51 protein-coding genes (1 of these 51 cut by a window edge) are annotated in these 52,757 nt (G+C 57.3%); 28 read left to right on the plus strand and 23 right to left on the minus strand.

Annotated elements, in window-relative coordinates; all coding sequences use genetic code 11:
• A protein-coding gene (locus LA5095_RS27730; RefSeq protein WP_055121043.1) for a Gfo/Idh/MocA family protein crosses the window boundary here: on the minus strand, nt 1-751 show its 5' portion. The gene continues 266 nt to the left of window position 1, outside the view; 751 of the gene's 1,017 nt are visible here — the first part of the coding sequence; its start codon is at nt 749-751; its stop codon lies beyond the left edge, outside the window.
• Nucleotides 752-882: 131 nt separating this feature from the next.
• Between LA5095_RS27730 and LA5095_RS27735 the strand changes: the two genes are divergently transcribed.
• Entirely contained in the window at nt 883-1,803 is a 921-nt protein-coding gene (locus LA5095_RS27735) for a LysR family transcriptional regulator (RefSeq protein WP_055121045.1), read from the plus strand.
• 111 nt (nt 1,804-1,914) lie between these two features.
• The gene (locus LA5095_RS27740; RefSeq protein WP_055121119.1) at nt 1,915-2,976 is read left to right on the plus strand and encodes a Gfo/Idh/MocA family protein; all 1,062 of its coding nucleotides are present in this window, start codon (nt 1,915-1,917) and stop codon (nt 2,974-2,976) included.
• A gap of 152 nt (nt 2,977-3,128) precedes the next feature.
• Here LA5095_RS27740 and LA5095_RS27745 read toward each other — a convergent pair whose 3' ends face one another.
• The 3 genes from LA5095_RS27745 to LA5095_RS27755 form a co-directional block, all read right to left on the minus strand.
• Nucleotides 3,129-4,007, minus strand: a complete 879-nt coding sequence (locus LA5095_RS27745) for a LysR family transcriptional regulator (protein WP_055121047.1) — start codon at nt 4,005-4,007, stop codon at nt 3,129-3,131.
• A gap of 31 nt (nt 4,008-4,038) precedes the next feature.
• Entirely contained in the window at nt 4,039-4,689 is a 651-nt protein-coding gene (gene maiA, locus LA5095_RS27750; RefSeq protein WP_055121049.1) for a maleylacetoacetate isomerase, read from the minus strand.
• A 99-nt stretch (nt 4,690-4,788) separates the two neighbouring features.
• Nucleotides 4,789-5,382: a helix-turn-helix domain-containing protein gene (locus tag LA5095_RS27755; protein WP_029064913.1), complete on the minus strand. Its 594-nt coding sequence runs from the start codon at nt 5,380-5,382 to the stop codon at nt 4,789-4,791.
• A 283-nt stretch (nt 5,383-5,665) separates the two neighbouring features.
• On the opposite strand from LA5095_RS27755, the gene LA5095_RS27760 reads away from it, so the two are divergent.
• The 8 genes from LA5095_RS27760 to LA5095_RS27795 all read left to right on the plus strand — a co-directional run bounded on the left by LA5095_RS27760 (nt 5,666) and on the right by LA5095_RS27795 (nt 14,792).
• Nucleotides 5,666-7,264, plus strand: a complete 1,599-nt coding sequence (locus LA5095_RS27760; RefSeq protein ID WP_082442981.1) for an ABC transporter substrate-binding protein — start codon at nt 5,666-5,668, stop codon at nt 7,262-7,264.
• Between the two features lie 71 nt (nt 7,265-7,335).
• Complete coding sequence (locus LA5095_RS27765; RefSeq protein ID WP_235814791.1) at nt 7,336-8,292, plus strand: ABC transporter permease; 957 nt, start codon at nt 7,336-7,338, stop codon at nt 8,290-8,292.
• Nucleotides 8,289-9,155 carry an ABC transporter permease gene (locus tag LA5095_RS27770; RefSeq protein ID WP_055121053.1) on the plus strand — a complete coding sequence of 289 codons (867 nt, stop codon included), beginning with the start codon at nt 8,289-8,291 and terminating at the stop codon, nt 9,153-9,155. The genes LA5095_RS27765 and LA5095_RS27770 overlap by 4 nt, the downstream gene beginning before the upstream one ends.
• Complete coding sequence (locus LA5095_RS27775) at nt 9,152-10,153, plus strand: ABC transporter ATP-binding protein (RefSeq protein ID WP_055121055.1); 1,002 nt, start codon at nt 9,152-9,154, stop codon at nt 10,151-10,153. The genes LA5095_RS27770 and LA5095_RS27775 overlap by 4 nt, the downstream gene beginning before the upstream one ends.
• The gene (locus LA5095_RS27780; protein ID WP_055121057.1) at nt 10,150-11,145 is read left to right on the plus strand and encodes an ABC transporter ATP-binding protein; all 996 of its coding nucleotides are present in this window, start codon (nt 10,150-10,152) and stop codon (nt 11,143-11,145) included. Before LA5095_RS27775 ends, LA5095_RS27780 begins: the two co-directional genes overlap by 4 nt.
• Nucleotides 11,138-12,970 (plus strand): aminopeptidase P family protein, encoded by a 1,833-nt coding sequence (locus tag LA5095_RS27785; RefSeq protein ID WP_055121059.1) that lies wholly within the window; start codon nt 11,138-11,140, stop codon nt 12,968-12,970. The genes LA5095_RS27780 and LA5095_RS27785 overlap by 8 nt, the downstream gene beginning before the upstream one ends.
• Before the next feature lie 230 nt (nt 12,971-13,200).
• Nucleotides 13,201-13,509: an ArsR/SmtB family transcription factor gene (locus LA5095_RS27790; RefSeq protein ID WP_055121061.1), complete on the plus strand. Its 309-nt coding sequence runs from the start codon at nt 13,201-13,203 to the stop codon at nt 13,507-13,509.
• Between the two features lie 80 nt (nt 13,510-13,589).
• Entirely contained in the window at nt 13,590-14,792 is a 1,203-nt protein-coding gene (locus LA5095_RS27795) for an oxidoreductase (protein ID WP_055121063.1), read from the plus strand.
• Between the two features lie 20 nt (nt 14,793-14,812).
• Here the strand turns inward: LA5095_RS27795 and LA5095_RS27800 are convergent, their stop codons facing one another.
• The 4 genes from LA5095_RS27800 to LA5095_RS27815 all read right to left on the minus strand — a co-directional run bounded on the left by LA5095_RS27800 (nt 14,813) and on the right by LA5095_RS27815 (nt 16,958).
• On the minus strand, nt 14,813-15,391 hold the full coding sequence (locus LA5095_RS27800) for a dihydrofolate reductase family protein (RefSeq protein WP_055121065.1): 579 nt from the start codon (nt 15,389-15,391) through the stop codon (nt 14,813-14,815).
• Nucleotides 15,388-15,846 carry an SRPBCC family protein gene (locus LA5095_RS27805; protein WP_055121067.1) on the minus strand — a complete coding sequence of 153 codons (459 nt, stop codon included), beginning with the start codon at nt 15,844-15,846 and terminating at the stop codon, nt 15,388-15,390. The genes LA5095_RS27800 and LA5095_RS27805 overlap by 4 nt, the downstream gene beginning before the upstream one ends.
• On the minus strand, nt 15,843-16,169 hold the full coding sequence (locus LA5095_RS27810; RefSeq protein ID WP_055121069.1) for an ArsR/SmtB family transcription factor: 327 nt from the start codon (nt 16,167-16,169) through the stop codon (nt 15,843-15,845). Before LA5095_RS27810 ends, LA5095_RS27805 begins: the two co-directional genes overlap by 4 nt.
• Nucleotides 16,170-16,298: 129 nt before the next feature.
• A complete protein-coding gene (locus LA5095_RS27815) occupies nt 16,299-16,958 on the minus strand; it encodes a GntR family transcriptional regulator (protein WP_055121071.1) in 660 nt (219 codons plus the stop codon).
• Nucleotides 16,959-17,109: 151 nt separating this feature from the next.
• Between LA5095_RS27815 and LA5095_RS27820 the strand changes: the two genes are divergently transcribed.
• From LA5095_RS27820 to LA5095_RS27875, 11 genes are all read left to right on the plus strand, one after another.
• The gene (locus tag LA5095_RS27820) at nt 17,110-17,910 is read left to right on the plus strand and encodes a transporter substrate-binding domain-containing protein (RefSeq protein WP_035900161.1); all 801 of its coding nucleotides are present in this window, start codon (nt 17,110-17,112) and stop codon (nt 17,908-17,910) included.
• 148 nt (nt 17,911-18,058) lie between these two features.
• Nucleotides 18,059-18,721: an amino acid ABC transporter permease gene (locus LA5095_RS27825; protein ID WP_055121073.1), complete on the plus strand. Its 663-nt coding sequence runs from the start codon at nt 18,059-18,061 to the stop codon at nt 18,719-18,721.
• A 10-nt stretch (nt 18,722-18,731) separates the two neighbouring features.
• Complete coding sequence (locus LA5095_RS27830; protein WP_055121075.1) at nt 18,732-19,394, plus strand: amino acid ABC transporter permease; 663 nt, start codon at nt 18,732-18,734, stop codon at nt 19,392-19,394.
• Nucleotides 19,391-20,113, plus strand: coding sequence for an amino acid ABC transporter ATP-binding protein (locus LA5095_RS27835; protein ID WP_055121077.1), 723 nt, complete (start codon nt 19,391-19,393; stop codon nt 20,111-20,113). Before LA5095_RS27830 ends, LA5095_RS27835 begins: the two co-directional genes overlap by 4 nt.
• Before the next feature lie 90 nt (nt 20,114-20,203).
• Nucleotides 20,204-21,163, plus strand: a complete 960-nt coding sequence (locus LA5095_RS27840; RefSeq protein WP_055121121.1) for a dihydrodipicolinate synthase family protein — start codon at nt 20,204-20,206, stop codon at nt 21,161-21,163.
• Entirely contained in the window at nt 21,154-22,086 is a 933-nt protein-coding gene (locus LA5095_RS27845) for a 4-hydroxyproline epimerase (RefSeq protein ID WP_055121079.1), read from the plus strand. Before LA5095_RS27840 ends, LA5095_RS27845 begins: the two co-directional genes overlap by 10 nt.
• A gap of 25 nt (nt 22,087-22,111) precedes the next feature.
• Nucleotides 22,112-23,362 (plus strand): NAD(P)/FAD-dependent oxidoreductase, encoded by a 1,251-nt coding sequence (locus LA5095_RS27850; RefSeq protein WP_055121081.1) that lies wholly within the window; start codon nt 22,112-22,114, stop codon nt 23,360-23,362.
• 10 nt (nt 23,363-23,372) lie between these two features.
• Nucleotides 23,373-24,476, plus strand: coding sequence for a cis-3-hydroxy-L-proline dehydratase (locus LA5095_RS27855; protein ID WP_055121084.1), 1,104 nt, complete (start codon nt 23,373-23,375; stop codon nt 24,474-24,476).
• A gap of 9 nt (nt 24,477-24,485) precedes the next feature.
• Nucleotides 24,486-25,511, plus strand: coding sequence for a trans-3-hydroxy-L-proline dehydratase (locus tag LA5095_RS27860; RefSeq protein ID WP_055121086.1), 1,026 nt, complete (start codon nt 24,486-24,488; stop codon nt 25,509-25,511).
• A 1,295-nt stretch (nt 25,512-26,806) separates the two neighbouring features.
• The gene (locus LA5095_RS27870) at nt 26,807-27,046 is read left to right on the plus strand and encodes a hypothetical protein (RefSeq protein WP_055121091.1); all 240 of its coding nucleotides are present in this window, start codon (nt 26,807-26,809) and stop codon (nt 27,044-27,046) included.
• Nucleotides 27,047-27,542: 496 nt separating this feature from the next.
• Complete coding sequence (locus LA5095_RS27875) at nt 27,543-28,193, plus strand: peroxiredoxin (RefSeq protein ID WP_029064890.1); 651 nt, start codon at nt 27,543-27,545, stop codon at nt 28,191-28,193.
• Between the two features lie 315 nt (nt 28,194-28,508).
• Here the strand turns inward: LA5095_RS27875 and LA5095_RS27880 are convergent, their stop codons facing one another.
• The 14 genes from LA5095_RS27880 to LA5095_RS27950 all read right to left on the minus strand — a co-directional run bounded on the left by LA5095_RS27880 (nt 28,509) and on the right by LA5095_RS27950 (nt 45,187).
• Entirely contained in the window at nt 28,509-28,703 is a 195-nt protein-coding gene (locus LA5095_RS27880; RefSeq protein WP_055121092.1) for a hypothetical protein, read from the minus strand.
• A 59-nt stretch (nt 28,704-28,762) separates the two neighbouring features.
• Nucleotides 28,763-29,329: an SRPBCC family protein gene (locus tag LA5095_RS27885; RefSeq protein ID WP_082442982.1), complete on the minus strand. Its 567-nt coding sequence runs from the start codon at nt 29,327-29,329 to the stop codon at nt 28,763-28,765.
• 22 nt (nt 29,330-29,351) lie between these two features.
• On the minus strand, nt 29,352-30,227 hold the full coding sequence (locus LA5095_RS27890) for an XdhC family protein (protein ID WP_208992891.1): 876 nt from the start codon (nt 30,225-30,227) through the stop codon (nt 29,352-29,354).
• A 19-nt stretch (nt 30,228-30,246) separates the two neighbouring features.
• Nucleotides 30,247-31,446: a vWA domain-containing protein gene (locus tag LA5095_RS27895; protein WP_055121093.1), complete on the minus strand. Its 1,200-nt coding sequence runs from the start codon at nt 31,444-31,446 to the stop codon at nt 30,247-30,249.
• Between the two features lie 4 nt (nt 31,447-31,450).
• Entirely contained in the window at nt 31,451-32,332 is an 882-nt protein-coding gene (locus LA5095_RS27900) for an AAA family ATPase (RefSeq protein WP_055121094.1), read from the minus strand.
• Nucleotides 32,333-32,450: 118 nt separating this feature from the next.
• Complete coding sequence (locus LA5095_RS27905; protein ID WP_055121095.1) at nt 32,451-34,871, minus strand: aerobic carbon-monoxide dehydrogenase large subunit; 2,421 nt, start codon at nt 34,869-34,871, stop codon at nt 32,451-32,453.
• A complete protein-coding gene (locus LA5095_RS27910) occupies nt 34,868-35,377 on the minus strand; it encodes a (2Fe-2S)-binding protein (RefSeq protein ID WP_082442984.1) in 510 nt (169 codons plus the stop codon). The genes LA5095_RS27905 and LA5095_RS27910 overlap by 4 nt, the downstream gene beginning before the upstream one ends.
• Nucleotides 35,378-35,400: 23 nt before the next feature.
• Nucleotides 35,401-36,267 (minus strand): FAD binding domain-containing protein, encoded by an 867-nt coding sequence (locus LA5095_RS27915; RefSeq protein ID WP_055121096.1) that lies wholly within the window; start codon nt 36,265-36,267, stop codon nt 35,401-35,403.
• A 441-nt stretch (nt 36,268-36,708) separates the two neighbouring features.
• Complete coding sequence (locus LA5095_RS27925; protein ID WP_055121124.1) at nt 36,709-37,956, minus strand: MHYT domain-containing protein; 1,248 nt, start codon at nt 37,954-37,956, stop codon at nt 36,709-36,711.
• A gap of 118 nt (nt 37,957-38,074) precedes the next feature.
• Entirely contained in the window at nt 38,075-39,481 is a 1,407-nt protein-coding gene (gene uxaC / locus LA5095_RS27930) for a glucuronate isomerase (protein ID WP_055121098.1), read from the minus strand.
• A gap of 16 nt (nt 39,482-39,497) precedes the next feature.
• Nucleotides 39,498-40,940 carry a mannitol dehydrogenase family protein gene (locus LA5095_RS27935; protein WP_055121099.1) on the minus strand — a complete coding sequence of 481 codons (1,443 nt, stop codon included), beginning with the start codon at nt 40,938-40,940 and terminating at the stop codon, nt 39,498-39,500.
• A 4-nt stretch (nt 40,941-40,944) separates the two neighbouring features.
• The gene (locus LA5095_RS27940; RefSeq protein ID WP_055121100.1) at nt 40,945-43,332 is read right to left on the minus strand and encodes a glycoside hydrolase family 31 protein; all 2,388 of its coding nucleotides are present in this window, start codon (nt 43,330-43,332) and stop codon (nt 40,945-40,947) included.
• 8 nt (nt 43,333-43,340) lie between these two features.
• The gene (locus LA5095_RS27945) at nt 43,341-44,642 is read right to left on the minus strand and encodes a TRAP transporter large permease (RefSeq protein WP_055121101.1); all 1,302 of its coding nucleotides are present in this window, start codon (nt 44,640-44,642) and stop codon (nt 43,341-43,343) included.
• Nucleotides 44,643-44,662: 20 nt separating this feature from the next.
• On the minus strand, nt 44,663-45,187 hold the full coding sequence (locus LA5095_RS27950; protein WP_055121102.1) for a TRAP transporter small permease: 525 nt from the start codon (nt 45,185-45,187) through the stop codon (nt 44,663-44,665).
• A gap of 239 nt (nt 45,188-45,426) precedes the next feature.
• On the opposite strand from LA5095_RS27950, the gene LA5095_RS27955 reads away from it, so the two are divergent.
• The 7 genes from LA5095_RS27955 (at nt 45,427) to LA5095_RS27985 (ending at nt 52,434) form a co-directional block, all read left to right on the plus strand.
• Nucleotides 45,427-46,410, plus strand: a complete 984-nt coding sequence (locus tag LA5095_RS27955; protein WP_055121103.1) for a TRAP transporter substrate-binding protein — start codon at nt 45,427-45,429, stop codon at nt 46,408-46,410.
• A 27-nt stretch (nt 46,411-46,437) separates the two neighbouring features.
• Entirely contained in the window at nt 46,438-48,255 is a 1,818-nt protein-coding gene (locus tag LA5095_RS27960) for a glycoside hydrolase family 2 protein (RefSeq protein WP_055121104.1), read from the plus strand.
• Nucleotides 48,252-48,992 carry an FCD domain-containing protein gene (locus LA5095_RS27965; RefSeq protein ID WP_055121105.1) on the plus strand — a complete coding sequence of 247 codons (741 nt, stop codon included), beginning with the start codon at nt 48,252-48,254 and terminating at the stop codon, nt 48,990-48,992. The genes LA5095_RS27960 and LA5095_RS27965 overlap by 4 nt, the downstream gene beginning before the upstream one ends.
• A 26-nt stretch (nt 48,993-49,018) precedes the next feature.
• A complete protein-coding gene (uxuA, locus tag LA5095_RS27970) occupies nt 49,019-50,191 on the plus strand; it encodes a mannonate dehydratase (protein WP_055121106.1) in 1,173 nt (390 codons plus the stop codon).
• Between the two features lie 98 nt (nt 50,192-50,289).
• Nucleotides 50,290-50,691, plus strand: coding sequence for a dihydroneopterin aldolase (locus tag LA5095_RS27975; protein ID WP_055121107.1), 402 nt, complete (start codon nt 50,290-50,292; stop codon nt 50,689-50,691).
• 82 nt (nt 50,692-50,773) lie between these two features.
• The gene (locus LA5095_RS27980) at nt 50,774-51,658 is read left to right on the plus strand and encodes a dihydropteroate synthase (RefSeq protein ID WP_055121108.1); all 885 of its coding nucleotides are present in this window, start codon (nt 50,774-50,776) and stop codon (nt 51,656-51,658) included.
• A gap of 20 nt (nt 51,659-51,678) precedes the next feature.
• Entirely contained in the window at nt 51,679-52,434 is a 756-nt protein-coding gene (locus tag LA5095_RS27985) for an SDR family NAD(P)-dependent oxidoreductase (RefSeq protein WP_055121109.1), read from the plus strand.
• Nucleotides 52,435-52,561: 127 nt separating this feature from the next.
• On the opposite strand, the gene LA5095_RS33110 is transcribed toward LA5095_RS27985, so the two are convergent.
• On the minus strand, nt 52,562-52,757 hold a 196-nt coding region (locus tag LA5095_RS33110; protein ID WP_208992665.1), incomplete at its 5' end, for a hypothetical protein.

The raw sequence follows: 52,757 nt of genomic DNA on the forward strand, positions 1-52,757 counted from the left end.
TTTCAGTTCCGAACACGTGCATGCGAATGAAGTGAGGTGTGTGCAGGATGGCGCTCAAGGTCGCCGTCATTCCTTCTCTGAACCCGAGTTGCACCGTAACAAGGTCACCGGTTTCCCAGCCGAGTGAACGATCCGCTGTCATCGCCTGAACCGTTTTGACCGGCCCGAAAAAGGAGATCAGCAGGTCGGTGAGGTGGATACCCATCGCCGTCATGCCGGCGGCCGGACAGGTGGATTTTGACGTGCGCCAATCGCCCGAGGGGACACCGATCAGCTTGTCGTGACTGAAGGCGGCTTCGGCATGCATGATCTTGCCGAGGCCACCCCGTTCAATCTCTGCCTTGAGAGCTTCCATGGCCGGCTCGAACCGCCGTTCGTGTCCTATGCCAAGCGTGACGCCTGCCTCTTTGCATGCCTTGACAGAGCGGCGCGCGCTCTCACCGGTCAGGCCCAGAGGTTTTTCACAAAAGACATGTTTGCCAGCAGCCGCGCATTGGCGCACCTGTTCCTCATGCAGTGGATTGGGGGTTGTCAGAACGACGGCATCAATGTCTGGGCGTTTTAGAACGTCTTCGAAACGTGTGTAGGGCGCTGGGCCGGCATCCCGGATCTGATCGTGGGCGGTCTCGTTCGGTTCGATTACGACAGGTACGGCAATTCCGTCGGTCAGCTTGAGGCGATTGACAATGTGGCGCCCCCACCAACCGAACCCGGCGACCGCGATACAAAATGATTTATTCTGTATGTTCATAGTTTTACCCTGTCCACCGGTCCGGCCATTCTGCTCTTTTGGTGTTTTCTTCTGTTAGTTAGTAGGTCTTGCCGCCTTCAACGCAACTCATTATCAATGATATTTGCCAACAGAAAAAGTGATGGCTTGAGATGAAGCTTCAGCAACTCAGATTTTTCGTCGCCGTCTATGAGGAAGGTTCTTTCTCGGCTGCGGCCAACCGGGTTAACGCCACCCAATCCGGTATTTCAATGCAGGTCCGAGAGCTTGAGGACCGGTATGGTGTGCAGTTGCTGATCCGCAAGTCGACCGGTGTCACGCCAACCGAAACCGGCATGCTGTTCTACAAGAAAGCGGTCGATGTCCTGCGGTCGGCTGCCGATGCAGACGAGACCTTGAAACGTGCGTCCGGAACCATGACGGGGCAGGTGCGTGTCGGCTTGATCCCGACCCTTACGCGTAGCGTTCTGTCCGAGGCGATGCTGCAATTCACGGAAACTTATCCGATGGTGCGCCTTTCCATGGTGGAGGCCTATTCCTTCCAGCTGATTGAAGCGGTTGGACGTGAAGATCTTGATTTCGCTATCGTTCCGGCATTCGAAGGGCATGACAATATTCGCGCGGAACCCATGGGAACCGACAACGAATTTCTGGTTGGTGCCCCCGGTGAGAGGCATCTCCAGCCTGTGGACCTGAAAGATCATGCCCCTTTGCGTTATGTTCTTCCCAGTCCTGCAAATTCGCGCCGCCGTCGCATCGACCGCTACTTTGCTGACCATCACATCAAGGTGGACAGTGTTCTGGAACTCGACGCGATGTTCGGCACAATCGACCTTGTCGCCCGGTCGGATTGGCATACGATCCTGCCTGGTATCATGTGCGCTGCAGATCTGGACGGGCAGCGCCGCCGGCTGCATCCGATCGTCAGGCCGGAGCTTTCCGTGAGCTACAGCAGGATCGAACCGGCAGCAAAACCACTCAATGATGCAGCACAGGCCTTCTGTGACATTTTGCAGGAAGAGCTGACCAGAACGATTGCGTCGACCCGCAAAGCGGCGCGATGCGGAGTTTGAATATCTCAACGCAGATTCAGAATTTTACCCCGTAAGTCCGTTTGCCCAACATGCTTCTGACAAGAGAAGGGGTCTGTCGTGCGGCGGCTCCGCGATCAGGGGAGCCAGGGTATGGAACAGATTGAACTGGGTGTGATCGGTGCGGGCTGGTGCGGTGGTATCCGCATCGAAGCGGCAGCCCGCAATCCGCAGGTTGCGTCGATGCACATTGCCGAGACGCGCAGTGAACGCTTGCAGGAAATGAAGGACCGCTATGCTCCGGCAACCGCGACGGACACTTATCAGGAGATCATTGAAAACCCGAACATCTCTTCCGTCATCATTTCCGCAACGCCTGAAGACGTTCACTACCCGATGGCCAGAGCTGCCCTCCTGGCAGGAAAGCATGTTTTTCTTGAAAAGCCGATTGCGATCACCCTTGCAGAAGCCGATGATCTGGTTGCTCTGTCGAAGCAGAACGATGTCAAGTTCACGATCGGCTATTCGCAGCGCTTCAATTACAAATATGCCTATATTCGCGAGAGCCTTCTCAATGGAACGCTTGGCGATCCTGTCTCCGCTCTGGTCAGCCGCCACATCACACGCGGTCTCGGCAACAAGATTTCGGGTCGGACCAAGCTGTCGCCCGCCGCAATGGAAGCAACTCACGATCTCGACTTTGTGCTCTGGTGTCTGGAGCCGGCCAGACCGGTAAAGGTCTACGCCCAGAACGTCTACCGCTATATGCGGGGCAAGGGGGTCGATGCACCGGATTGTACCTGGATCATCGTGACCATGGACAACGGCATTTCCTTTACCATCGGCGCCGGCTGGATCCTGCCACTCGGCTATCCGAACTATTCCAGCACCACGCTGGAAATGGTCGGGACCAAGGGTGCCCTGATGGTGGATGACAGCCACAAGGATGTTGTCCTGAACACGGAAGACAACGGTATCCAGTTCCCGATGTCTTCCATGCCGGGAGAATTCGTCGGACATGCCTATGCCGGCCCGATGGCGCCGGAGACCAATCATTTCATAGATGCCTGCGCCCGGGACAAGCCGGTTCTGGTCACTGCCGATCAGGCCCGTCAGGTAATGGAAGTCTATATTGCTGCTGATCTGTCTGCCGAGCGCGGCGAGCCGGTCCACCTGCCATTGAACGACGCCAGCCTGAGTTCGATCATGGCCTGAGAGCCGCTAACGCGCCGAAACACAACGGTACCGTTTTGGATGCGGCGAAGCGAAGATCCGGTCTCCGGGGGCCGAGAAAAATGTCTCGGCTCATGCACGCCTTGCCGAAACTGCGGAGCGTCGACGCTTGATTGAAGCCGGGTTCCCGGCAGTCACTCTGTAAACGCGGACTTCAGACAATCGACCAGTCTCTCGGTGAGTACGCGCGGCGGACTGCCGCGCCGCCGGATGATGCCATAAGAGAGCTGGATCGGCGTCGCCAGCGGACGAATGACCAGACGGTCCTTCAGCATGTCCGCGACCACCTTGTGAATGATGGCGACCCCCGCATTGGCTGCGACAAGGTTTGCCACGAGCAGGGTTGAATCTGTCTCGCATATGGATCCGAGGCGGACACCCGCACTGCTCAAGGCCTCTTCCAGCCGGTAGCGAAGGATCGTATGTGTCGCGATGCTGATCAGGCGCTCGCTGGCAAGATCCCCGAACGAGACGACATCCTTCTCTTCCAGATGATGACCGGGAGGCAAGACACAGACTGTTTCCTCCTGGCACAGTGGTTCGATATGCAGCCCGTCATCCGAGAGTGGCAGGGTTACGAGGCCAAGATCGCATTTGCCGTTGATGACCAGCGACTGAACCTCCGACCTCGGCTTCAGGTCCACCTTGAGATGCACGTTGGGGTTTTCGTCGAGGAAACGGCGTAGTGGTTCCGGCGTCATGCAGGTGCCGATCGCCGGCATGGCGGCAATGCGGACGGTGCGGGTACTGAGTTGGCGGATATTGCGCGACATCAGGTTGATGCGTTCGATTTCGGCAAGGATACGTTCGGCGATTTCCGAAAAGTCCAGTCCTTCGGGTGTGAGGGTCAACCCGGCGCCCTGACGGTCGAACAGCTGGTAGCCGATATCTTCTTCGAGTTGGAGTATAAGGCGGCTTGCGGTCGATTGCGTCACACCGATCCTGTCGGCAGCCAGGGTTGTCGAACCTGTATCGCGAACCGCGCGAAATGCTTCCAGTTGCCGGAAATTCATGAGTTAACAGGTTCCTCCCGTTGCCGGCGGATTAGTCCGCCGGCGGCGCCCCAACCGCATCCGGGTGAGCATCCACAAAGGCATTCATTGCATTTGCCGCGTTTGCGGCTTCGCCAATTCTCCGGAAATCGGACGTGTCGACACCCCACCGTTCAGCGTTGTAGAGCTGCGGTATCAGGCAGCAATCGGCCATGGTTGGCTGGTTGCCAAAGCAGAACGGGCCTTCGTCGGCACCCAGCAGCCGTTCGAACGCGCCCAGACCTTTTGAAATGAAGTGGCGCATCCAGTCGACCCTGACCTCATCACCGCCGCCGGTGAGATCCACAACACGCTGCGCAACGCTGAGATTGCAAACAGGATGGATTTCCATCGCGATGGCGTCGGACAGCTGGCGAATCCGGTACTGACCGTCGATCGAGTCTGGCAGCAGCTTCGAACCAGGTGTCGTGGCGTGCAGATATTCGATAATGGCAAGCGACTGTGTCAGCCGCTTCCCATCGATCTCCAACGTCGGCAGGAGACCTTGCGGGTTCTGGTCAAGATAGACAGCTGACCTGTGGTCCCCGGTCAACAGGTTGACCGGGCGATACTCGATCGGGATGCTCAACAGATTCAATGCGATGCGCACACGATAGCTGGCTGACGATCGCCAGTAATCGAATAGAATTGCCGTTCGCTCCATCAAAGGTCTCCGGTTGGTTCACGGCTCCTTGATAGACCTTGGCAGGCGTCCCGTGCAATGGGCTTGCATCACATACGGTCATTGTTGCGGCAGTGGGTGTTAGCCCGGTGTCTTGATCGGCGTGGAGCTGACCCAGAGTTCGACGGACTCCTCATCACCGAGAACCTTGGAAAAATGTGGTTTGCTGGTGTCGTGGTGAATGCTGTCGCCCGGCGTCATGATGAAAACCTTGTTGCCCAGGTGATACTCCAGGCTTCCGGAGAGCAGGTAACAGAACACCTCGCCTTCATGCTGCATGTGTTCCGAGACATGTCCGGGTGGGCGGTGGATGATGCAGGGATAGGTCAGCGCACCTGGAAATCCGGGGCCGAGTTTTTCATAGAGGCGTTTCGATTTGCCCAGAACATAGGTTTGGCGCGAGTCCTTCGGAACATATTCCATATAGGGCTCGGGAACCTTGAGAAGCTCCTCCAGACTGGTCTGAAGGGCACCGGCAATGCGCATGAAAGAGGAAAGGGAGGGCGCGCTGATGCCACGTTCCACTTGGGACAGAAACCCGATCGTCAGGTCTGTTGCCTTGGCGACATCGTCCAGTGTCATGCCCAGAGCCTTGCGTCGTTGGCGGATGACGGGACCGTAGTTGGGCGTGTCCTGCACTGTGTCCTGCGTGGCTTGCCGCCTGCTTGTTGTCATGCATTCCTCCGTTCAGGCACACACTTATATCGTTCCGGGCGCTGTAATTCCAGCATTCGATAGCTTGGAGAGTTTATCAATACTAAAATTTTTTTTAGTAACTCGAGAATTTGTTGATGATAGAAAAAACATATAAAAAACAATAAATTATGAAAATTATCAATTCTTGATTTAAAACAAATATTGGATCCAATATGCAAAATTGCTAAAAAATGCCTTGCGGAAGGGGCCTGTTCGGCTAATCTCCGTCGCACCATCACATGTGCATCTGGGAGGACATACCATGAAGGCTGCAGCACTTGCCCTCGCGCTGGCAACAAGCACGGCTCTAGGCGCATCTACCATTGGGTTTGCCGACGCGCAGGAGCGTGGCGGAACTCTGAATTTTGCTCGATATGACGGTTCGAAGCTTGTCGACCCGATCTACGCCGACCGCAATCCGGATATCTGGATGGTCGGCAGCCTGTTCAGTACACTGCTGTCACCGACTGAAGACGGTACCGACCTTGTCGGGTCGCTCGCTGAAAGCTTCGAGGTCTCATCTGACGGCAAGACCGTTTCCCTCGTGTTGCGCGATGGCCTCAAGTTTTCCGACGGAAGCCCGCTCACGGGTGACGACGTTGTTTTCTCGCTGGAACGCGCCCGCAACCCTGACCTGGGTCCATGGTCGGGGCTTCTGTCCGCTGTCTCTTCCGTGAGCGCGGACGGCCGCAATATCACCATTTCTCTTGAGAGGCCTGACCCGGCATTGCTCTCGATGCTGGCGACATTCAATACGGCCATTGTTTCCAAGAAAGCTTTTGATGCTGCGCCGGGTGCGAATGATCAGGAAAAATCGGCTGCGATATTCGCAGCGGGTGGTCCAGGTGTCGGATCGGGCCCCTTTTATCTGAGCGGTTTCGAGCAGGGATCGTCCATGACCTTCACCGCGAACCCGCATTACTGGAAAGAAGGCAAGGACGGCAAGCCGTTGCCTTATCTGGAAAAGGTCCATTTCGAAATCATTCCGGACGATGCGACTCGTGTGCTGAAACTGACGGCAGGCGAAGTTGACATCGCCGAGTTCATCCCGTTTTCGCGCGTTGCGGAGCTGGATGCCGACCCGGCAGTCGACATGAACCTCTTCCCGTCCACGCGGATTATCTATTCACCGATCAACACGCGTGAGACCAGGGCCGACGGAACGCCGAATCCGCTGCACGACAAGCGGGTTCGCCAGGCATTGAACTACGCAACAAACAAGGAAGCGCTGATCGGTCTCGTCCTGCAAGGCGCGGGTAAGCCGATGTCGTCGCCGGTCATGTCGTCTTCAACCCGGCTGGCCGCGGACATGAACCCGCTCTACGGCTACGATATTGAAAAGGCGAAGGCCCTTGTTGCCGAAGCTGGCCTGAAAGCGGGAACGGAAGTCACGCTGACGACCCTTGCCGGATCTGCAGACGATGCGACCATATTTGCCGCTCTCCAGCAGATGTGGGCACCGCTTGGCATCAATCTTGTTGCCGAACAGGTCGACAACGCGACCCGTGGCGCCAAGAACCGCTCAGGTGAGTTCGACATTCACACCTATGGTTGGGTTGACGATGTCAACGATCCTAGCCAGGTGACGGGCTGGCTCGGATATTTCCCGACGGCAAAAGCAGTCGGAACCGGTTGGAACAACGCCGATTTCAACACGCTGTATGAAGCATCCTCTTCGGAAATGGATCCCGAAAAGCGGGCGGACCAGTACAGGAAAATGCAGGACATTTATGCCGAAGCGGCACCACTGCTCTTCATGTACGAAACGCCTTTCGCAGTCGCGGTTTCCGGAAAGGTGGACGGGTATCTGCAGACACCTCTGGGCAACAACGTCTTTGAGAACGTTTCCCTGGAACGTTGATCCGCAGAACCCGTGAACAGGAAGGTGAGGGCGCGCTGAGCTCTCCCTCACCCTCCGTGCTTGAGTGAGAATTGGCGACGACCTCCATGGCCGGTTTGCAATACACCTTGAACCGTATTCTCCTGATGATCCCGACCTTTCTGCTGGTCATGATCATCATTTTTCTGCTGGTCAGGCTTTTGCCGGGTGATCCCGCGATCGCGATTGCCGGAGACAAGGCGTCCGATGCGGATATAGCCGCCATCCGCGAGCGACTGGGTCTGAACGCACCGCTCTGGACCCAGTTCTGGCTATTCCTGACGAACACGCTTCAGGGTGATCTCGGACGCTCGATTTTACTGCGCGCACCAGTGACGGAGGTAATTCTTGCCCGTTTGCCGACAACGATTTTCCTGACGCTTTATGCGGTCACCCTGTCAATCCTGATCGCGGGCCCGCTTGCCTTTGTCGCTGCACTCAATCGCGGAAAGTGGCAGGACAATCTCATCCGGGCGGTCTTTCAGGTTGGGCTTTCGATGCCGGTTTTCTACATCGGTCTCTTGTTGCTGACGTTTCTGGCTGCACAGCTGCGGCTGTTTCCGGTCGGAGGATACGGCGAAACCTTCCTTGATCGCGCCTATCATCTGTTTCTGCCTGCCGTGACGGTCGCGCTCTATACCTCGGCCATACTCATGCGGAACCTGCGTTCGGCGATCATTGAGGTCCTTGATGCGGAATATGTCCAGTTCGCCCGCGCCAAGGGACTGCCGCCGCGTCTGATCCTTGGTCGCCACGTTTTGAAGAATGCCCTGGTTTCGACAGTCACTCTGCTCGGACTTTCCATTGGACAGCTCATGAGCGGGACGCTGGTGACCGAGACCGTCTTTGCTGTCCCCGGTGTCGGACGCATGATGCTGGAGGCTATTTTCGCCCGGGATTATCCCCTTATCCAGGGCCTTACGCTGACCTTTGCCGTTCTGGTGTCGCTGGTTTTTCTGATGACCGACATATTCCAGAGCTGGCTTGATCCGAGGATGCGTCTGTCATGAGCGACACGACAATCTCCCGCGGGAATGTTCGAAGCCAGCGGCGTGGCCGCGTGCAGATCGCCTTTCGTAAGCCCGGCTTCATGGTCGGCTTCACCATCATTGCAATTTCAACAGTTCTGGCGCTGTTTCCGGGTTTTTTTGCGCCCTACGATCCCAATTTCATCGATTATCAGGCCGTACGCCAGCCGCCAAGCTGGCAGCATCCTTTCGGTACGGACCTGTTGGGTCGGGATTCCTTTTCACGGGTGATCTGGGCCTATTCGGTCAATATGCAGATGGCCGTCCTGGCTACTGTCTTCGCGCTGGTGATCGGCGTTTTCGTCGGCGCTCTGGTCGGCTACTATCGCGGTATCGCCGACATGATTTTTGGCCGCGTCGTCGATGCCGTCATAACATTTCCGTTTCTGGTGCTGGTGATTGCCATCGTCGCGGTGCTGGGCCCGGGCCTGATCAACATGTACATCGCAATCACGCTGGTCGGCTGGGTCTACTATGCCAGGCTCATGCGCGCGGAGGTCATATCCCAGATGGCCAATGACTACGCCTCGGCAGGCATCGTCATGGGATACTCTGATCTCCGTATCATTTTTCGCCATCTTCTGCCGAACGCGATCACGCCGGTCATTGTCTATTGGATGACCGACATGGCGCTCGCTATCCTGCTCGGTTCCTCGCTTGGATATCTTGGTCTCGGTGCACAGCCGCCACAGGCAGAGTGGGGTGTCCTGATTGCTGAAGGCCGCAATTTCATCACCACGGCCTGGTGGCTCAGCCTGATGCCGGGCATTGCCATCGTGTTGACCGGGCTCGGGTTTTCCCTGATCGGAGACGGATTGGCGGACTTGTTGAGGCCACGCGGATGACCCTGAGAAGCGTAAAAACCCCCTTGCTGGAAGTTTCCGGTCTGTGCACCACGTTCGGAGCGGGTGACACCTCGGTTCCGGCTGTCCGTGATGTCGGGTTCACCATCAACAAGGGCGAAATACTCGGTCTCGTTGGCGAGAGCGGATCGGGCAAGAGTGTGACCCTTCGATCGGTCCTCGGCCTGTCCCGCCGCTATGGCAGGACAACTGGCTCGGCGCTCTGGCGTGGCGAAAACCTGGTCACCCTGCCCGAGTCCGATATGCGCCGGATCCGGGGCGGTGAAATCGCAATGATCTTTCAGGAGCCGATGACATCGCTCAATCCGTTGCTGACGGTCGGAGTTCAGATCGACGAGACGCTGAAGGCGCATACGGACATGTCTGCAGGCGAGCGGAAGAAGCGCGCAATCGAGATGCTTGACGTCGTCGGCATTCCGGCTGCCGGATCCCGGCTTTTCGAATATCCGCATCAGTTTTCCGGCGGCATGCGGCAACGGGTGATGATTGCAATTGCGCTTGCCGCGAGGCCGAAGCTGCTTTTGGCGGACGAACCGACCACCGCGCTGGATGTGACAATCCAGGCGCAGATCCTCGATCTGATCCTGTCGCTTGCCAAGGATTTCGACATGGGTGTCATTCTTGTGACCCACGATCTGGGCGTTGTCGCTCAGACATGCGAACAGGTGGCTGTGATGTATGCGGGCCGTATAGTCGAACAGGGCAGTGTCCGGTCCGTCCTGAGAGAACCGCGACACCCCTACACTGTCGGGCTGATGCGTTCCGTGCCACAGAATGTGCCACCACGCACCCCCCTTTACTCCATCCCCGGAACACCCCCCAGCCTGTTGTCGCTTCCCGATGGCTGTGCTTTCGCAGCACGCTGCCCGCAAAGGACGGCCGGCTGCGAGACCGGTCGGCCGGAACTTGAGACGTTGAAGGGCGGACGGTCTGTTGCCTGCTTCAACAGGGTCGAGGCAAAGGGAGGCGCGGCCGCATGAGCGAAGCAGTGCTTGAAATTCGAGACGTCAGCCTGGCGTTCAAGGGCAAACGATCTTTGCTCGATGTTCTCAGCAACACACCGGTGAAAAACGTCAACGCGCTCAACGGGGTCAGTCTCGATCTGCGGCAGGGAGAAACCCTTGGCGTAGTCGGCGAGTCCGGATGTGGCAAGTCCACGCTTGCCCGTTGCATCGTGCGTCTTCACGAACCCAACGGCGGCAGTGTACATTTTCACGGCATGGATGTGTTTGCTTCGCACGAACGTGGCGACCGGACCTACAATCGCCGGGTCCAGATGATGTTTCAGGACCCGTATTCGTCTTTGAATCCCCGCATGACGACCGGCCAGATTCTGTCCGAGGCGCTGCGTGTGCATGACATGTGTCCGGAAGATGATGTGCCGGCGCGTCTTGCGAACCTGATGGACCTCGTCCAGTTGCCCGGGGACGCTCTGGAAAAATATCCGCATGAATTTTCGGGCGGGCAAAGGCAGCGGATCGCGATTGCCCGTGCTCTTGCAGTCGAACCGGAGGTGTTGATCGCCGACGAACTCGTGTCTGCGCTCGATGTTTCGGTACAGGCACAGATCGTAAACCTCCTGCTGGATCTGCAGGACCGGCTTGGGCTCACGATCCTCTTCGTCGCTCATGACCTTCGTCTGGTGCGACATGTGTCCAATCGGGTGGCGGTCATTTATCTCGGCCGGATAGTTGAGATTGGCGACAGCGAGACACTGTTTGCCAGCCCGTCGCATCCCTATTCCCAGGCGCTTCTGAGTGCGGCGCCGTCTCTTGATCCGGACGACAAGGGCAGGAAAATACACCTGGAGGGTGAGTTGCCCTCGCCGCTTGATATCCCGCCCGGCTGCCCATTCCACGTCAGATGCCGTCACAAGTCGCCGAAATGTACCACCGAGCAGCCGAAGCTTCGTCCGATTGCGGGACGCGGTTCGGTCGCCTGTCACCATGCCGAAGAGATCGAGAATGTCTGAAAGCCAATTGGCCGAGTTGACCGACCACGTGACCGCACTGCGCGCTGAAATGAAAATGCGTTTGCTGGATGCGTTCATTGTGCCGCGCTTCGATGCACATCAGGGTGAATACATCGCTCCTCACGATGAACGTCTTGGGTTCGTGACGGGATTCACCGGATCAGCCGGGGTTGCCATCGTGACGCAGTCCGAAGTGCGCCTCTTCGTTGACGGCCGTTACGTGGTGCAGGCCGGCAACCAGTGTCCCGCCGGTTTGATCGACCGCGATCACATTCACAATCACCCACCGGAACACTGGCTGTCGGACGTCGCGCAACCCGATTGGGTGATCGGCTACGATGCCATGCATCTGCCGCCAAACTGGGTGAAACGGTTTGAAAAGGGTGCAAACGCCGCCGGAGCCTCGCTGAAGGCGATGAGCGAAAATCCGGTGGATGCTGTCTGGGGCGACCAACCGGACGAACCCCTTGGCACGATCAGCGCCTTCCCGCTTCAGTTCGCCGGGGTGTCTTCTAGCGACAAAAGGGACCTGTTTCTCAAGGAGATGGCCGCGGAGGATGCGGCGCTTCTGGTCGAGACCCAGCCGGACAACATCGCCTGGTTCCTGAACGTTCGCGGGGACGATGTCGCCTACAATCCGATGCCCCAGTCCTTCCTGCTTCTGGAAAGGTCCGGGGCAGCTCACTGGTTCGTGGATCAGGGCAAGTTCGAGGAGGGACTTGCCGACACCCTGCCGGACTGGGTGTCCCTGCGAGCAAAGTCCGATCTTCTGGAATCTTTGGCTGCTAAGACAGGGAAGGGGGCCAGGGTGCTGGTCGATCCGGATTTTTCACCGGCAGCTGTTTCCCAACGGATCATCGAGGCCGAAGCCGTGCCGGTTCCAAAGCTGAGCCCGATGACGCTCGCCAAGGCCAGGAAAAATGCGACCGAACTTGAGGGTCTGCGATCCTGCCATATTGAGGACGCGGTGGCCTGGATCGAATTCAGCGAATGGCTGACGGATACTGTCGCTTCACGCGCAGCGGATGGCGATCCGGTCACGGAATTCGAGGCGTTGGAAAAAATCCTTTCATTCAGAAGGGAACGGCCGGGCTACCTGAGCGAGAGTTTCCATACGATTTCCTGCGCCGGGCCGAATGCAGCTATGTGCCACTATGCGGCAGACAAGAACAATTCGGCACCGGTCCTGCCGGCCGCACCGTATCTGCTCGACAGCGGCGGACAGTTTGAAACCGGTACCACGGACGCGACGAGATCATTCAGTTTCGGGTTCCTGCCGGACGGCTACGCTGAAGCGTATACTGCTGTCTTCAAGGCACTGGTCGCGCTTGCGACCCTGCGGTTCCCGAAAGGCACGCAAGGTCATCACATCGATGCCATCTGCCGCCGCCCGCTTTGGGATCTGGGCCTTGACTATGACCATGGCACCGGCCACGGCATTGGCCATCGTCTTTCGGTTCACGAACATCCCCAGCGCATTGGCAAACCGCACAATCCGGTCGATCTTGCGCCTGGAATGGTCCTGTCCATCGAACCGGGCTACTACAAGGCGGGAGCCTTCGGCATCCGTCTTGAAAACCTTTTCGAGATCCGAGAAGCAGACGACGGCTTTCTTTACTTCGACAACATGACCTGGATTCCGATCCAGAAGGATGCTCTCATTCCGGAGCGCCTTTCTGTGGCTGAAATCACCTGGCTAGACACTTATCATGAGCAGACGGAAAAACTGGTCGGTCCCAGGTGCCAGGATGGCGCAAGGCACTGGCTGGCCGACACCTGCCGTCCGCTGGGACGCGCGCCTGCGCCATGGCAGCAGGCGGGATAGGCCCGGACCTGAACAGCATTGTGACTCAGCTACAGTAGTGTATTGCGAATAAGCGGACTTTGCTGTGCCGCAGGAATGTCGTCAAGCTGGCATTCACCCTAAGGCCGCTGAAAGTCAGAACGGTGTTTATTACGTTCGGTAACAACAACATCGTCCGGGTACGTGAAAATTCACGCAGAAAAATCACGAAATTCGTTGACATATGTCCATAAATCGAGATATTTCGATTTATGGACATTGAAAAAGCGATAGCAGCGCTGAACAATCCAATTCGGCGAAAAATCCTGGAATGGCTGAAGGATCGGTCGAATTTCCCGCCTGCACTGCCGGAGCACGCCGACCTGGAAGGCGTTTGTGTGGGCTATATCCAGGAAAAGGCGCAGCTCTCGCAATCGACGGTTTCCAACTATATGGGCCTTCTGAAGCAGGCTGGCTTCGTCGTTGCAGAACGCCACGGGCAATGGACTTTCTATCGTCGAGACGAAGACAACATTCGATCGTTTCTTGCGGCGGTACAGAAAGAACTTTTGACGCAGTAATCCGCAAGGGCACGATTTGACGGTTTTTCGGCAGGCAGGAAATGTGAATTTCGAGATATCTCGATAAAAGGAACTATAGAATGGCAAAAAATGAAGCGACAATGCTCCTGGACAAGCCTCTGGTTCTCCCCTGCGGTGCCCGCCTGAAGAACCGGTTGATCAAGTCGCCGATGTCCGACTCGCTCGGTGACGGCACCGGAAACCCGACCAAAGCGCAGACAAGACTGTATGAGCGCTGGGCCGAAGGCGGTGTGGCGTTGTCCCTGATCGGTGAGGTGCAGACCAGTCCGCACTATCCGGAAAAGCCTGGAAACCTTGTGCTGGTGCAGGGATCAGACACGGCTGGACTCCGCATTCTTGCGAAACGTGGTTCTATCAATGATGCCCATATCTGGCCTCAACTCGGCCACGCAGGCGCCCTTGCACACTTGCCTGTCAGCAAACCGAAAGGGCCGTCACCGCTGAACGTCGAGGGCCTCCAATGTCAGGGGCTGTCGCTGGAGGAAATTCATGAACTGCCAGGCCTGTTTGCGCGGGCTGCGACCATGGCAAAGGACACCGGATTTGGCGGTGTGCAAATCCATGCAGGTCACGGGTTCCTGCTCAGCCAGTTCCTGTCGCCCCTGTTCAATCACAGGGCTGATGCCTATGGCGGCTCGATCGAGGGACGTTTTCGCGTTATTGGCGAGGTAATCGATGCAGTCCGCCGAGCCGTCGGTCCGTCTTTTCCGGTCGGCATAAGGATCAACTCGACGGACAAGCTCGTCGGAGGCTTGACCGATGAAGACGCTTTGCAGGTTGTCCGGATGCTCGACAGGACCTCGATTGATCTCATTGATGTAAGCGGAGGAACATATTTCCCCGGAGCTGCGTCTAGTTCTGATGGCGTATCGGCGTCGGGGCCGTATTTCATCGAGTTTGCCCGGCGTGCGAAGAAGATGACCGAAATTCCAATCATGGTGACCGGCGGCATGCAAACGCGCGCCGATGCCGTCGCCGCGCTCCAGACAGGTGCCGCGGACGCCATCGGTCTGGCTCGAGCAATGGTTCTCGACCCGGCACTTGCGAATTCCTGGCTATCAGGCCTGGGTGGTGATCCGGCGTTTCCCAGGTTTGAAACGCCGCCACGCGGTGGCATCACAGCCTGGTATTCAATGCGTCTTAAGGCGTTGGGCGAAAATGAAGAAAGCCAATTTGCTCCAACTCTTGAAGAGGCACTGGAAGCGTATGAAGCGCGCGATGCAGAACGCTGCCCGAGGTGGCTGGAACATTTCGGATCGTAGTAAAATCAAGTCTGGTGGTTTCAGCCGCGCCGGTAGATGCTCATGACGACGCCGTTCGCGCAAGGTTCCGATTTGGCCAGCTTGAGCGTTTCCGGTTCCGCCGGTTTTTCGAACAGCCGTTTGCCGGAACCGGCAACGACCGGAAATGTCCAAAGTCGGAATTCGTCGATCAGGTCGTGCGCAAGCAGGAACTGGATCAGCTCCCAGCTGCCATGAATCTGCAGGATAGGCCCGTCTTCAAGCTTCAGATCCGAAATTTTCCGCGCAATGTCGCCAGAGATCGCATGGGAGTGCTTCCAGCTCAGGTTGTCCGGGCGCGAAGTGACAACATATTTGCTGGCGGCATTCATCATGTCGGCGACCGGGTCACCTGCAGCATCGGGCCAGTGTCCAGCGAACAGGTCGTAGGTCTTGCGTCCGAAGAGCATGTCATACGGTTCGGACATTGCTTCTTTTTGAACCTGTTCCATCACGCCGTTCCAATAGGGAGTTGCCCAGCCACCCCGCTCGAAGTTTCCCGAGCGGTCTTCGTCGGGCTTGCTGGGTGCCTGCATCACGCCATCCAGGGTAATGAAGGTCAGTATGGCGATGTTTCTCATTGCTGGGTCTCCCGAATGAAGAATGCGTCCAGGACGGACAGTGTCGCTTCCCAGCCGTCGGCATGTATCGAGCAGACGCTGTCTGACGGGATGCCTTCATGAGTAATCACGACTTCCGTGGCATTTGGTTTTTCCAGAAACCGAAACGAGACCTTCATCGGCACGTTTTCAAGCGGATCCGGGGCTTGCCATTCCCAGGTCATCACGATCTGTTTCGGCCGGTCGATCACTTCGAATACCCCGGCGACAACCGGATTTCGGCCATCAGGCATCCTGTACCGGAGACGAAAGCGGCCACCTGGTGTGAAATCATATTTCAAGGCCTCGACAGTGATATCCGGGCTCGGCGTGAACCAGCATGTCAGGGACGCCTCTGTTGCAAAGGCGTCGAAGAGCGGGCCGGGAAGAGCTTTTATCGTGCGGCGGACAACCAGTGGAATGGCGACTGACGTCATGTCTTGTCCTCCTGTCCGTCCGCGGCATTGACGAATTTTTCCAGACGCTGAAGGGTGCCTTCCCAGAACGTCCGGTGCCTGGATATCCAGTCCTCTGCTTCCCTCAAGGGAGCCGTTTCCAGATGAAACAGGTGAACACGCCCGTTGATTTCCCTGCGAACCAGCCCTGCCTTTTCAAGCACTTTCAGGTGCTTGGAGATCGTGGGTTGTGCCACGCTGAAAGGCGAGCGGAGTTCGTTTGCCGACAGGGCACCGTTGCGCGCCAGCATTGCAATCATTTCACGCCGCGTGCCGTCGCCAAGTGCGTGAAAGGAGCGGTCCATGGAAGTTTGATAATGAATAGCCATATGGCTATATAAATTCAAACCATGTTCGCTGTCAATGTAATCCTCGTTTGGGAATTCATCGCTGTTCAGGAGACACAGAGACCGGTTGTTCCGCCAAGGACCCGATCAGCGGTCCTGAATGTGGGCAAGAAGTGATTTCTTTGCACCCAGGATATGCTCACCCGTGAGATCGGCGGCAAGATCCGCGTCTCCGGCCTCGCAAGCGTCCATGATGCCGAAGTGTTCGCGGCCCGCGCGTTCCATGCCATTGGACATGACCAGCTGGGCGCGGATCTGGCGTTCTACACGGTCAATTGCATTGTGAGCGATTTCCCTGAAGAACTTCAGGTCACTGGCGCTGTAAAGTGTCTCGTGGAAGTCGCGATTGAGATCGCCCCATTCCATCGGATTGTCCGATGCGGAGAATGCCGCGCATTTTTCGCGCGCACTGGCGAGAATCTCTTTCGACATCCGCGGCACGGCATTCTTGATGATTTCCGGTTCGACCAGGGCTCTCAGGTCGAAAATCTCTTCGGTTTCCTTTGGCGAGAGACCGGCGACGACCGCACCCTTGTAGCGCTGTGTCTTGACCAGTCCCTGCTCCTCGAGACGGGAGATGGCTTCGCGGACCGGAATACGGCTGGTGTTGAAGAGGCGGGCAATTTCATCCTGGCGAAGAGGTTCGCCTTCTTCGAGTTGTCCCTGGATAATGGCTTTCCGCAGCGCGTCGAACACGATCGAGGACGCAGATGCTGTCGTGGAAATGTCCATCGATGTCAGTTTCATTAGCCGTCACTCCCTGGATCCGTCTTTTAAGCGAACCTCCCGAGTCGGGGAAGCGGAAAACTTTTTGAATATTTTATATTGAATATTGGATCCGAAATGGTTTATCAATCTCCCGCCAGAAGAAATTCTTCGAAAAATGAAGAGGGGAACCATGTTCAAGAAAATTGCGGCAGCTGCCGCCCTGACGCTTGTTGCCGCAATGCCGGTAAAGGCGGATACGCTCGATGATGTTGTTGACCGCGGCGAACTGCGCTGTGGTGTTGTTCTGGATTTTCCGCCGATCGGTTATCGGGATGCCAACAACGAACCCGCCGGTTTTGACGTCGAATACTGCAACGATCTCGCTGCGGCGCTGGAGGTGGAACCCAAGATCCTGCCTCTGACATGGGCCGAACGCCTTCCGGTTATCGTCACCGGCCGCGCGGATGTGGTTTTCGGCGCAACTTCCGACAGCCTCGCGCGGGCCCGGACTGTCGGTTTCACCATTCCCTACGCGATCTATTACGCACAGGGCGTGGTCAATTCCGAAAGCGGAATCAAGTCGTTTGAAGATATTCGCGGCAAGCGTGTCGCGGCTGCCATCGGCACGGTGCCGGAGCAGGAATGGCTGAAAATTGCCAAGGAATGGGGTGAAGAAAACCTCTATCAGGGCTACCAGTCCGAAAACGAGGTGTTCCTCGCCGTGGCCCAGGGCAAGGCCGATATCGGCATCACCACAAATACGGCTGTCAAGCCGATCACGGAACAATACGATACGATTTTCGCCGGACCGCGCATGCCCTGGACCACAGACTACACGTCTGTTGTCGGCAAGCGTGAAGACGTGACCTGGCTCAACTTCCTGAACCTGTTTGTCACCCATCAGGTACGCTCGGGCCGTTACGGGGAACTCTGGGGCAAGTATGTCGGCGGCGAGGCTCCGGAATTGCGCATTCCCGGCGTGATGTACTGATCCTTCCCGACTTGGGGCATGTCCGAAAGTCTCCGGATTGCCGGACGTGCCTCCCTTTTGTATTCACCTGTTTCCGCAAGGCGACCGCATAGGTCTCATTCGGAGGCAGGGTTGTGTGAAAACCGCCCTCCGAAGCCCGTGACATCTGATGTTCGACTATAATTTCCATTGGCGACCAGTGCTGAAAAACCTGCCGGACCTGCTGGGTGCGGGGCTGCTGACCCTTCAGGTTGCGGTGCTTGCCATGGTGGTCGGCATCGTCATCGGTTTGGCGCTCGCCCTGATCCGCATGCACATGCGCGGCCCTCTCTACTGGTTGGCGACGGGCTGGGTTGAGCTGGCGCGCAACACGCCGGCCCTGTTCCAGCTGTTTTTCTTCGGTTTTGGGCTTGGGGCCTTCGGTCTTCACCTCAGTCCGTTCGCGATCGTGCTTTGTGGTCTGAGCTTCAACTGCGCCGGCTATCTCGCCGAAAACTTCCGGGGCGGGTTTCAGGCGGTGCCGGAGACACAGTTGCGCGCGGCGCGCAGCCTTGGCATGACCGCCTGGCAGGCCTACACGCGCATCATCATTCCGCAGGTTTTCAGGATCGTTTATCACCCGTTGACCAACCAGCTGGTCTGGGCGGTGCTGATGTCCTCGCTCGGTATGCTGGTCGGCTTTCGCGAGCTCAGCGGCGAGACGCAGTTCTTTGCCAGCCGAACCTTCCGCATTTTCGAGTATTTCGCGGCGACCGCCGTGATCTACTACGTGATTGTCAAGATCATTCTGCTCGCATCCCGGCTGCTCGCCGCGCGACTGTTCCGGTATTGAGGAGGCTGACTTGCAGGAAACGATAAGCTTCTTCAGCGGGTTCACCCCAAACGACCTGTGGTTCTTGGGCGAGGCTGCACTCAGAACCCTTTGGATCTCGGCGCTGTCGATCACGATCGGCACCATCTTGGGGGGTGTGTTTGGATGGATGCTCTATGAGGGCAAGCTGACCGCCGCACTGACCCTTGCCCCTGTCCTTGATATCTTCCGCTCCGTGCCGCTCATCATTCAGCTGGTGCTGTTCTACAATTTCGCCCCGATTGTCGGATTGGACCTCGATCCCTTCGGGTCGGGTGTGGTGATCCTGACGATCTACACGGCCGCGCTGGTGGCCAATGTTGCACGCGGCGGGATCGAGGCGGTCGGCAAGCCCATGCGCCGGGCGGCCCGTTCCCTCGGCATGAGCTATTGGCAGGACATGCGCTACGTGGTGCTGCCGATCGGTGGCAGAGCGGTCTTTCCCGCATGGGTCGGCGTTGCACTCGGTGTGATGAAGGACAGTGCCCTCGTCTCAGTGCTTGGTTATGTCGAGCTTCTCAAGGCCAGCCAGATCCTGATCACCCGGACACAGGAACCGTTCCTGATCCTTGCAATCGCCGGCGCATTCTATTTCGCGCTGTCTTTCCCGATCTCGCGCTATGCCGCAAAACTGGAACAAAGGTGGGCCCAATGATCGAGATACGCGGCCTTGAGAAATATTTCGGCGCGCTTCAGGTGCTCAAGGGCATCGATCTGGATGTAGCAAAGGGCGAAGTCCTTTCCGTCATCGGCGCATCGGGCTCCGGCAAGTCGACTTTGCTTTATTGCATCAACGGCCTTGAGCCCATCCAGAAAGGATCCGTCATTGTCGACGGTACGGATGTCCATGCCAAGGGTACGGACATAAACAAGCTCCGGCAGAAACTCGGAATGGTGTTTCAGCAATGGAACAGTTTTCCGCATCTGACCGCGTTGGAAAACGTCGCGCTGGCCCCGAAAATCGTCAAGGGGAAGTCGAAAGCAGAAGCGCGCGACATCGCCGAAAAACAACTCAGGCATGTCGGTCTCGACGACAAGTTGAACGTTTTTCCCAGTGCGCTGTCCGGCGGCCAGCAACAGCGCCTGGCGATTGCCCGGGCACTTGCAATGGAGCCCACCTACATGCTGTTCGACGAGGCAACCTCAGCGCTCGATCCGGAGCTGGTGGGCGAAGTTCTCGATACCATGCGCCTGCTTGCTGAAGAAGGCATGACGATGATCTGTGTCACCCATGAAATGGGATTTGCCCGCGATGTCTCCGACAGGGTCGCCTATTTTCACCAGGGTGTGATGGAGGAGATCGGGCCGCCGGAACAGATCTTCGGCAATGCCACGTCCGGACATACCCGGAAATTTCTTGCTAACGTGCGCTGATTCGGCGCGCATCTTTGTGACGCCAGGTCTGCGGCCCCATGCGGCGCGGGTTAACCTTGCCCGGCAGACCTGCATCTGAAGGAGTGAATGATGACAACGAATATCTTTTCCGGCTGCATGCCGGCCCTGATGACACCGTGCAAGGCCGATCGCTCGCCGGATTACGATGCACTCGTCAGAAAGGGCCAGGAATTGATCGCTGCGGGCATGTCTGCCGTGGTCTATTGCGGTTCCATGGGCGACTGGCCGCTCCTGACGGACGAAGAGCGCATGGAAGGCGTTGAGCGTCTGGTTGCGGCCAGGGTTCCTGTCGTGGTTGGAACCGGTGCGATCAACACAAAATCCGCTGTCGCACATGCCGCTCATGCCGCAAAGGTCGGAGCGCATGGATTGATGGTCATTCCGCGCGTGCTGTCTCGCGGCAGCTCCCTGGGTGCACAGCGACACCATTTCAGTGCCATATTGTCGGCTGCGCCGAACATTCCGGCCGTCATCTACAACAGCCCTTACTACGGATTTGCGACACGTGCGGACCTGTTCTTCGAGCTGCGCGCACAATTCCCCAACCTGATCGGTTTCAAGGAATTCGGCGGCCTCGACGACCTGCGCTACGCAGCGGAAAACATCACTTCTCAGGATGACAACGTCACGCTTATGGTCGGTGTCGACACGGCCGTTCTGCATGGCTACGTCAATTGCGGCGCGACCGGTGCCATAACCGGCATCGGCAATGCCATACCGAAAGAAGTCCTGCATCTTGTCCGGCTCTGCCAGAAAGCAGCCCAGGGACATGTCGAAGCGCGCCAGCGCGCGGCAGAGCTGGAAGAAGCGCTCGCGATCCTCTCAAGTTTCGACGAGGGCCCCGATCTCGTCCTTTACTACAAGCACCTGATGGTTCTGAACGGTGAAGGCGAATACAGCCTGCACTTCAACGAAACCGACGCCCTGAACGACGCGCAGCGCAACTATGTCGAAGCGCAATACAGTCTCTTCAAGACCTGGTACGCGGGTTGGTCCAGGCAGGGAGGAGTGATCGCCGAATGCGCGTGATCGACAGTCATACGGCTGGTGAACCGACCCGTGTCGTGATCGACGGTGGCCCCGATCTTGGATCGGGATCGCTGGTCGAGCGTGCTGCGCGCCTGGAGGCTGAGCATCTCGATTTCTGCGCTTCTGTGGTGCTCGAGCCGCGCGGTCACGACGCTGTCATCGGTGCTCTCCTGTTGCCGCCCTCGCGGGATGACTGCGTTGCCTCGGTGATCTACTTCAACAACCTGCAGAACCTCGGCATGTGCGGCCATGCATCGATTGGACTTGGCGTTACCCTGGCGCATCTGGGTCGGATCGAACCCGGACGTCACAAGCTGGAAACCCCTGTCGGTGTGGTCGAAATTCATCTGCATGATGCGAACACGGTCTCCGTGGTCAATGTTGAAAGCTACAGGCATCTGAAAGATGTCATGGTAGATGTCGACGGGTTTGGCCAATTCACGGGTGATGTCGCCTGGGGCGGCAACTGGTTTTATCTGGTGAAAGACAGCCCGGTCGCCCTGACACCAGCCAACATCAGACCGTTGACGGATTTGACGCTAAAGATCCGCACGGCGCTCGAAGAGCGCGGGATCACGGGTGCGGACGGGGCCTGGATCGATCACATCGAGCTCTTTGGTCCACCGCAGGATCGTGCATCCGACAGCCGCAATTTCGTGCTGTGTCCGGGCGGAGCCTACGACCGTTCGCCCTGCGGGACCGGATGTTCCGCGAAGCTTGCCTGCCTGGCCGAAGATGGTGTCCTGGAACCGGGCCGCGAGTGGGTACAGGAAAGCGTCATCGGCAGCAAATACACGATCAGCTACCAGCGCGGATCGAAAGGCGCCATTGTGCCGTCTGTTACCGGTCAGGCATTCGTCACGTCCGATGCGACCCTGATTTTCAATCCCGCGGATCCATATCGGCTGGGTATTCGGCCCTGAGAGTTGAGAAGGTGATGTATCGACCATGACGGACAACGCCGTCCATGACATCGTGGTGGTCGGTGCCGGGATCATCGGCATCAGCACAGCGCTGGCCCTGCAGGCACAGGGACGACACGTCCAGGTGCTGGACAGGGACGACGGCCTGAAAAAGGCATCGGAAATGAATGCCGGCGCCTTTGCCTTCACCGATATCGTGCCGCTGGCAACACCGGGCATCATGCGCAAGGCACCCAAATGGCTTCTCGATCCGTTGGGTCCACTGTCCGTGCCGCCCGCCTATGCGCTGAAAATCGCGCCCTGGATGCTGCGCTTCTGGCGGGCGAGCTGGCCGGACCGCTACCGTCACTCCCTGAATGCGCAAGCCAGCCTGATGGATGCTTCCCGGCATGCGCTGGATTGCCAGATCCGGGAAACGTCTGCGGAGCAATTGTTTCGCCGGGATGGCCAGCTGCAGCTTTACGAAGGAGAGCGGGAATTCCGTGCCAGCATGGACGCCTGGCATCTCAGAAAGAAACACGGCATCCCCTTCGAGCTTCTGGAAACAAGAGACGCCATTGCCGCTATCCAGCCGGGTATAGACGCGCGTTTTACTCATGCAGGATATACGCCGGAATGGATGAATACCTGCAATCCGGCCAGCTTTCTGAAGCATCTCTCCGAAACTTTTCTGGCACGCGGAGGACGGATCGAAGCCGATGACGTCATGTCAGTCACACCTGGTGAGGCATTCGTTTCTTTGTCAGGACGGAACGGAGAAACGCGAGCAGCAAATGTCATTGTCTGTGCCGGTGCCTGGTCCCGTCATCTGGCGTCAACGGTCGGAGACAGTGTCCCGCTGGAAACGGAACGGGGTTACAACACAACCCTTGCCGACGGCGCGTTTGATCTGAGGACACATTTGACGTTTGGCAGCCACGGGTTCGTGGTGACACGGATCAACGACGGTATCCGGGTTGGCGGTGCTGTCGAGCTGGGCGGATTGAAGCTGCCCCCCAATTACAAGCGCGCGGAGACGCTGCTGAAAAAGGCCAAGAGTTTTCTGCCGGAGCTGAAGACGGAACCCGGGACGCAGTGGATGGGATTCCGCCCTTCCATGCCGGACAGTCTCCCGGTCATCGACCGCTCGCCGAGGGAGCGCAGGGTTTTCTATGCCTTCGGGCATGGTCATCTGGGCCTTACGCAGGCCGCCGGCACCGCAAAACTTGTCACCGAACTTGTCCAGGGTCAGACCCCTTCAATCGATATGAGCGCATTCTCTGCGCGCCGCTTCTGAGGAGACGGAAATGAAAATTTCGGCCATCAATGTGTTTCAGGTCGGCCTGCCACTTAAGGAAGGACGCTACAGCTGGTCCAACGGCAACTTCATCGAGGTTTTCGATAGTACGGTCGTTGAGATTGTTACGGACGGGGGTCTGAAAGGCTACGCGGAGTGCTGCCCGCTCGGGTCGGCATATCTGCCGAGTTTCGCTCTTGGAGTTCGCGCCGGCCTTGAGGAGCTGGCGCCCCATCTGATCGGGCTGGATCCCCTGAATATCGGCGAAATCAACCGGGTCATGGATACGGCTCTGCGCGGACATCCTTATGCAAAGGCGCCCATTGATATTGCCTGCTGGGATCTACTTGGCAAGGCAACGGATCAGCCCGTCTATACGCTGCTTGGCGGTGCTGCACAGGACGATGTGGTCCTTTACCGGGCAATCAGCCAGGAAGCGCCCGACGTGATGGCGAAAAAGATCGAAGGCTATGTGGCGGAGGGTTACACCAAGTTTCAGCTGAAGGTCGGCGGTGATGCCAACGACGACATCGACCGCATTCATGCGACCCGCGCGGTTCTGAAATCCTCTGATCTGCTTGTCGCGGACGCCAATACCGGTTGGACACGTCACGAAGCGGCACGCGTGGTCGGGGCGGTGTCTTCGCTTGATGTTTACATCGAGCAGCCCTGCATGACCTATGAAGAGAGTGTGTCGATCCGGCGCCGGACCGGCCTGCCGTTTATTCTGGACGAAGTCATCGACGGTCCGAACATGCTGGTGCGCGGCATTGCGGAAGATGCCATGGATTGCATCAATCTGAAGATTTCCAAGGTCGGTGGCCTGACCAGGGCGAAACTGATGCGCGACCTGTGTGTGGCCCATGGCATCCCGATGACCATTGAGGACACGTGGGGCGGAGATATCACCACGGCCGCCATCGCCCATCTTGCCCGCTCGACACCGCCGGAATTCACGTTCTCGGCAACCGATTTCAACAGCTATGGCACCGTCGACATTGCGGAGGGGGCACCGAAGCGCGTCAACGGCCGGATGACCGCGGCGGATCGGCCGGGCCTCGGCATAACACCGATTTTCGAAGCTCTTGGCGACCCGGTCGCCAGCTATTCGTGAGGCAGGATCATGCGCAGCAGCAAAACCATTCATGTGATCTCCTGCCATGCGGAAGGCGAAGTCGGCGACGTCATCGTGGGCGGTGTGACGCCGCCGCCGGGAGACACGATCTGGGAGCAGCGCAGCTTCATTGCCAAAGACCAGTCTCTGCGTAACTTCGTTCTGAATGAACCGCGCGGCGGGGTTTTCAGGCATGTCAATCTGCTGGTGCCGCCGAAGCATCCCGAAGCTGACGCGGCCTTCATCATCATGGAGCCGGAAGACACGCCGCCCATGTCCGGCTCCAATTCCATCTGTGTGTCGACTGTTCTGCTTGATGGCGGGATTGTCCCGATGACCGAACCGGTAACGGAACTGGTTCTGGAAGCCCCGGGTGGTCTGGTGCGTGTCAGGGCAGATTGCAGGAATGGCAAGGCAGAGAGGATCCACGTCCAGAATGTAGCAAGCTTTGCCGACAGACTGGACGCAAATCTGGAAGTGGACGGCTTGGGTACACTGACGGTCGACACGGCCTATGGCGGCGACAGTTTTGTTGTCGTCGATGCGAGCGCTCTTGGATTTGCCATCGAGGAAAGCGAAGCTGCGGATATTGCCAGACTGGGTGTGCGCATTACCAATGCGGCGAATGAGCAGCTTGGTTTCTGCCATCCCGAAAACGCCGACTGGAAACACATTTCGTTCTGTGCATTTTGTGGCCCATTGACAGCAACCGACAAGGGACTGACAGGACGTTCCGCAATTGCGATCCAGCCGGGCAAGGTGGATCGCTCACCCACGGGAACGGCGGTTTCTGCGCGCATGGCGCTGATGGCGGCGCGTGGGCAGATGTCTGTCGGACAGGAATTCGAGGCGCGATCCATTATCGGATCGACCTTCACCGGCAAGGTCCTTTCGGAGGCGACTGTCGGCGACAGACCGGCGATCATTCCTCAGATCAGTGGCCGCGCCTGGGTCACCGGCATTCATCAGCACATGCTGGACCCGAGCGACCCCTGGCCGGGCGGGTACAAGTTGAGTGACACATGGGGTGCGTAAGGCGATCCTGATATTTATGGTGACAACTTGAATTCAGTTGATAAAGAGACAGCGAACTAGTAATTTTCCGTCATATAGTCTGGAGGTTGAAGTCTGGAAATAGTTCTAGGAGCAATAATCGACCTTGTTTTGAAGGTTATGAAAAACTCATTCGCGCAAAAAGTTCTTCTTTCAAGTATACTTTTTGTCGGTGTGTTATGGGCTCTAATTAGCTACAGGATCTGGTTTAACGTATGAATTTTGTAGCTCGACTTGTCAAAAGCTGATGATGTTGACTGCAAATGGTATTTCATCAATCGCTAGAGAATGACTATTGAGCATCGCTAAAGGTCAAGACTGTCGATGAATAGGTCTAATATTCACAAAGACAAATTTAACAAAATCGACTTAGGTTTCATTTTTTTCATTTATATTATTTCGGGTTTTGTTATTCAAAAACTTTGATGACAGCGGCAGCTTCAACTACGAATTTTTCGCAGGCAATGTGACTTCATTGATAGTGGTTCTCTAACGGAATGTGGGCGTCAAACCTAATGATTGAGTATTGGGCGAGTGTCTTGTTTTCTGCGGTGGTTTGCATCTTTGTCGCTCTAACAAGGAATGCGACATATGGACGGTTGGCAAGATAAGGGCGATGGTGCTTCAAGCTTTGTTTCCCGTAGCGGCGACGTTATCACGGTTGGAGAAATCACCAGAAGCAACCCGGATTATCATGATATCATGCTCAGACGAACTTCTGGTACAACGCAGGAAGTCCAGCTGTTCCTTCTGAAGTTGTCAGCGACGGACTTCGGGCAAACCCGACCTCCCGGGGTTCTTAGAATTGGGTGCTTGGTGTTGTTTCTCATTATTGTCCAAATGAACGCACCGTCGTTAACATCACCACAAATTTTCGCTCGCTAGACACCGGCGTCGTGCAGCGAGAAATCGTCGTTATCGCTGGACAATATTAACGCAAAACGACCGGTATGGGCACGGGTATCCTTCCGGAGTTGAACAGTTGGGCGGCTCCTCCTGTGTGGACACGGACGGATAGGAGCATCATGCTCCAACCCTTGAAGGTAGTGGGAGTGGCACCCAACCCGCTGCAAGCTGGAGACGTTTACCCAAACCTGCATCGCGTCAACAAATGTTTCTTCACCGGAACGCCAATTTCCATGTGGGACGGCATGGAATAACCAATTGAGCATATCAAACCGGGTGATGTCGTAACGTCTTACGACGAGAACGGCAAACTGGTTCCGGACAACACCTGGATCAACGACGGTAATATTGTGCTTTTGGACGAGATTACCATGACGCCGTTCGTCGGGACCTTCACCAACCAATTGCCGAAGCCAGAAGACTTCGTCATGCAACGCAGTCAGGTGACATTGGCGGACATTTACGAGGCGGATGAATGGGAAGCCGTTGCACCGCAGGCACCGCCGCTTCACCGGGGTGAAGTCGGGCCATCGTTCGAGAGTATCAGCGGCGGCCTTCAAGCGCCCGGTCGTGAAGACAATCGACCGCCGAATATTCCGATTTCCATGTAGGGAGCTGCTAACCAGCCAACCATGAGCCGGATGTAGCGTCGGGACTATGAGGCCAGGCAACGAAAGCAGGCTAGGCGCAAGACTCGAACGGCGCAATGAGGCCCGTTCGAATGGACTTGGCGCTTCAATCTGAATCCGAATTGAGTAGCCGTCAGAAACAAATTCCCCTTACCCTTTGTTGGCGAAGACCTCGAAGTGCTCAGTGGCCGGGCGGGTACAAGTTGAGTGACACATGGGGTGCCTGATCAATCGGGATTCGAATTTCCCTGCGGATATTGTCGCGATTTATTGAAGCGGGGTCTGACCTGATTGGTGTAGGCTCTTTCACGCAGGAATGGCTGGGGAGCAACGTTTGGTGAGCCTTCCCTTGTACATCTGCGATTCTCTGTCGGACCGGCTAGGCATTGCCCGCGGGAACAAGAGAGCTTAACTAAAGCTGCGCATTCAGTTGGGTGACGTTTCTCGCCCCCGCAGATACCTGAAAGGATTCTTCCAAATGTCTCTTCGTATCAATGACACAGTTCCGGATTTCACGGCGGAAACCGACCAGGGTCCGATCAGCTTTCACGAATGGATCGGTGACAGCTGGGCTATCCTGTTCAGCCATCCGAAAGACTTCACACCGGTTTGCACGACCGAATTCGGTGTCGTCGGGCAATTGAAGGACGAATGGGAAAAACGCGGCACCAAGGTCATCGGTGTTTCGGTCGACAACGCGGAAGATCACCGGAAATGGAAGCTCGATATCGAGAAGGTGTCCGGCGCGACCCCAGGCTTCCCGATCATTGCCGATGAAGGCCTCAAGGTCTCCAAGCTGTTCGACATGCTTCCCGCAGAAGCTTACATGCCCGATGGACGAACGCCTGCGCACAGCGCGACAGTGCGCTCTGTTTTCATCATCGGCCCTGACAAACAGCTCAAGCTGTCCATGACATATCCGATGACCGTCGGACGTAACTTTGCCGAAGTTGTTCGTGCGCTCGATGCATTGCAAACGTCGGCCAAAGGCGTTGCCACACCCGCGAACTGGAATGTCGGTGAAGATGTCATCATTCCGCCGAGCGTCAATGACGACGACGCCCGCGCGAAATACGGTGAATTCAATGCCGTGCTGCCTTATCTGCGCAAGATCAAGGCACCAGCGTAACGCCGGGGTACGACGCGAAGTGATGGGTCGGTGTCGCTGAGTGTTTCAACGCCATGGATTCAAGTCGGTTGGACGAGCTGACTAACGGTGCCTGCCTTCCGAATTATCTTCCACAATTGTCATCCCGGTCTTGCCGCATTGGCGGCAAGACCGGGATCCAGTATGCCGAGAGGCTGTGATGAAAAAGGCGGTCAAACAGGAGTTTACTGGATTCCAGCCTTCTGCTGCGCTTCTGCCGGAATGACAAGCTTATTGGGATGAGATCATCCTGGAGGCCGAAACGCGGTCAGCCAGGGTGACACCGATAGCGGGATCTCAGCCGATCGGCGAGCAGATCTGCAACAGCGCCGCCAGATGATCCGGCGTCGCAAGGCCGATGCAGCAGGCATGGACAGTCAGCAGGAATGCTGTCAGCACGGAGCCGGTTGCCAGGGCAAGCACAAGCGAGGGATCCTGACGGAGCTCGCGAGCCGCGGTCGCTATTGAACCGGAATTCTGCGTCTTTTTCATGTGTTCCTCCCCTTGAGTGCGAGGCGTCCGGACAATTTTCCACCCGGACGCAGTAAATTTCAAGCAGCTGGTTCTTCTGCGGCCGGGTCGGCTTTCTTTCCACCGAAAAGACCGCCCAGCCAGCCTTTCTTTTGTTCAGGTGCCTCGGCGTTGATTTCTTCTGTGGCGTGCTCTGCCGGCTCCGTCGGCGCCACCTGCTCGGCAAAGGCGGCAAAAAATTCTCCGGCCAGCCGTTTTGACGTACTGTCGATCAGCCTTGCGCCGAGTTGTGCAAGTTTGCCACCTACTTTCGCGTCAACTTCATAATTGAGAATGGTTGCGTCCGGTCCATCTTCTTCCAGGCGGATCTTGGCGCCGCCACGCGCGAATCCGGCAACGCCGCCGGAGCCTTCTCCCTCGATCGTGTAACCGTTGGGCGGATCGAGATCATTGAGAGTGACCTTGCCGCCGAACGTCGCCTTCACCGGTCCGACCTTGAGCTTGACCTTGGCCTCCATCTCGGTGTCCGAGTGTTTGACCAGTTCCTCGCAGCCCGGGATTGAAGCTTTCAGCACGTCCGGATCGTTGAGTGCTTCCCAGACCTTTTGCCGGGGGGCTTCAATACGTTGGCTGTCGTTCATTTGCATGTAGGTGTCTCCGATTGAAATTTCAGATGTACTGTATGTTTGTCTGGCGTTGACCTGTGCGGCGGATCACGAGCAATTCGGCCAGGATCGAAAGAGCGATTTCTTCCGGCGTAATGGCCCCGAGATCTAGGCCTGCGGGTCCTTCGATGCGCTCAAGGTCTTGTTCGCTCAAACCTTTTTCGCGCAACTTTTCCTTTAACGTTGAGATTTTTCGACGGCTTCCGACAAAGCCGATATGCCGGGCAGGTACGTTCAAGGCCCCTTCCAGGGCAGCGAGATCACCACGCCCCTGGGTGGAGACGAGGATATAGGTGTCCGCGTTTCCGATTGCATCAAGTCCGAAGCCGTCGATCAGTCTGCCTGCGCCCGGGAAGGCGGCATGGTCTTCCGCCGGTGCGCAGATCGCCACGTCAAAACCGATGGTCGGCGCCTGCTTGGAGAGCGCGAGCGCCACCGGGCTTGCACCACAGATCACCAGGATCGGCCGCGGCAGAACCGGTTCCACGAATATGTCCATGGTTCCCTTGCTGGGACACATGTTTTTGGCAAATTGCACGCCTTCACGTTCCTCGCCTGATTCGACACCAAGCTCGGCAAGCAGGTCCTCTGGCTGGATCGAGACCAGCCGCGCTTCACCATCTTCCAGTGCGGCCCGGGCCGCCTTGATCACGGCAGACCGCGCACATCCGCCTCCAATCCAGCCGCCGGCAATGCTGCCGTCTGCTGCAATCACTGCCTTTGCGCCCGCCTTGGCGGCGGTCACGGATATTGTTCGCACAACGGTTGCGAGCGCAAATGGTTCGCTTGCGTTTTGCAACCTGTTCATGAGGGGTTGCAGGTCACTTGTCAGTTCTGGTCCGGCATTTGAATGCGGTGTCGGAACGGAAGAATGTTTCATCGATGCATCTCCCATGGCATCACAACTTTGCCAGATAGGGTTCAAGAGCGGCGAGACTGTCGAGATTGTGAGCCGGTGCAAACAGGTCGACATGCGGCAGAGCGGCCTCCATGCCGCCCGCGGTCGGCTCATAGCCCTGCCAGCCAATCAGCGGATTGAGCCAGACAATGCGTTTGCACCGGCGCCGCAACTTTGCCATCTCCACGCCAAGCGCTTCGGGAGCACCGGTATCGTAGCCGTCGGAAAGGATCAGCACGCAGGTGCGTGAATGAATGACCCTGGCAGCATGCCAACGGTTGAACTCGGCGAGGGCCTCACCGATTTTTGTTCCGCCACCGATGCCCTGTGCCATGAGGCCCATGCGATCGAGCGCCCTTGCGGCGTCCCGTTCCGAGAGCGCCGAGGAGACGTGAACAAGCCGGGTGTGAAACAGGAAAGCCTCGGCTTCCCGGAAATTGTCCAGCATGCCGTGTACGAAGCGGGTGAAGACAGCGGTGTAGTTATTCATCGATCCGGAAGCATCAAGCAGGATCACCAGCCTGAGTTGCCGGTGGCGTGGACCCTTCCGGATGAGTTCGATCGGTGTTCCGCCATGGGCGATCGAATGCCGGATGGTCCGGCGAAGATCAAGTCGGGGTCCTTTCCGTCTCTGCTTGTCACGGCGCGTTAGCCGGACACGCATGGATTTTGCCAGCCGTTCGGCAAGTTCGTGCGCCTTTTCAGCGGCCTCGGGATCGTGAAGATTTCGGAAATCGACCTGTCCGAGACTTTCGGCGATGCTGGCGCCCTCGCGTCTGCCGGAGGGCGTGTCGTCCGTGTCTTCATCTTCTTCGCCTGGTTGACGCTCCACATCGCCGGCGATCGTGTCCTGTCTTGAACCCTGTGCATCCATCAGTTCGCGGATCGTCTTCATGCTTTTTTTCGAACTGCTGCCGGACACTTTCACACCCGACTTCACACCTTTGCCGAACCAGTAGGCATCAAACAGGTCGTCGAATGTGTTCCAGTCCGACAATCGACCGCAGAACAGGGCGCGGAAAGCTCCCTTGAGATTGTGGGATTTTCGCATGAGCGGTGACCGCAATAGTGCAAGTGCGTCGCCTGTCTCCGCTAGCCCGACCTTGAAGCCGCTGTCCCGGAGCGAGCGGACAAAACCGGCAAGTCGCAGGCGCAGCACAATTCCGATGTCCTCGTGCGTTTCTGGACTTGCCGTGGTCATCACGTCAGGCCACCTTGCCCAGAAGCCGATCGGTAACTTCCTGTGTGACGCGCGTCTGATCCTCACGTGTCTTCAGCACGCAGGCGAGCGTGTCGAACACCAGCTCCCGGTTTTCATGAAGGTTTCCGGCACCAAGTCCGAGCAGTGCTGCCGCCCAGTCGATCGTTTCGGCGACACCTGGCACTTTCGTCAGGTCTTCCTTTCGAAGCTTGCCCATCAGCTCGGCAATCTGAAGAGCAAGCGAGGCATCAAGGCCGTCGACACGCGCAAGCAGGATGCGCGCTTCCCTGTCAGGTGTCGGATAGTCGACATAGTGATAGAGGCATCGCCGGCGAAGGGCGTCGGAGAGTTCGCGCGTGCCGTTGGATGTCAGCACGACACGAGGAATACTTGTGGCATGGACGGTGCCAAGCTCGGGAATGGACACCTGATAGTCCGAGAGGACTTCCAGCAGGAAAGCCTCGAATTCCTCGTCGGCCCTGTCGACTTCGTCGATCAGGAGAACCGGCGGGCTTGCCTGCCGGATCGCGGCAAGCAGGGGACGTTCAAGGAGATACTTCTCGGAAAACACGGCTTCCTCAACCTGGTCAGCATCGTCGCCTGACCCTTCGCGCGCCTTGATTGCAAGAAGTTGCCGTTGGTAGTTCCATTCATAGATGGCATCGGAGCGGTCGAGGCCCTCATAGCATTGCAGGCGGATGAGATCGGTGTTCTCCAGTTTGGCGAGTGCCTTGGCAACCTCGGTCTTGCCGACACCGGCTTCGCCCTCAAGAAGCAGCGGACGGTTCAGCATCCCGGTCAACAGTAACGCGGTCGCAAGTCCGTCATCGGCCAGGTAGCCGGTCTCTGCGAGCGCTTCCGCCAATTGTTCTCTGGTTTTGCTCATCCGTTCCGCTGCAATCTGGTGTGTTCAGGGTACAGGCTCAGTCGGGTCCGAAGCACTGATCCCGGATCTGAAAGCCAGGCATGCGCCGCGGGCAATGCCCGCGGCGTCTTTGATGAACTCAGCTGTGCGCGCCGAGGTTCTTTGCGGCTTGCCAATTGCGCCAGGCATCATGCGGCATCTGGATATGCGTGTTGCCCAGGAACTGGAAGGCATCGTTGACCGCATTCGAGAACGCCGGAACACCGCCCACATTCGGGCTCTCGCCGACACCCTTTGCACCGATCGGATGATGCGGGCTCGGCGTCACCGTGTGGTCGGTCTCCCAATGGGGGGTCTCGACGGCGGTCGGGATGAAGAAGTCCATGAAGGACGCTCCGAGCACGTTGCCGGTCTCATCGTAACGGATCTCCTGACCCATCGCGATGGCAAAGGCTTCGGTCAGACCACCATGAACCTGTCCTTCGATGATCATCGGATTGATGCGGGTGCCGCAGTCGTCGAGCGCATAGAAGCGCCGGGTCGTGGCAACACCTGTATCGACATCGATATCCATCACGCAGAAATAGGCGCCGAACGGATAGGTCATGTTGGGTGGATCATAGTAGCTGACCGCTTCCAGACCCGGTTCCATGTTGGGCGGCGGAGCATGATAGGCTGCCCAGGCGATCTCCTTCATCGACTTGCGTGCTTCCGGATTGCCCTTCACCTGGAAACCGTCCACATCCCATTCAAGGTCGTATTCCGAGACTTCCAGCATGTGTGCCGCGATCATCTGTGCCTTGTTGCGGATCTTGCGGGCGGCAAGGGCGATCGCAGCGCCGGCAACAGGTGTCGAGCGGGAACCATAGGTTCCAAGGCCATATGGTGCCGTATCGGTATTGCCTTCCTCGACCATGATGTCGGCGGCGGGAATTCCGATTTCCGTGGCGATGATCTGCGCCCAGGTCGTCTCGTGGCCCTGGCCCTGGGACTTGGTTCCCATACGAGAAATTACCGAACCCGTCGGATGCACGCGGATTTCCGCACTGTCGAACATCGCAACACCCAGGATATCGCAGTTCTTGGACGGGCCCGCGCCGACGATTTCCGTGAAGAAGGAAACGCCAATACCCATGATTTCGCGCGTTTCTCCGCGTTTGAAGGCCTCCTGTTTGGCTTTCTGCTCCACGCGGAGTTCCCGGTAGCCGATCGTGTCCATCGCCTTCTGCATGGCGGTGTGATAGTCGCCGCTGTCATACTCCCAGCCAAGTGCGGACTGATACGGAAACTGCTCCGGCTTGATGAAGTTCTTTATGCGAAGGTCGGCCGGATCCATTTCCAGCTTCTGCGCCAGAATGTCCATCCCCCGTTCGATGCAGTAGGCCGCTTCCGTCACGCGGAAGGAGCATCGGTAGGCAACACCGCCCGGTGCCTTGTTGGTATAGACGCCATCCACTTCCAGGTGCGCCGTCGGGAAGTCATAGGACCCGGTGACGATGTTGAAGAAACCGGCCGGCCATTTCGACGGATCGGCACAGGCGTCGAAGCCGCCGTGGTCGGCGAGCACGTGCACTTTCAGGCCTGTCACGGTGCCATCGCTCTTGGCGGCGATTTCCGTGGTCATGTGGTAATCGCGGGCGAATGACGTCGTGGAGAGGTTCTCCATGCGGTCCTCGACCCACTTTACCGGGACACCGGTGACGATGGAGGCGACGATAGAGCAGATATAGCCCGGATAGGCACCGACCTTGTTGCCGAAACCACCACCGATATCCGGTGCGATAACGTGGATCTTGTGTTCCGGAATGGTGGAGAGCAGCGAGGCAACCGTGCGGATCACATGAGGAGCCTGGAACGTGCCCCATACCGTCAACTCGCCCTTCACCTTGTCCATGGACGCCACGCACTGGCAGGTTTCCAGCGGCGACGGGTGCGTGCGGTGGTAGGAGATCATCTCGTTGATCGTGACATCAGCTTCCGCGAAGGCTTTTGCTGTCTCGTCCTTGTCGCCGACTTCCCAGTTGAAAATGTGATTGTGGTGCTTTCGCGGACCGTGCGCACCTTCCATCTTGCCTTCAAGATCGGGACGCAGAACAGGTGCATCGCTATCCATCGACTTGAACGGATCGGTCAGGACCGGCAGTTCTTCATAGTCGACTTCAACCAGTTGGATCGCATCATCGGCAATGTAACGGTCTTCGGCAACGACGAAGGCGACTTCCTGGTTCTGGTAGAGCACCTTGCCATCCGCAAGGACCATCTGGACATCACCGGCAAGCGTCGGCATCCAGGCGAGATTGACACCCTTCAGATCCTCTGCCGTCAGGACGGCAATCACGCCGGGCAGTTTCAGCGCCTCGGATGCGTCGATCCTGGTGATCTTCGCATGGGGGTAAGGTGAACGGACGAAATCGCCGAACACCATACCCGGCAGCTTCAGGTCGTCGACATACTGTCCTTTTCCTTGTGTGAACCGTACGTCTTCGACGCGCTTGCGCTTGCAGCCCATGCCTTCCAGGGCGGCTTCACGCTGTTCCCGTGTCGGGGTCATGTCATTCATTCTGCAGCCTCCTGGGTTTCAGGCTGATTGAGCTGTTCGGCGGCATACTGGATCGCCTTGACGATGTTTTGATATCCGGTGCAACGGCAAAGGTTTCCGGCAATACCCATGCGAATTTCTTCCTCGCTCGGGTTCGGATTTTCTTTCAACAGCGTGTGCGCGCGCGTAATCATTCCAGGCGTGCAAAAGCCGCACTGAAGTCCGTGCATCTGGCGAAAGCCTTCCTGAAGGGCCGACAGTGTTCCATCCGGATTGGCCATGCCCTCGATCGTGGTCATTTCCGCGCCGTTGGCCTGGGCCGCGAAAACCGTGCAGGATTTCACCGACATTCCGTTCATCTCCACGGTGCACGCGCCGCAATGAGACGTCTCGCAACCGATATGAGGGCCGGTAATGTTCAATTCCTCGCGCAGAAAGTGGATCAGAAGCGTGCGCGGTTCGACGAAACGTTGCACCTTCTTGCCGTTGACGGTCAGCGTGACCGGGATCTGTTCGATATCGCTCATGGTGTTCTTCCTCGGTCCCGGTCTTATGCGCTTGCGCGTTCTGCGGCACGTGCCAGTGCGCGCTGCATCATGATGCCGGCCATTTTGGTCCGGTACTCGGCTGGCCCTCGTCCGTCGGATGCTGGGTCGGTGATGGCTTCTGCGGCGGCGACCGCCCTTGCAACCGTAGCTTCATCCAGGGTCGAGCCATTGAGGATATCGCCGGCATCTGCTGCATAGAGCGGCGTGTCGGCGACATTGGTCAGGGCGACCGAACAGCTTGTCACCGTGCCACCCGACATGGACAGCATGACGGCGGCGGCTGCGGTGGCGTAGTCGCCGACCTTGCGCTTCAGCTTCTCGTAAGCCCAACCGTGTCCGGCCGGGGGTGTCGGGATTTTCACCGCGGTCAGGATCTCTTCCGGCGCAAGCGCGGTGAAATAAGCAGCCTCATAGAAATCCCGTGCAGCCACTTCGCGGTTGCCATCCGGGCCTGTCAGGACATAGGACGCGTTGAGGCACTGCATCAGGGCAGGCATGTCATTCCCGGGATCTCCGTTGGCAACATTCCCGCCAAGCGTGCCCAGGTATCGGATCTGGGGATCGGCGATCAGCAGCGAGGTCTCGCGGACGATCGGTAGTTTTTCGCTCAAGAGATCGGACTCGATGAGTTCATGCTGGGTGGTCATGGCACGTATCGTGATGGTGCCGCCGTCTTCGCTGATACCTTTCAGGTCGGCGATACCGCCAAGGTCAACCAGATGTTCCGGGGCGGCCATCCGCAGCTTCATCATGGGGATAAGGCTGTGGCCGCCGGACAACGGTCGCGCTTCGTCACCGTGGCTCACCAGTATGGCAACGGCTTCGGCCACCGATGATGGCCGGTGATAGGTGAATTCACCAGGGATCACGTTCTTCTCCTCCCTCTGACGGCCTGGGTTGTTCCAGGCCGAATGCCGGTCACTGCCTGGTTGCGTCCAGTGGCAAGGGACCGGCCGATCCGTGCATTGCCGTTGGCGTCGAACGGCGGAATGTCACATGTTTCAAGGTTGGGGAGGGGTGCGCTGCACACTCAAGCACACATGCACCGATCGCATCCTGGAATACATCGATCGCTGAAAATCGAACATGAAAAGCGTCAGACACGCTGACGTTTTTCATGAGTTGCGACGGTGCTATTCGCGGAATTCAATGGTTAGACACTGATAATGATGAGAGAATTGGAATTGAATTCGAATGGAATTGGATCTGAATTCAATTGATCGCCATTCGTGCAATTTGCACGAATGGCGACAAGATCAACGCATTGCTGCATCGCACACTAAGCTTTTGGGGTGTTTGATTGGGCGTTGTCATTGTGCGGCAGCCGGCTGCCCTTGCTGTTCAGGCTTGTCTGCCAACGCAGTCAGTCTATTGCGAATCCGGCCCCATCTGGAACGGCTGACCGGAACGGATTGGGCTTCGGTGCCTTCGAGAATGAGGACGCCGCCATCACCGGAACGCTTGAAGCTGGTGACCCGTGACAGGTTGACGATGTGGCTGCGGTGAACCCGTTTGAAGATCTTGGAATCAAGCAACTGTTCGGCTTCGCTGATCGACAGCGGACAGAAATACTCTCGCTGCCCGTCATACAGCTTGGTGTAGTGCGCATCAGCATGAATGGCGGCTACATCCGAAATGCCGATCTGCGTCTTCTGTCCATCGCGCTCAATTGGCAGGGTCCGTTTTGATGCGGTCGAAGGTTTCCTGGGGGATGAAGCTGCAGCCTGCAGACCTGTCGCAGCTCGCTTGATTGCTTCTTCGGTCGGCTTGTGATTGGGCTGGTGTGTGTTCGGAACCGTTTCGAATTCCAGGTCAACTTCAGCATCGCCGCCGTTTGCCTCCGCGGTCGAGGCATTCTCCGCCGGAACGAGCGCAAGCAAAAACAGACCGGAAACGAGGAAGGCGACACAAGAGACGAATATCGCCAGTGTTCCGGGGCCGAGCGATGGCGCTGACAAACCACCCGCCGTTTGGGTCAATTCGTAGGTCATTCCGGACATCGCGGTGTAATGCATTGCCGAAATTGCCAGCGCCATGACGGCAGCCGATATCACGATCGGCGGACGTTTGCCGAGCCCGAACAGCAGCCAGAGCGCAAGGCCGGCCGCATTGAAAGCGATCAGGAAACTTGCCAGAACATAAGTCGGATTGTGTACCATTTGCAGAGATTTATGCAGCGAGTACATGCCGAGATAGTGCATCGTGCAGATGCCGGCCCCCATGACGAAGGCTGCCAGACCGAGGCGGACGGATGTCAGACGTCGGTTGCTGGCTGTGAAAACGGCAACTCCGACAACCAGTACACAGACGAGAAAGGACAACAGTGTCGGCAGGACCAGAAAATCGACACCCAGCGGAAACTTGACGGCAAGCATGCCGACGAAATGCATGGACCAGATGGCAAGAGCAAGCGTAAGCGCTGCGCCGACCAGAAGCAGGCGGCGCCTTGGGTCGGCCGCGTTTCTGACCTGTACCGCCAGACTCAGGCCAACAAAGCTTCCCTGAAAGGCCATAACCAGGGAAAGCGCGACGAGCCAGGGCTCGTGCGTCACTGTCATGCCGAGGCTCTCCTCCCTCTTCGCCTGCTTTCGCCTCTCGAACAGGCTCTCGAAAACCGATGATAAGGCAAAGAAAGGACAGCAGCAATCGTGTCCCGCAATCGTTATCGCTTTGCGGCTAAGGCAAAAACCAGTCCCGTGCATTTTCAAAACAGATGCGCCGGATCAGGCCGTCCGTCAGTTCCGGTTGATCGGGAACGCTGCCATCTTCGATCCAGCGGCCCACGATCCGGCAGACCAGGCGTCTGTAGTATTCGTGACGGGGAAAGGACAGAAATGATCTGGAATCGGTCAGCATTCCGACAAACCGCGACAGCAATCCCATTTGGGCAACCTGCGTGAGATGGCGTTCCATGCCTTCCAGCTGGTCATTGAACCACCAGGCCGGACCCGACTGGATCTTCCCGGGCTCGGAGCCATCCTGAAAGTTGCCTGCGGTTGTCACGAGAACTTCATTCAAGGCCGGATTGAGGCAATAGAGAATGGTCCTTGGGAGCCCCTTGTCTCGATTGATCTGATCCAGAAGCGCATTCAATGGACCGCCAACGGCTTCATCGGAGATGGAATCGCCACCGGTATCGGGTCCAAGGCTTCCAAGGAGCTTGCTGTTGTTGTTGCGGGAGGCCGCAATGTGAAACTGCATCACGATGTTCCGCGCCCGGTACGCCTGCCCAAGTTCGATCAGGACAGCCGCCTTGAAATCGGCCTCATCCTGAACGGAGATCGGCCCACTCTCCATCCCGCGTTTCAAGATGGCATCAAGATCACTGCGAGCGCGAATCGAGAACGGCCGGATTTCGTTCAAGGCATGATCGCTTGCCTTGCAGCCGAGGGTTATGAAGTGGTCAAGGCGCTTGAGCAATGCCTCTATGAGATCGTCGAAGCGACTTATTGCATGATCGGAAGCGATTTCGAGCCGGCGGCAATACGCGGCAAAACCGGCATCGGACGGGACCAGGGTTTTGTCGGGCCGAAAGCTCGGAGCCATTTTGAACGTCAGGTCGGCGTTGTTTTGTGCGCTTGCATGAAAGGAAAGGTCATCACACGGGTCGTCTGTTGTCCCGACGTAACTCACATTCATGCTGCGAAGCAGGCTGCGTGCGCTATGGCTGCGGTTCGCAAGCTTGTCGTTGGCGAGTTCCCAGACCTCATCTGCGGTCTCAGGCCCAAAAACACCCTCCCAACCGAAGTAGCGACGCAATTCCAGATGGGTCCAGTGATAGAGCGGATTTCCAAGGCAATGTGGAATTGTTTCAGCAAAGGCGTTGAATTTCTCGCGGAATGGAGCCGATCCGGTCACCAGACTTTCCGGAATTCCGTTCCAGCGCATGGCGCGCCATTTGTAGTGGTCACCCTCCAACCAGATTTCGCCGATTGAGTCCCAGTTGCGATCTTCCGCTATTGCTGACGGATCCAGGTGATTGTGGAAGTCGACGATTGGCAGCGTTGATGCGACCTCGTGGTAGAGGCGGCGGCTCGCTGGCGTGTCGAGGAGAAAATCCGGTCCGAGAAAGGGGGCGGCCATGAAAACGTCCTGATTGCTAGCTCAAGGTGGAAAGTGACTTGACGACCCCGTCCGTTTCAAGTTGCGCGTATGCAGCGTGAATCCGGCTCGTGAAGTCCTGGCTTCCGACCACCTCGGTTTCGAAGACCGCCGTCAGCGTCAGCATGTTGCTAACATATTCAGGACCATCGGACTGTGTTGCAAATTCCGCGATCCTGGCTGCGAGCGGATCATTGACCGGCAGGAATTCGCCGGTTTCCGACTTTCCGCGACAATAGTGCATCCACCCGGCAACGGCCAATGCCGCAAGCGGCCAGGCGCGATTTGCCTCGAGATGTTGCCGGATTGGGGCAAGCAGTCGTTGGGGCAGTTTCTGACTGCCGTCCGACGCAATCTGCGTCGTCTTGTGGCGAAGGGCCGTGTTGGAAAACCGTTCGATCAACGCATCGCCATAACTGGAAACATCGATCCCGGCCGGAACGTCCAGCGTGGGCGCCTGCTCCTCCAGCATGAGTCTTTTCGCTGCGGTCTGAAAGACCGGGTCTGCCATGCAGTCCGAAATTGTTTCCTTGCCTGCGAGCGCGCCAAGATACGCAAGGAAGGAATGTGTTCCGTTGAGCAGCCGAAGTTTCATCTCCTCGAAGGGAGCGACTTCAGCAACGAATTGTGCTCCGGCAAGGTTCCACGCCGGTCGGTCTCCGGCAAAGCTGTCTTCGATGACCCACTGGCGAAACGGTTCGCAGAGAATACCGTTCGGGTCCGGCCGGCCGAGCGCAGTCTCAAGCTTCTGCTGCGACTGATCGGTCATGGCGGGTGTGATGCGGTCGACCATGGAACTGGGGAAACGGCACTCTGCATCCACCCAAGCGGCCAGTTCCGGATCGAGACGGTCGGCGAAATCCAGAATTGCCTGCCGGCAAAGACGACCATTGGAGGGAAGGTTGTCACACGAAAGCACCGTTAGCCCAGCCAGACCGGCGGTTTTCCTCAGGTGAAGTCCCCTGGCAATGATGCCTATCGCCGTTGCGGGATCGCCGGAAGCGGCAAGGTCCTGTTCGATACCCGGGTTGTTCAGATCCAGGCGGCCATTGGCAAGGCAATACCCCTTTTCGGTAATCGTCAGGGTAATCACACTCATGTCCGGGTCCGCGATCTGCGCAAGCAGGGCGGAAGTTCCGTCCCGCTTGGGATGGAGTGTCCTGATGACGGAACCGATTTCGCGAAGCATGATGTCGTCATCCGACATCTCGCCGACCGTGAACACGCCGCCAGCCTGATCGAGCAGCGTGAGTTCATCCGCTCCGGAATTGAGTCGTGCGGCGACAACGCCCCAATCGGTCGGATCAAGCCTTAGCGCTTCGTCGTGGTAGACCATGACATGCGCCTTGGCGAAGGCTCCGAATCCGATGTGAAGGATCCTGGGTCTCAGCATCGAACGGTCGTAGGGGATTTTCTGTACCTGGAAAGTCGGATCGGACATGGCATTATTGCTTCTGGTCAAGGGAAATGGAATCACCGGAGGCCTGCAGCGTATCATTGACGACTAGATTCTCGTCTCCTGCAAGCCAAAGCTGGATATCGGTAAAGGCCGGGTTCCAACTGCCTGAGCGTTGCCAGTTCAAGTGAACCCGGCCATTTTGTCTGAAGAGCGTAAACCGGGTGAGAGAGTGCCTCTGATGGATCGCATCTTCCGATACACCATCGTCATCATAGGCAAGTGAATGGCGCAATCCATGACCTTCCGGCTGCGGGTAAATCCGCCAGGAACGCGTCCTGTCTGACTGTGCGTCAGCACGTGGGTTGGCTGCTGCCATCGGAATGACGGCGCCGCCACGAACGAAGAGCGGGATCGTGTGCAGCTCGACGGGAACGTCAATCGTTTGGCCGCCGGGATACCAGCCGCGTCCGTCGAAGGACCACCAACCATCGTCATTGGCCGGCAGCGTGACCTGGCGGACCCGTGCTCCCCTTTCGACAACTGTCGCAACAAGCAGGTCTTTGCCGACCAGAAAATCGAATTCCGTTTCGCGGCAGTTCGGGTCGTTCGGGTGATCAAGAAACAACGGTCGCAGGATCGGTTCGCCTTCGCTGACTGCCAGATACAATGACGTATAGAGGTATGGCAGCAGCATTGCCCTGAACGCGAGTGCCTCTCGCACGAGCGGCGTGAGATCCGGGTACATCCACGCTTCGTTGGCCGTTCCATCGTCATTCCAGGAATGGATCGTGAAACGCGGATGAAAAATTCCGTTCTGCACCCAGCGCAGGAACAGCTCCGGTTCGGGCCGTGGTCCTGCAAAGCCACCGACATCGTGACCGATGTTGTAGAAGCCTGACAGGCTGAGGCCGAGCCCCATCGGAATGTTCCAGCGCAAGGTGTCCCAGCTTGTGAAATTGTCGCCTGTCCACGTCTGGGCATAGCGCTGCGTTCCGGGGGCCGCACAGCGGGAAATCAGGTACGGCCGCTGACCCGGTTGATCCTGCTTCTGTGCCTCGCAGGAAGCCCTGGTCATCAGTTGGCTATGCAGCGGCCGGACGAGGCTGACTGGAATGGGCTCACCGAAACCTGCGCAGACGGCGTCATCATCCCAAACCTCGTACTCGTTGTTGTCATTCCAGGAGCTTTTGATGCCCCTTGCCAACAGCTTACTGGTCACATTGGCCTTCCACCAGGCAACAGTCTCCGGATTGGTGAAGTCCAGATGCGAACCGGTTCCGTCCCAGAAAGGAGACTGTTCCGGTGCGCCACTCTCGCTGTCACGAATGAAAAGGCCCTTCGACACCGCTTCCCCGTAGAGCGGGTGATCGTCCAGCAGAACCGGTTTGATGTTGGCGATCAGGTGGATCCCCGCCTCCGCGTAGGCAGAGGTCAGGGCTTCGACATCCGGGAAACGGTCCGCGTTCCAGTTGAAGACATAGCGCCTTCCTTCAATCGCGGTGTATCCGGAAGACAATTGAAAACTGTCGCAGGGGATATCTTCTTCCCTGAGCTTGTCCAGAAACGACTGCACCCGCTCCTGCGCGTTTTCCGAATCCGTGTAAGACATCGTTGACCCGGAGTAGCCGAGCCCCCATCGCGGCATGAATGCGGTGCCACCGGTCAGCCAGTGATGGCGCTTGACGACATCAAGTACGGTTGGCGCCCAGCTGAAATAATAGTCGAGATCACCGTCAGCTGCGCGAAAGGCTCTGAATGGCGGATGATAGTTGTCTTTTTCGTTGCCGAGATCGAACCAGCAGGTCGCCAGCGTGTCGTAGTAAAGGCCAAAGGCACCAGGTTCACCCTTGTCCGTGATCGTGAAAGGCACGTGCTTGTAGAGCGGATCGGTGGTTCTTGCGTCGTAGCCGAGTGCGTCGAGGTTCCGCATTTCAAAGCGGCGCCCCGAGCGTTCGAGCGGCCCCGATTTTTCGCCGAGACCATAGTGGAATTCGCCCGGGTCTCGGCAAAGGAAATGCTGGTTGCGATGATCCTTCCGCCCGATCATGTAGGCATCCTGGGGACGATCGCGGGCGATCTCCTGCCAGGCGCTGTCAGCGTTGGTGCGTGCTTCCCATGTCAGGCAAAGTGGTCGGCCAATTGTCAGGCGCAGGCATTCCGTTTCCAGAACGAGATCGTTTTCATCTGTCTCGAGTTGAAACTCCGGGCAGGAAAATCCGCTGGTGTCTGTCCGCACGCGTCCTTCGAAAGGGACGTCCTGATCCGGTGCGATCGCCCAGGTCCGGTTCAGCCTGTATGTTCCGTCTTTCAGGAGCGTGACCCGCACCAGATCCTGTTCGAGCACGGTCACGGTGAACCTGTGTCTCTCTTCGACGAACAGGGTGAAGCTGCTTTCCGTACGCTCGGCAAATTGCCATCTCTTGAGAGATTTCATGGTCCGTCCTAGTAGCCGAGTAGAACGCGCGGCAGGAACAGGCTGAGCGCGGGAAAATATGTGATCACCAGAAGCAATGAAACCAGGACGGCGTAGAAGCCGATCATCGGTTTGATCACCTGCCCAATCTTCACTCCTCCGACCGAGCATCCTACGAACAGGGCCGATCCGACCGGTGGCGTACAGATACCGATACACAGATTGAACGTCATGACCACTCCGAAATGAACCGGATCCATGCCAAGATCCTCGACGACCGGCAGGAATATCGGCGTGAAGATCAGGAGCGCCGGGGTCATGTCCATGAAGGTGCCGACCACGAGCAGCGCGATGTTGATGATCAGCAGAAGAACGATCGGGTTTTCGGATAACTTCAGCAATGCGTCGGAGATCGAATAGGGGATATCGGCAAATGCCATGGCCTTGGACATGGCTATCGAACACCCGATCATCAAAAGCACGATGGACGTCGTCACCGCACTGTCCAGAATGATGCTCGGCAATTCTCTCCAGGTGATCTCTCTGTACCAGACCACGGCCAGGAAGAGCGTGTAGACAACAGCGACCGCGGAGGCTTCCGTGGCTGTGAAAACACCCCAGACAATGCCTCCCATGACGATCACGATGAGGCCGAGCGGTAACATTGCATCAGCTGCCTTTCTGACGACTTCCACACCGCTCGGACGTTCTGCAACCGGATATCCGCGCCGCTTTGCAATGATGCCGGCAACCACCATCAGGCTGAGCCCCATCAAGAGACCGGGAATGTATCCGGCAACGAACAGAGCGGCGACGGACGTACCGTTGGTGATCAGGGAATAGACGATAAAAGTGGAGCTTGGCGGGATCAGAAGACCTGTCGGGCAGGAAGCGATGTTGACGGCGGCGCTGTAGGCCGGATCGTATCCTTCCTTTTTCTGCAAGGGAGCCATGACGCCACCAACGGCGGCGGCGGAGGCGACCGCAGAACCTGAAATCGAGCCGAACATCATGTTTGCGATGACGTTGCAGTGCGCCAGTGCGCCCGGTAGCCGTCCACCGATCACCTTTGCGAATTCGATCAGGCGCATCGCAATACCGCCCCGGTTCATGATGTTACCGGCAAGAATGAAAAACGGGATCGCCAGCAGCGTGAAACTGTCGAGACCCGAGGCGACCTGCTGGGCGACGATATAGACCGACTGATCGAAAGACATGAACAGCAGGAAGGTTGCAAAGGCCGAAAGACCGATCGAAAAGGCAATCGGAACGCCCAGCATCATGAGCAGTGCAAATGTCCCGAACAGGACGAGGACAGACTGAATATCCATTTTGTTCCCTTGTTCCCGTTCTAGTCCAGCGGGCCGCCGGCCTTCGGTGTACCTTCCTGATCATTCGGTCCTCGTCCGCTCCGGAAGAGGTCGGCCAGAAAGGTCAGGCAATAGTAGAGAATGCAGATTCCGGAAAACGGGATCGCGATATAGACGAGCCCCATGGGCAGCCTGAGGGCAGGTGAGACCTGTCCGGTCGAAAGCGTCCGGTTCACCAGGTCCACGCCGCCATAGATCATCACCAGCGCGGCGAATGTGGCGATAGCCAAGATGATCGCCGCGTTGACCGTGAGCCGGACGTTGCCACTCGTGACTTGCGGAAGCAGGTCGATGGCAAGATGCCTCCGTTGTCCGAGCGTGTAGGCTCCGCCGAGAAGCGCAACCCAGATGAACAGGAACCGGGCCATTTCGTCCGTGACGGTGCTGGGACTTTCCAGAACGTAACGCGAGAATACCTGCCAGATGACGCAGGCGACCAAAACGGCAAATGCGAAGGTGATGACAAGGCGCAGCACGAGATCCACGCCTTTGGTAATGGTGTTCACGATTGTCCTCCCAATCCGGCCTGCAATACCATTTTGAGCAGATGGTAGCGGGGCACGGCAGCACTAGAAATGCGCTATCAACTCAAACTGGTCAACCAATTTCGTAAAAAAGGTTGACTGATTTGCGAAATTGGACGAACAATTTGCCATCCGTGGCAGTCACTGCCGCGAAAACCGCAGCCGGCATCCCGTTCAAGTCAGGGCGGAGAGTTTCGGCCAGGCTGCATTGGGAGGAAATCATGATGAAGTTTGTAAAGCTCGCGGCCATTCTGGCCGCAGGTGCTGTCGCAATGGGTTCGGTTGCCAACGCCAAGACCCTGCGTCTCAATCACAACAACCCGGAAGATCATCCGCTGCACAAATCCATGGAGCATATGGCGGAGAAACTTGAAGAAGCGACCGGCGGCGATTTGAAGATCCGTATCTACGCCAATGCGCAGCTCGGTACCCAGCGTGAATCCATGGAACTCATGCAGAACGGTTCCCTCGACATGGCCCGCTCCAATGCCTCCGAACTCGAAGCCTTCGAGGAATCCTACGGCGCACTCAACCTGCCCTATATCTTCGTGGATGCCGACCATTACTATGATGTTTTGAGCGGAGATATCGGCTCAGACATTCTGGCGGCATCCGAAGACAAGGGTTTTGTCGGAATTGCCTTTTACATCGAAGGTGCGCGGTCTTTCTATGCCAACAAGGAAATCCATTCACCGGCAGACCTGAAGGGAATGAAGATCCGCGTTCAGCCAAGCCCGTCCGCGATCCGTATGGTGGAGCTTCTTGGCGGCAACCCGACACCGATCGCATGGGGCGAACTCTATAGCGCCCTGCAGCAGGGTGTCGTGGATGGTGCAGAAAACAATCCGATGGCGCTGACGTCGGCGCGTCACGGCGAGGTTTCAAAGGTTTATTCAAATGATGGCCATACCATGATCCCTTCGGTTGTCATGATATCTTCCAAGACCTGGAACGAGTTGTCCGACGAGCACAAGCAGGCACTGACCAAGGCCGCGCGCGAATCGATGGATTTCCACCGCGAACAGTGGGATGCCATGAGCGCTGCTGCTGTTGAAACAGCGAAGACCGAACTCGGTGTAAAGTTTATCGAAGTTGAAAAGGGACCGTTTATCGAGGCTGTCCTGCCGATGCACCAGGAGGCGGCCGAGAAATCTGCTGTCGTTTCGGACCTGATCGACCGCATCAAGGCAAGCGCACCGCAATAAGCAAGGTCCAGGCTGGAGACAGGATAGATGCTCGAACGCTCGAAACTCGCCGACAATGCGCTGCAGGCGCTTCATGATGAAGACTATGATGTTCCTTTCAACACACAGTCCTTGAAGCACGACGGCCTGATCTTCATGGGCGGGCGGGCATCTGAAAGTCTCAACGGCGACTGGAATTTTTGCGTTGATCTACTGGACACCGGCCTCCGGCAGAAATGGTTTTCCATGCTGCCGGAAGCACCGGAGAAGCGCTGCGAGCCCTGGGATTACGACCCCTACATGGGCGAGACCGTTCCGGTTCCCTCCAATTGGGCCATGCTCAAGGACAAATGGTATTTTTTTGAAGGCAGCGCCTGGTATACGCGCACGCTCGATATTGAAGACATTGACGAAACAAGGCGCCAGTTCCTTCATTTCGGAGCTGCGAGTTATGACTGCAAGATTTTCCTGAACGGCGAATTTCTGGGCAATCACTACGGTGCGTCGACGCCGTTTTGCGTTGAACTGACCGGCAAGTTGCGCCCGGGCCGGAACTGGATAATGGCCTGTGTCAACAATACCCGTACCCTGGACAGGGTGCCTATGCGCAATACCGACTGGTTCAATTACGGCGGCGTTTATCGAGACGTCCGATACTTTGAAACTCCAAGAGATCTGATCAGGGACTTCTTCCTGTATCTTGTGCCCGACGGTACCTATTCCAGCCTTCGTGCCGAGATAGCCACATGTGGCACCAGGTCGGGTGTCGCACGACTGTCGATCCCGGATCTCGTTATTGACTGCACAATTCCCGTCGAGGACGGCAAGGGCAGCATCGAAATCTCCGCGCGCCCGCGACTTTGGAGCCCGGATGATCCGATGCTTTACGAGGCGGTCCTGTCATTCGGTGAGGATAAGGTCGCAGATCGCGTTGGTTTTCGCCAGATCGAGCGTCGGGGCACCGAGATCCTGCTAAATGGTGAACCTCTGTTCTTGCGCGGAATCTCGGTGCATGAGGACGATGCCGACCTGGGCAAGGTGACGACCGAGGAAGATCTGCGCCGGCGCTTCGAACATGCAGGGGAACTTGGCTGCAATTACCTGCGCCTGGCCCACTATCCGCATCACGAGCGCGCGGCGGAACTGGCCGATGAGCTCGGATTTCTCCTGTGGGAAGAGATCCCGGTCTACTGGGCGATCGACTTTGCCAATCCCGCTACCTATCGGGACGCGGAGAACCAGTTGATGGAGCTGATCAAGCGGGACAGGAACCGCGCAAGCGTCATCATCTGGTCGGTTGGCAACGAAAACCCGGATACGGACGCCAGGCTCGAATTCATGAGGGGACTGGCCGAAAGGGCTGTTCAACTCGATCCGACCCGCCTGACATCGGCTGCCTGTCTCGTCAATCACGCAAACAACTGCATTGAGGATCGGCTCGCAGAGCATATCGATATCATCGGCCTCAATGAATACTACGGCTGGTACGAGGAGAATTTCGATGACCTTGCGGAGATCGGCCGGAACTCTGATCCGGACCGGCCGGTCGTGATTTCCGAGACCGGCGCTGATGGCGTGATTGGCGTCAAAGGTCCGCAAAACGGCCTCTTCAGCGAGGACTACATGGCCGAAGTCTATCGCAGGCAGATCGCTACCTTGCGGGAACTGGACTACGTCAAGGGCATGTCGCCGTGGATACTTTATGATTTCCGAGTGGAACGGCGCCAAAACATCTTTCAAAATGGATATAATCACAAGGGGCTGATTGCGGCCGACAAAAAGACGAAGAAAAAAGCGTTCCATATTCTGGCGGATTACTATCGGAAGATTGCTGCGGACGCGAAGAGTGCAAGGAAGGCTTCATGACCAGCGATGGTTCAAAGCGCCGATATCAGGAAATTGCCGAATCCCTGGCACGGCGGATCGCGGAGGAAGGGTACCGGCCCGGTGACAAGTTTCCGACGGAAAGGCAGATTTCCCTTGAAATGGGCATCAGCCGTTCCCTTGTGCGCGAAGCCTTCATCATGCTCGAGATCGAGGGATATCTCGACGTGCGCAAAGGCTCGGGCAGCTATGTCGCAGCCGGTGAAAAAATTTCGCTGAACATCCAGAAGTCCGACTTCGGTCCCTTTGAACTGCTGCAGGCTCGGCAGCTGCTGGAAAGCAGTATTGCGGGTTTTGCCGCGTCAACCATTACCAAAAGTGACATCATAAAGCTTCGGGAGACGCTCGAACTGGAACGCAGGGCGATCGAAAACGGCGAAGAGGACTATTTCGCCGACCGGCAATTCCATCTTCGGATCGCGGAGGCCACCCAGAACAGCGTTCTCGTCGATCATGTCGAGGAGCTTTGGAAGAAACGGGAAAACAGCCCCATGTGGGCAAGGCTGCACGATCGGATTTTCGACCTGAGTTACCGGACAAGTTGGCTGGACGACCATGCCGCCATTCTGGAGGCCTTGCGTCATCGCAATGCGGAACAGGCCCGGCTTGCCATGTGGCAGCATCTTGAAAATGTGCGCTTGACCCTTCTTGAACTCTCCGATGTCGGAGATCCGGAATTTGACGGGTATCTCTATACGCCCACGGTCGCGTCACCTTAAAGAGCACGAATAGAAAGAATAAGGCGATGATCGAAAGCTGGCGCTGGTTCGGACCGCACGATCCGATTTCTCTGAATGACGTTCGTCAGACCGGTGCAACCGGCATCGTGACTGCATTGCACGAAATCCCGAACGGAACTTTCTGGCCGGAGGAAGAAATCGCGGCGCGTCGGCAGATGATCGAGGATGCGGGTCTGACCTGGCAGGTCGCCGAGAGCATTCCGGTTCATGAGGACATCAAGACCGGTGCGCCTGGCTGGGAACGCTGGGCACGGAATTGGGCGGAAACCGCAAACGCTCTTGCCCGGCAGGGCATCACGACCATTTGCTACAACTTCATGCCGGTCCTGGATTGGACGCGCACCGATCTCGACTACTGTCTGGAGGGTGGCGCCACCGCCTTGCGGTTTGAATTCGCCGCCTATGCGGCCTTCGACCTTTTCATCCTGGAAAGGGATGGCGCCGAAGTTGACTACAGCAGCGGCGATATTGCCGCAGCCCAATCCTACCTTGCCGCCTGTTCGCATGAGGACCGGGACCGGTTGACTGCCAATATCATTGCAGGTCTCCCCGGATCAGAAGAAAGTTACACACTCGATGCCTTCAGGGACCGGCTTGCCGCCTATCGGGACATCGGACGCGAACAACACTTTCAGCATCTTCGGAATTTTCTGGAGACGGTCATTCCAGCGGTCGAGGATGCCGGTGTCGTCCTTGCGCTCCATCCTGATGACCCGCCGCGCCCCCTGTTCGGACTGCCGCGCATTGCCAGCACGCTTTCGGATCTGGAGCGAATAGCGTCGATGAATGCTTCCCCGGCAAATGGATTTACCTTGTGCACCGGTTCGCTCGGTGTGCACCCGGACAACGACCTCCCCGCGATCGTCGAGGCCATGGGCGATCGTATTCACTTCGCCCATCTGCGGGCAACTCGCCGGGAGGGCGATCCGCGCAGCTTTTACGAAGACGCTCATCTTGGCGGTGACATTGATATGGTTGCAATCATCCGGGCGCTGCGCCGGATGGAAGCAGGATCCGGAAAACGCATTCCCATGCGGCCGGATCACGGGCATCGGATCCTGAACGATCTGAGCGGAGCCTCCACACCGGGCTATCCGGCAATTGGACGGCTCAAGGGTCTGGCGGAACTGCGCGGCGTGATCCGTGCGGTGGATTCCATTGACAACCTGCGCTCTTGACGAGACGACCGGTTGCGGCAGGTGACTTGACCTGCGCCCGCTACCGGCTACATCCATGTCCTGAAACCTGAAGCAAGTTCCGAAGGACAGGAAGTTTGATGACTGAAAGCCCGGTGAAGTCGATCGGCCTCGTTGAAGACGGTCCGGATGTGGTCCTGATCGAAAATCTGCTGGTGCCGGCAGAAATCGGCGTACTTGATAGCGAGAAGGGGCGCAGTCAGGCGGTCCGCTTCGATGTCGAGATCGAGACAGTGGCCGGTTACAGGCGTGTCGTGCGGGAGAGCGGAACTTATGTTTCTTATGCGGACACGGTCACTTTCATACAGGACAAGGCGCAGCGTGGCGGGCATGTCGAGCTCGTGGAAGAATGGGCCGAAGCCATTGCAGAGTTTGTGCTGTCAAATCCGCTCGCCTCACGTGTCACGGTCAAGGTGACCAAACCCGATATTTTCGAAGACGCCGGCGGGGTAGGCATTCGGGTCACGCGCAAGAAGGCTTGAATTGACTTGCATTGCAAAGCACCCTTCCTTTGTGACCCCGGGCTTTTGAAACCAAAGCCGAACCATCCGGAGACCTGCCTTCATGATTTCTGCAGATCGCATTCTGCCGCTCTGGCTCAAGTATCGCGACGCTCTCGAAACCCCCGTCAGAACATTCGATTTTCCGAAATTCGGCCGCAGGTTCGAAGACAGAACCTACCAGATGGGTGTCCTGAACCTTTCGGCGGACAGCACCTATCGTGAAACCGTCTGTCACACGTTTGAAGCGGCGCTTTATCGAGGGCGGCGGATGACGCTTGAAGGTGCGGCAATGGTCGATATCGGGGCCGAGTCGACAGGCGATACGGCCGACATCGTATCCATCGAGCGGCAGATAGACCGGATGCGCCCGGTGGTTACGGCTCTCGCAGAGGAGAACATTCTGGTTTCGGTCGAAACCTATCACCCCGAGGTCGGCGTGGCGCTGCTGGAAGCAGGTGCAGGTGTTGTCAATCTGACCGGCCGTGTCGATGACCCGGCCTTCTATGAAGCCATAGCTTCTCATCAGGCAGGTGTCGTTCTCTGTTATACACCGGGAGAAAATGCAAGGTCCGGCGACTACCTGCCACCGGCGGAAGACATTTTTGATCATCAGCTGACTTTCTTCAGGGAGCGGATCGGCATAGCGACCGATGCGGGCGTGGAGCGTCTTTGGGTGGACCCGGGTTTTGGGTTTGCATTGCATTTGCCCGATGGCCCGGACAGGATCCGCTATCAGACAGACAGCATTCTGCAGTCTTTCCGGTTGCGTGCCCTTGGCTGGCCGGTGACGGTGCAGCTGACTGGAGCGGTTTACCTGTTTCGCGACGAGGTACGTGTTGCGCAGACCAGTGCTGCGACGCTTGCGGTGTTGTCGAAGGCCAATCTTGTGCGCAGTCATGAAGTTTCAAGGGTGCAGCCGGTATTGAACCTGCAGGATTTTGCCTGACACAAACTGGGGGAACGACTATGGCATCAAATCACATTGCGTTGGTAACAGGAGCGGGAAAGCGCCTCGGCAAGGCCATTGCCAAGGGTCTTGCCGACAAGGGATACGCGATCGGACTTCATTTCAATTCGTCGGTTGGTGGCGCTCAGGAACTTCATGATGAGATCCGCGCTTCTGGTGGTCAGGCAGTTCTGCTGCAGAAGGATTTGAGCCGGCCCGAACTTGCAGGCGAACTGATTGCCGAAACTGCCGCCGCACTTGGCGGCCCGGTTTCGGTCCTCGTCAATTCTGCGTCTGCTTTCAATACGGACAGCCTTCACGACCTGACCCATGAAAGCTGGCAATTCCTGATGAACGTGAATGCGGCGGCTCCGGTCTTTCTGATGCAGGCCTTTGCCAATCAGGATCCGTTGCCCGAAACCGGGTCGATCGTGAACATGCTGGACACTCAGATGCTGTCGGCATCACCTGAAAGGTTCAGTTATTTCTGTGGCAAGTTTGCGTTGGAAGGGGCGACCCGGCTCGCGGCCTTTGAGCTTGGGGCGAAGAAGATCCGTGTCAACGCCATCGCACCGGGGCTCATACTTCCGAGTGACCAGACGCAGGAGAACTTTGACAGCCGGCAGAACCTGACACCCCTCGGGCCCGGGCTTGGACCGGATGACATCGTTGGTGCGGTGCAGTACCTGGTCGATGCGAAACAGGTGAGCGGACATACGTTTGTTGTCGACGCCGGCCAGCGGCTGATGGGTTTCGGAAATTCACCGATCGGCTGAGCATGGCGCCCGGTTCTGAATTAGCTAATAGATGGTTAATATCCACCGGTGGGGCACCAGGGAAATTTTTCCCAAAAAAATTCAATTAGCCTGTTGACGTTATAAGATGTGGTGCGTATAACCGCGCTCATCGACGGCGGCGATGTCGCTGGCGGCAGGGTTTTGTGACCTTAATTCCAGAAAATTGGTCTTTGTTGGCCGGGTCGAGAGGTTCGGTTAAGGCTTGTTTTTGTTGTGATTTTGGTTTTGCCTTTTGAGGTTTTTCCTCGGTTCTTTGACAATTTGGTAATGAAGGAAGGGAAGCGTAGGCGGCGTTGGCCTTG

Source organism: Roseibium album (assembly GCF_001404515.1).
In the GTDB taxonomy this organism is placed as follows: Bacteria; Pseudomonadota; Alphaproteobacteria; order Rhizobiales; family Stappiaceae; genus Roseibium; species Roseibium album.

Coding starts and splice junctions, on each gene's coding strand:
- LA5095_RS27875 (WP_029064890.1), top strand. CDS start 27,543: ATGTCTCTTCGTATCAATGACACAGTTCCGGATTTCACGGCGGAAACC.
- LA5095_RS27895 (WP_055121093.1), bottom strand. CDS start 31,446: ATGACCACGGCAAGTCCAGAAACGCACGAGGACATCGGAATTGTGCTG.
- LA5095_RS27960 (WP_055121104.1), top strand. CDS start 46,438: ATGCTCGAACGCTCGAAACTCGCCGACAATGCGCTGCAGGCGCTTCAT.
- LA5095_RS27975 (WP_055121107.1), top strand. CDS start 50,290: ATGACTGAAAGCCCGGTGAAGTCGATCGGCCTCGTTGAAGACGGTCCG.
- LA5095_RS27775 (WP_055121055.1), top strand. CDS start 9,152: ATGACCCTGAGAAGCGTAAAAACCCCCTTGCTGGAAGTTTCCGGTCTG.
- LA5095_RS27760 (WP_082442981.1), top strand. CDS start 5,666: ATGAAGGCTGCAGCACTTGCCCTCGCGCTGGCAACAAGCACGGCTCTA.
- LA5095_RS27825 (WP_055121073.1), top strand. CDS start 18,059: ATGTTCGACTATAATTTCCATTGGCGACCAGTGCTGAAAAACCTGCCG.
- LA5095_RS27805 (WP_055121067.1), bottom strand. CDS start 15,846: ATGACGTCAGTCGCCATTCCACTGGTTGTCCGCCGCACGATAAAAGCT.
- LA5095_RS27955 (WP_055121103.1), top strand. CDS start 45,427: ATGATGAAGTTTGTAAAGCTCGCGGCCATTCTGGCCGCAGGTGCTGTC.
- LA5095_RS27850 (WP_055121081.1), top strand. CDS start 22,112: ATGACGGACAACGCCGTCCATGACATCGTGGTGGTCGGTGCCGGGATC.
- LA5095_RS27900 (WP_055121094.1), bottom strand. CDS start 32,332: ATGAGCAAAACCAGAGAACAATTGGCGGAAGCGCTCGCAGAGACCGGC.
- LA5095_RS27925 (WP_055121124.1), bottom strand. CDS start 37,956: ATGACAGTGACGCACGAGCCCTGGCTCGTCGCGCTTTCCCTGGTTATG.
- LA5095_RS27935 (WP_055121099.1), bottom strand. CDS start 40,940: ATGTCCGATCCGACTTTCCAGGTACAGAAAATCCCCTACGACCGTTCG.
- LA5095_RS27810 (WP_055121069.1), bottom strand. CDS start 16,169: ATGGACCGCTCCTTTCACGCACTTGGCGACGGCACGCGGCGTGAAATG.
- LA5095_RS27780 (WP_055121057.1), top strand. CDS start 10,150: ATGAGCGAAGCAGTGCTTGAAATTCGAGACGTCAGCCTGGCGTTCAAG.
- uxaC (WP_055121098.1), bottom strand. CDS start 39,481: ATGGCCGCCCCCTTTCTCGGACCGGATTTTCTCCTCGACACGCCAGCG.
- LA5095_RS27910 (WP_082442984.1), bottom strand. CDS start 35,377: ATGAGCGATATCGAACAGATCCCGGTCACGCTGACCGTCAACGGCAAG.
- LA5095_RS27905 (WP_055121095.1), bottom strand. CDS start 34,871: ATGAATGACATGACCCCGACACGGGAACAGCGTGAAGCCGCCCTGGAA.
- LA5095_RS27800 (WP_055121065.1), bottom strand. CDS start 15,391: ATGAGAAACATCGCCATACTGACCTTCATTACCCTGGATGGCGTGATG.
- LA5095_RS27885 (WP_082442982.1), bottom strand. CDS start 29,329: ATGCAAATGAACGACAGCCAACGTATTGAAGCCCCCCGGCAAAAGGTC.
- LA5095_RS27815 (WP_055121071.1), bottom strand. CDS start 16,958: ATGAAACTGACATCGATGGACATTTCCACGACAGCATCTGCGTCCTCG.
- LA5095_RS27795 (WP_055121063.1), top strand. CDS start 13,590: ATGGCAAAAAATGAAGCGACAATGCTCCTGGACAAGCCTCTGGTTCTC.
- uxuA (WP_055121106.1), top strand. CDS start 49,019: ATGATCGAAAGCTGGCGCTGGTTCGGACCGCACGATCCGATTTCTCTG.
- LA5095_RS27880 (WP_055121092.1), bottom strand. CDS start 28,703: ATGAAAAAGACGCAGAATTCCGGTTCAATAGCGACCGCGGCTCGCGAG.
- LA5095_RS27820 (WP_035900161.1), top strand. CDS start 17,110: ATGTTCAAGAAAATTGCGGCAGCTGCCGCCCTGACGCTTGTTGCCGCA.
- LA5095_RS27770 (WP_055121053.1), top strand. CDS start 8,289: ATGAGCGACACGACAATCTCCCGCGGGAATGTTCGAAGCCAGCGGCGT.
- LA5095_RS27980 (WP_055121108.1), top strand. CDS start 50,774: ATGATTTCTGCAGATCGCATTCTGCCGCTCTGGCTCAAGTATCGCGAC.
- LA5095_RS27860 (WP_055121086.1), top strand. CDS start 24,486: ATGCGCAGCAGCAAAACCATTCATGTGATCTCCTGCCATGCGGAAGGC.
- LA5095_RS27790 (WP_055121061.1), top strand. CDS start 13,201: ATGGACATTGAAAAAGCGATAGCAGCGCTGAACAATCCAATTCGGCGA.
- LA5095_RS27890 (WP_208992891.1), bottom strand. CDS start 30,227: ATGAAACATTCTTCCGTTCCGACACCGCATTCAAATGCCGGACCAGAA.
- LA5095_RS27755 (WP_029064913.1), bottom strand. CDS start 5,382: ATGACAACAAGCAGGCGGCAAGCCACGCAGGACACAGTGCAGGACACG.
- LA5095_RS27855 (WP_055121084.1), top strand. CDS start 23,373: ATGAAAATTTCGGCCATCAATGTGTTTCAGGTCGGCCTGCCACTTAAG.
- LA5095_RS27745 (WP_055121047.1), bottom strand. CDS start 4,007: ATGAATTTCCGGCAACTGGAAGCATTTCGCGCGGTTCGCGATACAGGT.
- LA5095_RS27985 (WP_055121109.1), top strand. CDS start 51,679: ATGGCATCAAATCACATTGCGTTGGTAACAGGAGCGGGAAAGCGCCTC.
- LA5095_RS27840 (WP_055121121.1), top strand. CDS start 20,204: ATGACAACGAATATCTTTTCCGGCTGCATGCCGGCCCTGATGACACCG.
- LA5095_RS27965 (WP_055121105.1), top strand. CDS start 48,252: ATGACCAGCGATGGTTCAAAGCGCCGATATCAGGAAATTGCCGAATCC.
- LA5095_RS27735 (WP_055121045.1), top strand. CDS start 883: ATGAAGCTTCAGCAACTCAGATTTTTCGTCGCCGTCTATGAGGAAGGT.
- LA5095_RS27785 (WP_055121059.1), top strand. CDS start 11,138: ATGTCTGAAAGCCAATTGGCCGAGTTGACCGACCACGTGACCGCACTG.
- LA5095_RS27835 (WP_055121077.1), top strand. CDS start 19,391: ATGATCGAGATACGCGGCCTTGAGAAATATTTCGGCGCGCTTCAGGTG.
- LA5095_RS27945 (WP_055121101.1), bottom strand. CDS start 44,642: ATGGATATTCAGTCTGTCCTCGTCCTGTTCGGGACATTTGCACTGCTC.
- LA5095_RS27870 (WP_055121091.1), top strand. CDS start 26,807: ATGACGCCGTTCGTCGGGACCTTCACCAACCAATTGCCGAAGCCAGAA.
- LA5095_RS27740 (WP_055121119.1), top strand. CDS start 1,915: ATGGAACAGATTGAACTGGGTGTGATCGGTGCGGGCTGGTGCGGTGGT.
- LA5095_RS27940 (WP_055121100.1), bottom strand. CDS start 43,332: ATGAAATCTCTCAAGAGATGGCAATTTGCCGAGCGTACGGAAAGCAGC.
- maiA (WP_055121049.1), bottom strand. CDS start 4,689: ATGGAGCGAACGGCAATTCTATTCGATTACTGGCGATCGTCAGCCAGC.
- LA5095_RS27845 (WP_055121079.1), top strand. CDS start 21,154: ATGCGCGTGATCGACAGTCATACGGCTGGTGAACCGACCCGTGTCGTG.